The sequence below is a fragment of the Mesorhizobium sp. B2-5-4 genome (assembly GCF_006441095.1).
Lineage (GTDB): Bacteria > Pseudomonadota > Alphaproteobacteria > Rhizobiales > Rhizobiaceae > Mesorhizobium > Mesorhizobium salmacidum.
The window spans coordinates 57,672-113,855 of the sequence record NZ_VFUR01000012.1 but is presented as its reverse complement, the minus strand read 5'-3'; the positions used below and the strand labels follow the sequence as shown (position 1 = coordinate 113,855).

Sequence of the window (56,184 nt, the reverse complement as noted above, 5' to 3'; positions counted from 1 at the left end):
CGCCGGATTTGCGGATGCCGGCCAGCATCTCGAATACCATCGCGACGAATTTCGGCGACAAGCCAGCCGACGGCTCGTCCAGCACCAGCACCTTGGGATGGATGATTAGCGCCCGCGCCACGGCAAGCATCTGCCGCTGTCCCCCGGACAGATTGCCGGCGGCGGTGCGCCGCTGGCGGACGAGGTCGGGGAAGGCGGCGTACATTTCCTCGATGCGGACACGGACTTCGCGCCGCTCGAGAATGCCGCAGGCAACCCTGAGATTGTCCTCCACCGACATCAGCGGAAAGATGTTCTCGGTCTGCGGCACGAAGGCAAGGCCAAGCCGCACCATGGTGTGGGCGGGCGCGGCGGTGATGTCCCTGCCGTCCAGCAGCACCGTGCCGCCGGTGATCGGGACAAGGCCGGCGATTGCCTTGATGAAGCTCGACTTGCCGGCGCCATTGGGGCCGAGCACGACGACGATCTCGCCTCTGCCGACGGTGATGGAGGCGCCGCGCACGATCGGTACGCCGGGTTCATAACCGGCTTCGAGATCGCGGACATCGAGGACGGTCTCGCTCATGCGGTACCTCCGAGATAGGCCTCGATGACGCGCGGGTCTCGGGCGACTTCTTCCGCGGTGCCTTCGCTCAGCAACTGGCCGCTCGCCATGACCAGGACGCGATGGCAGAGCCGCGTCACCATGTCGATATTGTGCTCGATCAGCAGGAAGGTGATGCCGCGCGCGTTGATGTCGCGGATGCGGTCGATGATGACTTCGAGCAGCGTCGCGTTGACGCCGGCCGCGGGTTCGTCGAGCAGGATGATCGCCGGATCGGCCATCATCACCCGGGCGAGTTCGAGCAGCTTGCGCTGGCCACCGGAAAGCACGCGCGCCGGCTCATGCGCGAGATGGCTGAGGGTGACGAGTTCCAGCAGTTCGAGCGCCTTTGTCCGGGCAGCTCTTTCCTGCGCCGCCACCCGCCACGGCGTAATGAAGTTGGCGAGCAGCCTTTCGCCGGCCTGGCCCTGTGCCGCCAGCATGATGTTTTCGATCAGCGTCAGATTGGGCAGCGGGCGGGGGATCTGGAAGGTGCGGCCAAGGCCACGGCCGATGCGCAGGTGAGCGGCTTCGCCCGAGACGCGCGTGCCGTCGAGAAGGATATCGCCGCTGGTGGGCAGGATGCTGCCGGCCAGCAGATCGAACATCGTCGTCTTGCCGGCGCCGTTGGGTCCGATCAGGCCAAGGATTTCGCCCGCTTTGACATCGAATGAGACATCATTGACGGCGACAAGGCCGCCGAACCGCCTGACGACGTGGCTTGCCGTCAGAACCGGCGGACGGGTCTCCTTCCCCTGCCTTTCCGCTGCCTCGCTCATCAAACCCTCTGGCCGAAGACGGTCGTCGCCGTCTCCTGATTATGATTTGTGATCACACTTGCTTTGATCACGCTATTCGGCTTTAATTTCATCCGCAAGCCGAAAACCCGCCGAGAACGGAATTCCATGCAAAAGGCTGCCATCGAAAAAAACAACGAGGCGATTGCGGCCCAACTCGCGCCGGTCGGTCGCGAAACGGTGCAGGATCGCGTCTATTCCGAGCTGCGTCGGGCCTTGATCGGCGGTCTGTTCGAGCCGAGCCAGGTGCTGACGATCCGCGGTCTGGCCGATGCGCTGGTCACCTCGACCATGCCGGTGCGCGAGGCGCTTGGTCGGCTGATCACGGAAAAGGCGCTGGAGGCGCTGCCCAACCGTTCGGTGCGGGTACCGCCAATCACGCTGGAACGTCTCGACGATCTTTTGCGGGCCCGCATGCTGATCGAGGGCGAGGCGATCGCGCTGGCCGCCGCTCGCATGGGGCCGCGCCAGATCGCCACCATCGAAACCATTCTCGGCGAATGGGACGAGATGCGGGCGCTGAAACACAAGAAGGATGTCGACCGCGAAGTGACGCTCAACCAGAGCTTTCACTTCGAGATCTACCGCTCCTGCGGCTCGGCCGTGCTGATCCCGATGATCGAGAGCCTGTGGCTGCAATCAGGTCCTTGCATCCGCGTCGCCATCTACGCCTTCTCGGAAGCCGGCGAGGTCGACACCGCCCAGTATCACCGCCGCATCGTTGAGGCGCTGGCCACGCAGGACGCACGCGCGGCGCGCGAAGCGCTTGTCGCCGACATCAGCCGGCCCTTCACCTTCCTACGCAGCAAACTGCAATCCGCCGCCGCGAAAGGCCAGATATGACCTCCATCAGGATCAGCGAGCCGCGCTCGAAGCTTTCCATCACGGCGCTGCTGTTGCCGGGGAAGGCGCCGGAAAACGCTGCCTTTCTCACGGCCTATCTCGCCACGCCACGTGTCGTCCCCGCCATTCACGCCATGTGGACGGGACCTGAGATTTCCTGCCCCGTTCCATCAGCCGATCTCGAGGGGCGGGCCTATGCCCAACCGCTGCCGGCCGAGAACGCGACGCTGACGCCGCAGCCGGGCGACATCGTGTTGTCCTACGTTCCGCCGCGCATGTGGGGCGGCAATCCCAATGCCATCTTCGACATCGGCCTGTTCTACGGGCAGGGCGCGCGTCTGCTGTTCCCGATCGGCTGGCTGGCCGGAAGCGTGGTGGCGCAGGTATCTTCTGGGGAGCGCGATCAGTTCGCCGCCGCCTGTGGGATAATCCGGCGCAACGGCGCCTGCGATATCACCTTCAGCCTGGTGGAGACCTCAAATGGCTGACGACAGTTTCGAGCTCTTCGATCTCCGCGTCGAGGCGGTTATCCCGCAGGGCAAGCCGATCTATTGCGGCGCCAAGGCCGGCGACTATTTCGAACTCAAGGGCGAGATGCTGTCGATGCCGGCGGGGCAGGGCTTCTCGATCTATTCGATCTCGGCGGTGCTGCCGCTGCTGGCGGCGAAGCAGCGCGCGACCCACCCGAATGACTGGATGACCTCGGACGCCGAGATCGCCTGTCCCGATCCCAACTGCGCCAGCCGGCTAAGGATCGTCAGGACCGGTAAGCGGCGGTTCAGCCATGCCGAAACCACGGCCGTGCCGCTGCCGAAGGAGAATGACCTGACATGACCGCCAAGGCCTTCGAGCTCAGCCCCGGCTATACCGTTTCGCGTGTCATACGAGGTGGCTGGCAACTGGCCGGCGGCCATGGCGCCATCGATCGTAGCCAAGCCGTGACCGACCTCATCGCCACCTTCGACGCCGGCATCTGGACCTATGACTGCGCCGATATCTACACCGGCGTCGAGGAGCTGATCGGCGCCGCGCGCCTGCGGCTGGCCAATGAGCGCGGCCTCGATGCAGCGGCCAAAATGAAGGTGCACACCAAACTGGTGCCCGATCTCGAACGGCTCGCTACGATCAGCCGTGACTACATCAGGGGCATCGTCGACCAGTCGCTTCGCAGGCTGAAGACCGAGCTGCTCGACCTCGTGCAGTTCCATTGGTGGGATTATGCGCAGCCGCGCTATGTCGAGGCGATGGGTTGGCTCAACGAGCTTCGGCTCGAGGGCAAGCTGCGCAATCTCGGTACCACCAATTTCGACACGCCCCGGCTTGCCGAAATCCTGGCAGCCGGCATACCGCTGGTTAGCCAGCAGCTGCAATATTCGGTGCTCGATCAGCGCCCGGCGCACAGCCTCGCCGCACTTGCACAGGAAAACGGCGTGAGCTTCCTCTGCTACGGTTCGGTGGCCGGCGGCTTCCTCAGCGACAGATGGCTCGATGTCGCCGAACCCGCCGTGCCGCTCGAAAACCGCTCGCTGGTCAAATACAAGCTGATCATCGACGATTTCGGCGGCTGGGACCTGTTCCAGCAACTGCTTCGCGCATTGAAGGCGGTCGGCGACCGCCACGCCGTCGACATTGCCACGATCGCCAGCGCCTGGGTGCTGGAGCAGCCGCAAGTGGCGGCGGTCATCGTCGGTGCCCGCAACCAGGCGCATGCGCTGGCCAACGCCAGAATCATGGATGTCGTACTCGACGCCGATGACCGTGCGCGGATTGCCGCCGCCATAGCGCGGGGCAACGGTCTTGAGGGAGACGTCTACACGCTGGAGCGCGACCGGCACGGCCGCCATGGCTCGATCATGCACTACAATCTCAACGCGGGCCGGATATGAAAACCATGGACGACAAGTTGTTTTCGCAGGCCAGCGCCGAAGTCGTCGACCTGCATCGCTTTTTCGTCGACTGGTTCGTTGCCGCACGCGCTGACCAGGTGGATTTCGGCCGCTTCGAAGCCGTCATGGGCGAAGGCCTGACCATGATCGCACCAGGCGGCCAGATCCTCGACCGCGATGCCGTGATCGACCATGTGCGCTCCAGCCGCGCCACCTGCGACAACGGCTTCGCCATCTCGATCGAGGACATCCGGCCCGGCTGGCAGGCAGCCGGTACGATCGTCGTCCTCTATGTCGAGGCGCAGCTGCGCGCGGGCAAGCACAGCCGCCGCCAGTCGAGCGCGGTCTTCACCACCAGTTCATCGGCGCCCAACGGCGTCCAATGGCGGCATCTGCATGAAACCTGGCTGCAGGTGCCGGAACACTGAGACTTTCCAGACGTCAAATCAGTTCGTGTAACTCAAGGGGAACAACAATGAGAAAGACGATACTCCAGCTCACTACCGCTCTTGCTCTCGTCACGATTGCCAGTGCCGCACAGGCCGCCGACTGCAAGATCACCGTCGGCCTCGTCATGGAACTGACCGGCCCGGCCGGCGAATACGGCCAGGCCGGCGCCAAGTCGGTCGAGATGGCCTTCCGCGACATCAACGAAGCCGGCGGGGTACGCGGCTGCGATCTCGTTACCGACACGCGCGACAGCCAGAGCCAGGGCAACATCGCGGTCGACGCCGCCACCCAACTGGTTCAGGTCAAGAAAGTGCCTGTTATCATCGGTGGCATCATCTCCTCGGTGTCGATCCCGATCCTGACCTCGGTGACCGCGCCGGCCAAGATCGTCCAGGTCTCGCCGGCCTCATCCTCGCCGACGCTGACGACACTCGGTCGCGACGGCAAGACCAACGGCATCTTCTTCCGCACCATCACCTCGGACGCGCTGCAGGGCGTGGCCGCTGCCAAATACGCCGTCGACAAGGGTTTTAAGAAGCTGGCCATCATCCACGTCAACAACGACTTCGGCGTCAACATGGTGGCCGAATTCTCGCGTGCCTACAAAGCGCTCGGCGGCACCATCGTCTCCGACACGCCCTATAACGAGAAGCAGTCGAGCTATGCCTCGGAAGTCACCGCGGCGATGGCCGGCGAGCCGGATGGGCTGTACTTGGTCAGCACGCCCGTCGACGGCGCCACCATTGCCCGCACCTGGATCTCGCAGGGCGGCGTGCAGAAATTCCTGCTCAATGACGGCATGAACAGCCCTGATTTCATCGAGTCGGTTGGCGCCGATTATCTGAAGGACGCCTATGGCACGTCCTCTGGCACCAGCCCGACCGCCTCGACGGAGTATTTCACCAAGAACTACAAGGCGTTTTCCGGGATCGAACCGACAAACCCCGCGGCCGACCGCTCCTATGATGCCGGTGCCATTGTCGGGCTCGCCATCGCGATTGCTGGCTCCGAGGACCCGGCCAAGATCAAGGACGCGATGTACAAGGCGGTCGATCCGGCCGGCACGCCGATCTATGCCGGCAAGGAAGAATTCGCCAAGGCGCTCGGCCTAATCAAGGACGGCAAGCCGATCCGCTATGAAGGCGTTATCGGTCCGGTCGCCTTCGACAAGTTTGGCGACATCACCGGTCCGTTCCGGCTGTGGAAAATTGCCGACGGCAAAGTGACCACCGACGGCGAAATGACCACCGACGACGTCAACGCGCTGCAGGCCAAGCTTCAGTAAACCGCGCGGTCCTTCCGGCATCAATCTCAGCTCTCGCGATTGATGCCGGTATCGCCTAAGGCAGGCCGATATCGCTTGCACGGCATGCTATCACGAATAGGATCGGCGGGCTGCAATCTGGGAATGGCGAGCGTATTGGATAAGGATATTCATCGGGCCACCCGGTCGTTGGATGCTGACGATGCGCCTTGTCGCGCAGGCGCCTGAGCCCGATGTCGCCTGAGACACAACAGCTTCTCTCCGCGCTTGGCGACAGGCTGGGCGCGGGCGGCGTGCTCGCCGGCTCCGACGTCGACCAGCGCTACCGCGACGATCCCGACGGCAAGCTCGGCGCGCTTACCGAAGCCGTGCTGCGCCCGCTCGACACCGAGGGTGTCGCGGCAGCACTCGCCGCGTGCAACGCTCTTCGCCAGCCGGTCGTCATCCAGGGCGGCCGCACCGGGCTGGCCGGTGGCGCGCGCGTTCAACCGGGCGAGATCGTGCTGTCCCTGGAGCGCATGACCGGCCTTGCCGCGCCGGATCGTCAAGCCGCCACGATCGTTGTCGAAGCCGGCGCAACGTTGCAGGCCGTGCAGGAGGCTGCCGATGGCGCCGGTCTGATGTTCGGCGTCGATATCGGCGCGCGCGGCTCGGCCACGGTCGGCGGCAACATCGCCACCAATGCCGGCGGCATCCGCGTGCTGCGCTACGGCATGTACCGCGCACAGGTGCTGGGACTGGAGGCCGTGCTTGCCGACGGCAGCGTTCTGACGTCGCTCAAAGGCTTGCCCAAGGACAATTCCGGCTACGACCTCGGCCAGCTCTTCATCGGCGCGGAGGGGACGCTCGGCGTCGTCACCCGCGCCGCGCTCAAACTGCACCCGAAGCCCGCATCCGAAGTGAACGCCTTCTGCGCGCTGCCTTCGCTCGATGCGGCGATCGCGTTGCTTGCGCTGCTCCGGCAAAAGCTCGGCCCGTTGTTATCAGCCTATGAGGTCAACTTCGCGCCGCTCTATGACATCATGGTCGCCAGCATGACCATGCCGGCGCCGTTGCCTCCCGGCTCACCCGTCTATGTGCTGGCCGAAATCCAGGGCAGCGAGCCCGAACGCGACGGCGAGCGCTTCGCCGAGGTGCTGATGCAGGCGGTCGAGGACGGCGTCGTCGACGATGTGGTCGTCTCGCAGTCACCGCGCGAGTTCCGCGCGCTCTGGGATGTGCGCGAGGATGCCAACCGCGTCCTGTTTTCGATGAAAGGCCTGATCGGCGTCGACATCAGCATCTCGCTGGCGCGCATGGCAACCTTCCTGCAGGAAGCCGATGCCGCCATCCATGCCGTCGATCCCGGCGCCGACATCTATGTCTTCGGCCATCTCGGCGACGGCAACCTGCACTATCAGGTCCTGACGATGGATCCGGCGTCGGCCTACGGTATCATCTATCGCGGCGTGGCGGCGGCCGGAGGCGGCGTGTCGGCCGAGCACGGCATAGGCCTCGACAAGAAGCAGTGGCTGCATCTGGTGCGCAGCGACGCCGAGATCGCCACGATGCGGCGGCTGAAGGCGGCGCTCGATCCGAACAACATTCTCAATCCAGGTCGCGTCTTCGATCTCAACCCAGCTGCATCTGCCGGATGATCATCCTGGCTTAAACCTCAGTTCCGTTCAGTCGCCATCTGCTTGGGAATGAGAAAACGGGCGGCGAGCACGCAGAGCAGGACGGTGAACATCAGGATCAGCGCCACCAGCGCGTTGATGTCGGGCGAGAAGCCAAGCCGCATCATCGCCCACAGCCTGACCGGCAGCGTGCTTTGCGTTCCGGTGACCAGGATGGTGATCATGGTTTCGTCGAACGACAGCGCGAAGGCCAGGATGGCGCCGCCGACCATGGCGCTCGACAGGTTCGGCAGGATGATGCGCCAGAAGGTCTGCCAGCCGCTGGCGCCGAGATCGTAGGATGCTTCGACGAGCGTGCGGCTCATCGACTGCAGCCGCATCAGCACGGTGCGATAGACGATCGCCAGCACGAAGACGGTGTGGCCGATGACGACGGTCAGCAGCGAGCGCTCGAGGCCGATCTCGCGGAAGAAGATCAGCAGCGCCAGGCCGCTGATGATCGGTGGCATCAGGAATGGCAGGAAGACGATGAACTGCAGAACCGAACGTCCCGAGCGGCGGCCGTGATAGTAGAGCGCCAGCAGCGTTCCACTGACCACCGACAGCACGACGGTACAGACGCCGACGATCAACGTGGTGCGCAGGGCGGCCAGGATGTCATGGTTCCCCGCCAGCGCCACATAGGTCGCAAGGGTGGGTGACGACCAGTCGACATCGCCATGTGAAATGGTGAAGAACGACGACACGATCGGCACGAAGAGCGGGCTGTAGAGCAGCACCGCGACCAGCGCCGTGATCGCGGCCAGGAAGATGGTGGACGGCCGGGGTAGCGCGCTCATACCGACGTTCCCCGGCTGCGTCCGAACCGTTCGCCCATGAGAATGGCGGCGATCACCACGATCGCAAGCGCCACCGACAGCGCCGCGCCGAACGGCCAGTTATAGGCCGTGCCGAACTGGCTGTAGAGGATGCGGCCGAAGGTGAAGCCGCTGATCCCGCCGACCATCTGCGGCGTCAGGAAATCGCCGATCGCCAGCACGAAGACGAAGCTCGCCGCCGAGGCGACGCCGGGCAGGCTGAGCGGCAAGGTGATGCGCAGGAACGTCTGCAGGCCACTCGCGCCAAGGTCGTCCGAGGCACGCAGCAAGGTCTGCGGGATCCGCTCCAGCGACAGGAAGATCGGCAGGATGGCGAACGGGATCAAAAGCAGGCTCAGCGTCAAAAGGATGGCGTTCATGTTGAACACGAAAAGCGTCGACGGCTGATCCAGGATGCCGAGCGCCACCAGCGCCTTGTTGAGGAAGCCGTTGAGGCCGAGGATGCTGCGGATTGCGTAGATCTTGATGACGTAGCTCATCAGCAGTGGCACCAGCAGCAGCATCAGCAAGGCATAGCGCCACCGTCCCTTCAGCGTCGTCAGGAAATAGGCCGCGGGGTAGGCGAGCAGGATGCAGATCACCGCCACCGACACGCACAGCACGATGGTGTTCCAGAACACCGGCAGAAAGATCGGGTCGGTGACGAACCTGACATAGTTGCCGAGTGTCGGCGCGTAGACGATCGTGCCCTGGTCGACGCTGAAGAAACTGTAGACCAGGAAGATTGCCAGCGGCAGGAGGACGAAGATCACCGGCAGCGCGAAGGCCAGCACTGTGACCAACTGTGACAATCGCCGTTCCGCCGCGTGTGTCGAGCCGGCTCCGCTCATGCCAGCACCAGATGGCCTTCATGCGGCGCAAAGCAGAGCGAGACCGTCTCGCCTGACTTGAGCGCGCTGCCGTCGATCCGGCTCGGCATGCGCAACCGCAGGCGTTGCGCTGCATCGTCCGCCCCCGCCATGATCGTGGCGACTGTCGACGAGCCGGCAAAGGCCAGCTCGGCGATGCGGCCGGAAAAGCGGTTGTCGCCATCATTGGCATCCGCAAGACGCAAGGCTTCAGGACGGAACGCCGCGAAGGCGTTGGCGCCGTCGGGGGCGGCCTTCAGATGCGGCTGGTCGTCGATCGAGCAGACCAGGCGTCCAAGGGCCGTCTCGATCGGACGCTGCCCGCCCTGCACGGGACCGAGCCTTCCGGCCACCAGATTGTTCTCACCAAAGAAGCGCGCCACGAACTCGCAATTCGGCTTGTAGTAGAGCTCGTGCGGCGTGCCGAGCTGACGGATATGGCCGGCCTGCATGACGCAGATCCGATCGGCCATGCCGATCGCTTCCTCCTGGTCATGAGTGACGAACAGGAAGGTGGTCTTGATCTCGCGCTGGATGGATTTCAGGAATTCCTGCATCTGCCGGCGCAATTCGAGATCGAGTGCCGCGAGCGGCTCGTCGAGCAGGATCAGGCGCGGCTGGCAGATCAGCGCCCGGGCGAGCGCGACGCGCTGGCGCTGGCCGCCCGAAAGCTGCGCCGGGAAGCGCTCGGCAAAGCGGCCGAGCTGTACCAGCTCGAGGGCTTCTCCGACACGGCGCGCGATCTCCTTGCGCTTGAGATGGCGCACCGAAAGCCCATAGCCGACATTGCCGGAAACCGTCATGTGCGGGAACAGCGCATAGTCCTGGAACACGGTGTTGAACGGCCGCCGGTTGATCGGCATGCGGCTGATGTCCTGGCCGTCCAGCTGGATCTCGCCCGAGCTCAACGGCTCCAGCCCGCCGATCAGCCGCAGGACCGTGGTCTTGCCCGAGCCTGACGGTCCAAGAACGGTGAGGAACTCACCGTCCCGGATCGACAGGTCGATATCGTGCAGCACGGGAACCGTGCCGTAGGATTTCGAGACGGACCGCAGCGTCAAGAGGTCGGTGTTCTGGCTCATGGGATATTCTCGCATACGCTTCGGCGGTCCGGAACGTCCGGACCGCCGGGTCCTTCGAGGTCAGGTGCGGAAGGGATCAGGGCGTCGCCTTGACCTCGTTCCACATGTCCGAACGCTTGAGCGGGTCCTCGACATTGTTGAGCCAGACCAGCTTGTCATTGCCGCCGGCGCTGCTCGTCTCGACCACGGTGTTGCCGAATCCGGTACGCTCGGAAAGCTCGCCGCCGATCTTCTTGCTCAGCATGAAGTCGATCCACTTCTCGGCCGCCGCATTGTCGCGGACGCCCTTGGAGATCACCCAATTGTCGAGCCAGGCAAGCGCCCCTTCGCTCGGATTGACGTAGGCGACATGAGCGCCGATCTTCTGCAGCGCCTTGACCTGCTGCTGGCCGTAATTGGCCCAGATCAGCGCAACGTCATTGTTCTGGTAGATCTGCTGGGCCTCGTCGGCGGTGGTGTAGAAGCTCAGCACATTGCGCTTGAGTTCGACCAGCTTGGCCTTGACCGCCGCCATCTGCTCCTCATTGAGGTTGAACGGATCCTTGTAGCCGAGCGTCAGCGCGGTGAACGAGAAATTGTGCTCACCATTGTCATAGGCGAGGATCTTGCCCTTGTAGGCCGGATCCCACAGGACCGACATCGAGGTCGGCGCCGGCTTGACCTTGTCGGTGTCGTAGATCAGCCCGATGGAATCGAAGCAGAACGGAATGCCGTAGACCTTGCCGTCCTTGGTGTCGCCGCTGACCTGGGACAGATCGCGGAAGCGCGGCAGCACGTCCTTCTGGTTCGCCAGCTTGGTGATGTCGATCGGCGATACCAGATCGGCCTTGATGTAGCGCTGCAGCTGGGCGGTGTTGACGGCGAAGACATCGAAGTCCTGCCCTTCGCTACCTTTGATCTTGGCCCAGATCTCGTCATCGCTGCCGATGAAGACGACATCGACGCCGATGCCGGTGGCGGCGGTGAAGTCCTTCACCCAGTCCGGGTCGGCATAGCCGTCCCAGGCCAGCACGCGCAGGTTCGCGGCGAGCGCCGCCGATGTCATCAGGCCGATGCCGAGCCCGATGGTCGCTAGTCTCATAAACGCTTTCTTCAGTCCCATTTTAATCTCCCATTGTCGTTCTGGTGGACCGTAATTTCCGGGGCTGTCGCCGTCACAGCCGGGTGACGGCGACCAGTCCCTCGTCCGGCACCGACACCATCCGGTTGCGCAGCGGCTTGCCGAATGCCTGTGCCTGGATTTCATATTCGTCGCCGGAAGCCGTCTTGACGCCGGAGGCGTAGCTCATCACCGCGGCACCGAAGAAATAGGCGTGCAGGTCGCCCGCCCTGCGGTGCATCGGGTAGCGGAAATGGAAATGTTCGAGATTGGCGATCGAGTGCGACATGTGCGCTTCACCCGACAGGAACTCCTGTTCCCAGATAACAGTGCCGTCGCGCAGAATGCGGGAATGGCCGCGCACTTCTTCGGGCAGGTCGCCGATCAAAAGTTCCGGGCCGATCGAGCAGGAGCGGAGTTTTGAGTGGGCGAGATAGAGGTAGTTCTCGGCCTCCGTCACATGGTCGGAATATTCATTACCCAGCGCATAGCCGATGCGGTAGGGGCGGCCGTCCGGCCCATTGAGGTAGAGCCCGACGATCTCGGCCTCTTCTGCGCCAGCTTTCGCGAATGCGGGCATCGGCAGATCGGCGCCGGGCGGCACGACACAGGTGCCGACACCCTTGAAGAACCATTCGGGCTGGATTCCGATCTTGCCGGCACCGGGCTTGCCGCCCTCCAGGCCCATGCGGAAGATCTTCAGCGAGTCCGATTCCTCGGCGTCCTCGCCGTGGGTCAGCACGTGCATCTTGTCGCGCGCGGCGGCACTTCCGGTGTGGGTCAGGCCGGTGCCGGTGACCAGGAACCGCGCCGGTTCCGGGTGGTCGACGGGAGCGAGCACGCAACCTTCGCGCAGCAGTTCGCCATAGTCGACCGTGGCCGCACCTGTCCGCTTCTCGATCAGCGACGCGATGGACGCGCCCTCGGCGATCGCCGCTTCGGCGAGTTCCAGCACGGTGCTGGTCTTGTCGAGTGGATGCAGGCGATTGCCGTCATCGGAGACGCGGCCGACCCGCCTGCCGCCATCGATCGTTGTGTACTGAACCAGACGCATGAAATACCCTTCTTCCCTTGAGACTGTACCGGTCACACCCAGCCCGCATCGACGATGAACTGCTGGCTCGTGCACATGCGGCTGTCGTCGGCGGCAAGGAACAGTGCCATGCGCGCGATATCGGAAGGCTGCAGCCGGTCGGGCAGGCACTGCCGCTCCGCGATCTGGCGTTCGCCGGCCGGGTTCAGCCACAGCCGCATCTGGCGCTCTGTCATGACCCAGCCAGGCACCATGCAATTGACGCGGATGCGCTCGGGGCCGAGTTCGCGGGCAAGCGCCCGCGTCATACCATAGACAGCGGCCTTCGCGGTGACATAGGCCGGACAATCGGGATCGCCGACCATCCAGGTGATGGAGCCGAAATTGATGATCGAGCCGCCGCCATGCGCGCTCATCTGCGGACGCACCGCCTGGGCCGCGAAGAACTGATGGCGCAGATTGACCGCCATGCGGTCATCCCAATATGCCACAGTCACATCCTTGGTCTGATGGCGGTCGTCATTACCGGCATTGTTGCACAGCGCCTGGATCGGGCCGTTGTGCCGCGCCGCCTGCGCGGTGGCGGCCTGCAGATCTTCGACATTGCGCAGGTCGCAGGGAATGAACAGTGGGGCGGGATGTCCTTCGGTTGCGATCGCATCGACCAGACGTCGTGAAGGCTCCTGCGCCAGGTCGACGAAGGCGACGCGGCTGCCTTGGGCGCAGAAATGGCGCACCAGGCTCTCGCCGATGCCACTGCCGCCCCCGGTTATGAACACGCTGCGGCCCTTGAGGCTGGGGTAAGTCGCGTAGCTGCCGATCTGATCCGTCATCACGCGCCTCTCTAATGGGAATGCCGGGGGATGCCGGCGTCGCGCCGACCGACGAGAAAGTCGAAATCGCAACCCTTGTCGGCCTGCAGCACGCGCTCGACATAGAGGCTCTGGTAGCCACCCTGCGGCGGGGCCGGGGGCTTCCAGTCGCGGCGGCGGATCGCCAGTTCCTCATCCGAGACCAGCAGCTCCAACCGGCGGCCGGCAACATCGAGCTCGATGAGATCGCCGTCGCGCACCAGCGCCAGCGTGCCGCCTGCCGCCGCCTCGGGCGCCACATGCAGCACCACCGTGCCGTAAGCCGTGCCGCTCATGCGCGCGTCCGAAATGCGCACCATGTCGGAGACGCCTTCCCTGAGCAGCTTGGCCGGCAGCGGCATGTTGCCGACCTCGGCCATCCCGGGATAACCGCGCGGTCCGCAATTCTTAAGCACCATCACCGAAGACGCATCGATATCCAGCTCCGGATCGTCGATGCGGGCGTAGTAATGCTCGATGTTCTCGAAGACGACGGCCTTGCCGCGATGCTGCATCAGCTCAGGCGTTGCCGCCGACGGCTTGATGACCGCCCCATTGGGCGCCAGATTGCCGCGCAGGATCGAGATGCCTCCCTCCTTGGTCAGCGGCTCGCTCAGCGGCCGGATGACTTCACGGTTGTAGTTTGGCGCGCCATCGATCAGTTCACCGATGGTCTTGGCGCTGACGGTCATGGCGTCGCGATGAAGAAGCCCCACTTCATCAAGCGACGCCATGACCGCCGCTAGCCCCCCGGCATAGTAGAAATCTTCCATCAGGAACCGGCCCGACGGCATCAGGTCGACGATGGTCGGAACGTCGCGGCCAAGGCGGTCCCAGTCATCGAGGCCGAGATCGACACCGACCCGGTTGGCGATGGCGATCAGATGCAGCACCGCATTGGTCGAGCCGCCGATCGCGCCGTTGACGCGAATGGCGTTTTCGAAGGCCTCCCTGGTCAAGATCTGCGAAATCGTCACGTCCCGGTGGACTAGGTCGACGATCTGCCGTCCGGCCAGTTGGGCGAGCACGCCACGGCGCGAATCAACCGCCGGGATCGCCGCATTGTCCGGCATGCCGATGCCGAGCGCCTCCACCATGCTGGCCATCGTCGAGGCTGTGCCCATCGTCATGCAACTGCCCGCCGACCGGCTCTGGCCCTGCTCGGCCGCGAGGAAGTCGGAGATCGGCATGCGGCCGGCCTTGACCTCCTCGGCGAATTTCCAGACATGCGTCCCCGAGCCGATATCCTGTCCGCGGAACTTGCCGTTGAGCATTGGCCCACCAGAGACGGCGATGGTCGGCAGATTGCACGAGGCAGCCCCCATCAGCAGCGCCGGCGTGGTCTTGTCGCAGCCGACCAGCAGGATGACGCCGTCAATCGGATTGCCACGGATGGATTCCTCGACATCCATGCTGGCCAGGTTGCGGAACAGCATGGCCGTGGGGCGCATGTTGCTTTCGCCCAGCGACATCACGGGGAACTCCAGCGGCAGGCCGCCGGCTTCATAGACACCACGCTTGACGTGATCGGCCAGCGCCCGCAGGTGGGCATTGCACGGGGTCAGTTCCGACCAGGTGTTGCAGATGCCGATCACCGGGCGGCCGTCGAAAGCATCTGCCGGGATGCCCTGGTTCTTCATCCAGCTGCGATGCATGAAGGCGTTCTTGCCTTGCCCGCCGAACCAGGCTTCGGACCGCAGTTTGCGCTTGGTCTCGGTCACGATTGCAGGCCCCGATCGTTGCGGCGTTTGTTGCGGTTCTCGACGCTGCGGCGCACGTCATCCTCGGCATTGTCGATGAGCACCAGCAGCGCCTTTTGCGCGCCCGCGGCGTCGCCGGCGGCGATCTTCTCGGCCACTTCCCGGTGCAGCGGCAAGGAGTGGCGCTGGCCCTCAGGATTGTCGTTGGAGAGGCGAAAGCTCATTACCAATGCGGTCTCGACCAGCGCCGCCAGCGAGCCGATCAGCTCGTTGCCGGTCATGCGCAGAATGGTCTGGTGGAACAGAAGGTCAGGCTTGGCGAAGCGGTCGCCGTCGTCGCTGACTGCTTCCATTTCGGTGAGCGCGGCATGGATCTCGGCGACCTGCACCGGTGTGGCGCGCTGGGCGGCAAGGGCCGCCGACATCGGCTCGATGGCGCGGCGCAATTCGAACAATGCCCGGACATCGTCGGCGCTGACACCGCCAGCATAGCGCCATGACAGGACGTCGGGATCGAGGAAATTCCAGTCCGCGCGCGGACGCACCCGTGTGCCGGTCTTCGGCCGCGATTCCACCAGCCCCTTGCCGGCCAGCACCTTGATCGCCTCGCGCAGCACCGTGCGGCTGACCCCCAGCATCTCGCTGGAATCATCGGCATTCGGCAGGGCTTCGCCGGGCAGGAAATCGCCTTGCACGATGCGCAAGCCGATCTGCTCGACCACCGTCGCGTGCAGCGCGGTGGAACCGCTGGAAACCGCCACGGCAACCCGTGACGTGCGCGCAGTGCTGAATGATTTTCTATTCTTCATACTATTCATATGATATGTCTTATAGCCATGGCGGTTGGAGTCAAGGGATTGGGGAGTGCCGATGACAAAGAAATCCGCAGCCGTTGCCGCGCAACGCACGGAGCTGGTCTCGATCACTGACGGCATCGCGACGGTCGAAATTGCTCCGGCAGCCGGCGGAGCACTGGCGTCGTATCGGTGGTGGCAAAATGGTTCAGCCGTGGATTGGCTACGCCCGGCCGATCCAGCGGCGATCAGCCGTCGCGATGCCGGCGCCATGGCTTGCTTTCCGCTTGTGCCCTATTCCAATCGGATCAGGGGTGGCCGCTTCGAATTCGCGGGGCGCCCCATTCGACTCCCGACGGGTCCGGACGATCCACATCATGAGCACGGCCATGGCTGGCGTCACCCGTGGACGGTCGTGAGCCATGAAGCGAGCATGGTCGTCCTGCGCTATCGCCACGCCGCCGATTCCTGGCCATGGAGCTATGAAGCCGAGCAGAAGATCTCTCTGGCAGGCGGCAGGCTTTGCATGACCATTGCGGTGCGCAACCTGTCGGACGCGCCGATGCCGGTCGGCTTCGGCCTCCATCCCTGCTTTCCGGCGACACCGTGGACGCATGTCCAGGCCCGGGTATCAGGCATGTGGGAAACCGATACGGAGGTCCTGCCCATCCGGCATGTCCCGCCGCCTGCAGGCGCCGATCCATCCATCGGCTTTGACGTATCGGAAGTGGACTTCGACACGGTCTTCACCGGGTGGGCGCGCCACGCCCGGATTTCTTGGCCCGAACGTGGACGGCAGCTGGATATCGAGGCGGAGGCGCCGCTCGATTTCCTCGTCCTCTACACCCCGCCCGGCGAGCCGTTCTTTTGCGCCGAGCCGGTCAGCAACATCACCGACGCCTTCAACCGGATGGACCACGAGGATGTCAGCACCGGCTGCATCGTGCTGGCGCCCGGCCAAAGGCGATCCGCCAGCGTTCGCTTCACGCCGTCATTGGCGGTTTGATCTTCCTTGTCAGCCGCAAGACGACGCCGGAGCCCTTGATGCCGCCAAATGGCATCTGTGCTTCATCTCCGACCGCCGCTCGCGACCTCGCCGGCTGAAATGATCACACCGCATGGCTCTGCCGCATGAAGGCGCGGCCGAATGATTCCGAGACCGTCTCGATCTCGGTGGCCGGCGCGGTCATGCCGTTGGTGCAAAATATCATTTTGCCGAACCAAATGCCTTGTGCAATGTGGAAATGGAGGATCGAAATCGTGCCATTCGTCACCCTTGGCGGCGTCACGCTGCATCACCGGTATGTCGAGGCGAACGGCAGGACGCCACCGCTGGTCTTCATCAATTCGCTCGGCACCGACTTCCGCATCTGGGACGAGGTCGTTGCGCTTCTGGCCGGCGAGATGCCTCTGCTCGTCTATGACAAGCGAGGTCACGGGCTTTCCGACAATGGCACCGGCGTACGCTCGATTGACGACCATTCCGACGATCTGAGCGCCCTCATCGACCATTTCGGTTTCAACGAGGTTGTCCTGGTCGGCCTGTCGGTTGGCGGCATGGTCGCGCAACGCCTCTACGCCCGCCGGCCCGAAATCGTCCACGCCCTGGTCCTCAGCGATACGGCCCACAAGATCGGCACTGCCGAGAGCTGGAACAGCCGCATTGCGACCATCGAGCGCGACGGCATCGAGGCGATCGCCGATGGCGTGATGAAAGTGTGGTTCACGCCGGATTTCCATGCCGCGCGCGCCGCCGATCTTGCCGGCTGCCGCAACATGCTGATCAGACAGGCACTGCCCGGCTATATCGGAACCTGCATGGCGGTCCGCGATGCCGACTTCACCGACGCGGCATGCCGCATCATCGTGCCGACGCTCTGCACCGTCGGCGACCAGGATGGCTCCACGCCTCCCGATCTCGTCCGTTCGCTGGCCGCTCTGATCCCCGGCGCGCGTTTCGAGATCATCCGCGACGCCGGACATATTCCTTGCGTCGAACAACCTGAAGCGCTGGTCGCGCTGATCCGAGATTTCATCGCATCGCTTGCCCCTGGAGCACAAACCCATGGATGAAAGCCCGGCAACGCAGCCAGATATCGTGCCGACCTTGCGGTGCGCCGTGCTAAAACCGGTATCCACTTTTTGGGATCATGCTTTAGCTATCCCTTGATGGCCGAGCCGACGATGGAATCGACGAAGAAGCGCTGCAGGAAGACGAACAGGATGAGCGGCGGCAGTACGGCCAGCGTCGCGCCGGCCATCACCAGCCCGGTGTTGACAGCGCCCCGGTTGTAGCTCAACAGCCGGCTGAGGCTGATGACGATCGGATAGGCATCGGCATTGCCCTGCAGCACGGTCAGCGGCCACAGATAGCTGTTCCAGTGATAGACGAAGGCGAAGAGGGCCAGTGCGGCGATCGCCGGAGCGACGCTGGGCGCGACGATCTTGTAGAGGATCAGCAGCTCCGAGGCGCCGTCCATGCGCGCGGCGTCGATCAGATCGTCGGGCACGCCTGCAATGAACTGGCGCATCAGGAAGATGCCGAAGGCATTGGCGAGGTTAGGCACGATGATGCCGGCGAGGCTGGCATTGAGGCCGATCGAGCCGACGAGCCGGTAGAGCGGGATCAGCGTCACGATCGGCGGCAGGAACATTGTTGCGATCAGCACCGAAAACAAAAGCGAGCGGGCAGGGAAGTGGTATTTGGCGAAGGCGTAACCGGCCATCATGGAGGTGATGAGGATACCGGCCGTGGTGATCGATGCGATGACCAAGGAATTCCACATCGAGCGGCCGACATTGACCACGCCGGAGACCTTTTCATAGGCATCGAGGCTCGGCGTATGCGGGATCCAGACCGGCGGCACCTGCATGCTCTCGGCCGGGGTTTTCAGGCTGGACAGCACCATCCACACCAGCGGGAAGGCGGATGCAACGGCGACGAGCAGCATCAGCGTGGCCAGCAGCGCCTTGCGGCCGGAGGGGCGTCTACGCGCAAACCAGCTCGACGATCCCGCGCTCATTCCTGGTCCTTCCGGTTGGCGAGTGCGAAGAGTGCGCAGACGACGACGATCAGCGACAGCATCAGCATGACAGCCATGGCTGAACCCAGCCCGCCCTGCGCGCGTTCGATACCAACGCGGCGGATGTGATAGGTCAAGACATTGGTCGAGCCGACTGGCCCGCCCTGTGTGATCAGCGCCACGGGCTCGAACACCTGCACAGCGTTGATGATGGAGATGACGGCGCTGAACAAAAGCGTGCGCCGCATCAGCGGCAAGGTGATGAAGCGGAACTGCTCGAAGCGATTGGCGCCGTCGAGCTTCGCCGCCTCGTAGAGGCTGCCGGGTATCTGCGTCAGGCCGGCGATCGCCAGCACGGTGAAATAACCGACCTGCTGCCAGACGTTGAGGAAGACGATCGAGATCAGCGCCGAGCGCGGCGACGACAAGAAGGGTTGCGGTCCGACGCCGACCAGGCCAAGCATCTGGTTGAGCGGCCCCTCGCTCGGCGAATAGAGCTTCGACCAGACCAGCGCCACCGCGATCATCGGCACCATATAGGTGGAGAACAGCACCGTCCTCAGCTCCGTGCCGCCAGCGACATCGTGCTGGTAAACCATCAGGCCGAAGGCTACCGAGAGCGGCAGGATCAGGATGACGGATAGTGCGGTATAAATAGCGGTGTTGGTCAACGCGCACTTGAAGTCGCGTCCGACCGAGGTCGGCCCAAAGATCTCGCGGAAATTGTCGAGGCCGATGAAGCTCGCACTGGAAAACGGCGTTTGCGTCGACCAGTCCTGGAAGGACAGCCAGACGGTGAGCAGCATCGGCAGCAGGATGAATATGCCGATCAGCGTCACGGCGGGCGTAAGCATGATGCCCGCCGAGGCACGGTACCTCTGGATCATTACGTTCTGATCATTACTTGGCTCTGATGACTACTTGGCGGCGCGTTCCAGGATCGAAGTGGCGTCGGCCTGCGCCGTCGCCTGCGCATCCTTGGCCGAGACCTGGCCATACTGCAACGCCTCGATCGTCTGCTGTAGGGATTCCGAGAATTCCTGTCCGCCCGGCACCACCGGGAAGGGTTTTGCATCGGCGAGCACGCTGACATAGCCGGACAGGAATTCCGAGCCGAGCTTGTCCTTGTGCGCTTCGATGTCGGAGGTGCGCGACGGCAGGATGCCCATCGACATCAAGATATCGGACATCGCCGAAGCGCCGCTCTTGCCGGATTTCGGATTGTTGAGCCAGGCGAGGAATTCCCATGCCGCCTTCTGCTCGGCCTGGCCCGCATTGGCATTGACCACGGTCATCCAGGAATAGGAAATCGAATGTGGCTGGTCGCCGCTCGGGCCGACCGGGATAGGTGCCGTGGCGATGTCGGTGAACTTGTCGCCCATGCCGGTCTTCAGCGCGCTCTCCCACCAGTTGGCCATGATGATCATGCCGGTCTTGCCGGAGACGAAATTGTCGAGGAATGGCCCGGTGGTGTTGGCGTCGGCCGTCGCCATCGCCGGCACGCTGGCGCCGGACTTCACGAGGTCTTCATAAAGCTGGAACGTCTCGCCGGCCTGCTTGCTGTCCAGCACTGGCTTGCCGTCCTTGATCAGCTCGCCGCCGTTGGAAACCAGCAGCGAGGCGAAGGGATGGACGACGCCGGCCGCCCATGAATTGATCATGCCGAACCCCTGCTGGCCGGCATCCTTGTTGGTCAGCTTTTTCGCCGCATCCTTGAACTCGTCCCAGGTCTTTGGTGGAGCGGCGATGCCCGCCTGCTTGAACAGCGCCTTGTTGTAGTTCAGCGCATAGACGTCGATTTCGTTGGGAATTCCGTAGAGCTTGCCGCCGACCGAAGCGGCACTGACGACGCCCGCCGGCCAGGCGCCCTTGACTTCGCTCGCCACCGCCTCAGGGGCAGGCGCGACCAGCTTGTCGCGGGCGAGTTCCGGCAGCCAGAGATCGTAGATACCGCCGATCGTCGGGCCGTCCGCGTTACCGCCTTGGGAGCGAAGCGTGGTCAGGAGATCTCCAAACGGAACGGCGCGCACGGTGACGCTGACATCCGGATTGGTCTTGGCATAGCCGTTGGCCGCCGCCTCCAGCAACGCCACCGTCTCGGGCGACCAGTGCGTCAGGTAGGAGATGTTGACCGATTGCGCCCAGCCGGTGGTCGGCAGGATGGCAAGGCCCGCGGCCAGTGCCAGTTTCGACATCCAGGCAAACGACATCCTCACCCTCCATTTGAGCATAGCGACCACGATGACGTTATGACAACATGAAGCGGTGGCGCAAGGCCCTGTTTGCGAAAAAGCTGCTTGCAGAATCGACGCGAGATCTTCTTGTGCTCCTGGAATATTAATTTTATCTGTTCAGAACAGCAAGTTAAACAGATTTTGTGGGTCGGGAACTCGACGGTTCTGCCCTATTGAGAAAAGGCCGCCTCTTGCGAACAACGCTATGTCGTTATAATGACTTGATCGAACGAATGACTCTCTTGCGGCATCGAAGCGCCGCGAGACGCCAAAGACAGGGAAGAAACGGGAGAACTGGCAATGAGCATGCTTTCAATTCACCGGCGCGCCGCGCTTGGGCTGATCGGCGGCCTTGCCGCCGCTTGCGCGGGTACCTTCATCACCCTGCCGGCGTGGGCCGACAGCACGGTGACGCTGTGGAGTTGGCGCACCGAGGACGAGGCCGCGATGCGTCGCATCTTCGATGCCTTCGAGGCCAAGAACCCGGGCATCAAGGTCGACATTCAGTTCACGCCGGACGCCGATTACCAGAACCGGCTGAGCACCGCGCTGCGCGGTGGTCGCGGGCCCGATATTGCCCAGCTAAAAGCCTATGGCGAGTTGCAGCCCTTCGTCGATGCCGGCTATCTCGACGCGCTCGACGACGGCGTGCCGGAATTGAAGAACATGCCGGATGCCGCCCTTGGCGGCGCGCGCGGGCGCACCGACGGCAAGCTCTACGGCGTGCCTTATTCGGTGCCGATGATGGGCGTGTTCTACAATCAGGATATCTTTGCCGCGCAAGGCATCGAGATCCCCAAGACCTACAAGGATTTCGTCGCCGCCTGCGGCAAGCTGAAGGCGGCCGGCATTACCCCGATCGCAACCGGCGGCGCCAATGGCTCCGCTTGGGAGCTGGAGATCGGCGTCGGCGTCATTGGCCCGACCGTCTACGGCCCTGATTTCTACGACGAGATGATGACCGGCAAGGCGACCTTCGACGATCCGCGCTATGTCGCGGCGCTGAAGCGCTTCGCCGAGCTGAAGCCCTATTTCCCGGACGGCTTCGCCGGCATCGACTACACCACGGCCACGCAGCAGTTCATCGGCGGCAAGGCGGCGATGTTCCTCGGTGGGTCCTTTGAGAACGGCAGCTTTAAGGCGCAGAACCCGAAGCTGAAATTCTCGATCTTCCCGTTCCCAGCCGACGATGCCGGGGCAAAGCTCTACACGTCGGCCTTCTCGGACGGCTCCTATGGTCTCGTCTCCGAGAGTCAAAACAAGGAGGCCGCGATCAAGGTGCTGGGCTTCATGGCTTCGGCCGAATTCGCGCAGATGTTCGCCGATGAGCTCGGTTGGCCGCCGGCCCGCACCGACGTCACCGTGAAGGATCCGGTGCTGGCGCAGATGATGGAAATGTCGAAGAACTCGACGCCCTATCTGACGCTGGTCGGCTTCCGCTGGCAGTCGCCGACGGCGTCCTCTGTGTTGCAGTCGGAGATCATCGACATGGTCGAGGGCAACATCGCGCCGGAGAAGCTGGCCGCCGATATGCAGGCCGCCGTCGCCACCTGGTTCAAGCCGAAGCAGTGAGGAGCCAGGCCGGTCGCATCGCGGCCGGCCTCTCGCCGGACAGAACAACGCATGACCAATTTTCACCGCCCAAGCAGCCTGAAACGCACGCAGCAGCGCATGGCCGTGCTTTTCATCTTGCCGGCGCTGGCCGTCTACACGCTCTTCGTCCTCTATCCGCTGGCGATGTCGCTGTGGGGCAGCTTCTTCATCTGGAAGGGCCTGCGCATGATCGAATTCGCCGGCCTGTCGAATTTTTCGCGCCTGTTTGTCTTTCCCAGCGGTGCGCGGCTCTATGGCGCGCTGTGGCACAATACCGCCTGGTTTTTCGGCATCATGCTCTTCCAGAATGGCATCGGCCTTTTGTTCGCCTGGCTGCTGTTCCTGCGCGACAGGGGAGCGGCCTTCTTCCAGTCGGTGTTTTTCTTTCCGGCGGTTCTGAGCCCCGTCATCGTCGGGGCGCTGTGGCGCCTGCTTCTGGCGCCGGGCGGCGTCGTCGAATGGGCGCTGAACGGGCTCGGCCTCCATCAGGGCAGCCTCACCGTGCTCGGCAACAGCCACACCGCGCTTGGAGTGCTGATCGCCGTCGACGCCTGGAACTGGATGGGCCTGCCGGTGCTGATCTACACGGCGGGCCTGCGGCAGATTTCCGGCCAGATCTTCGAGGCGGCGAAGCTCGACGGCGCCGGCAATGCGCGCATGCTGTTTTCCGTCGCGCTGCCGCTTTTGATGCCGGCGCTCGGCACGCTGACGACGCTGTCGTTCATCAACACCTTCAACCAGTTCGACATCGTCTATGTGATGCAAGGCGTGCAGGGCAATCCGAGCTATTCGACCGACACGCTGGTGACCTATTTCTACCGGCTGGCCTTCGGCGCCGAGGGCGCTGTCGGTATCACTGATATAGGTCTGGCGCTGGCCTTGGGCACCGTGCTGTTCCTGATCCTCAGCATCGGCACGCTGCTGATGCTGCGCTTCTTCGATCGCCGCACGGTGCAGCTATGAGCGTGCCGGCGATCCCATACAGGACGTTTCCGCCAAGACTGGCGCGGCTGCCGGGTTGGACCGTGCTGGCCATTTGGACAGCGGCGGTTCTGCTGCCGCTCTACATTCTCGTCGTCTCCTGCTTCAAGACCACGGCCGAAATCTACGACAACAGGCTCGGCCTGCCGCAAAGTTGGGCTTTCGACAATTTCGTCCGGGCGTGGACGCGCGCCGATCTCGGCCACAATTTCATCAACAGCCTGATCGTCACCGCCGGCGCGGTCATTCTCACCATCGTCGTCTCGGCGATGGCTGCCTATCCGCTCAGCCGCTACAAGCTCGGCTGGAACGCCATCATGCTCGGCCTGTTCCTGTCGGGCATCATGCTGCCGATCAGATTGGCCTCTGTCGAGTTGTTCACCTTGATGCGCAACCTCGGCCTGTTGGACTCCCTGACGGGCCTGATCCTCGTCTATTCGGCGATCCGCATTCCCTTCGCGGTCTTCATCTTCGCCAACTTCATGCGCGTGCTGCCCTCCGAACTCGATGAGGCGGCGCGCATGGACGGCGCCGGCGAGGTCCGCATCCTGTTCCAGATCATCCTGCCGATGGTGAAGCCGGCGGTCTCGATCGTCGCCATCTTCACGGTGATCGCCGTGTGGAACGACTTCTTCTTCCCGCTGATCTTCATTTTCGACGACCGCTACAAGACTGTGCCGCTGGCGATCAGCGTCTTCATCGGCCAATTCCGCACCGACTGGGGCCTGGTGTTCGCCTCGCTGGCAATCTCCATGGCGCCCATCCTGATCATGTATTGTCTGCTCGCCCGCCAGATTCGCGAGGGCGTCGGTGCCGGGGGAGGCATGAAATGATCGAGGACAGGATCTACGCCGCAAGCTCCATCCTCGTTGTCGGCGCGCACGCCTTCGATGCCGAGGTGATCGCCGGGCCGCTGGCCGCCGCCGCCGTCAAGCGCGGTGCCACGGTGACCTTCCTGCACCTGACCATGGGCGAGCAGGGGCATCCCTGTCTCATCCCCGCGCATTATTGCGTGCAGAAGGAAGAGGAAGCGGGCAGGGCGGCTGAGCGGCTTGGTGTCAAGGTACGCAGCCTCGGCCTGCGCGACGCCTTCCTGCCGTCGGACGACGAGACGGCGCTCGAGGTATGCGACATCATTCGCGAACTCAAACCAGAGATCGTCATTACCCATTGGCACGGCAGCTGGCACAAGGACCATCGCGCCGCCGCGCATCTGACGCAGACCGGCATCTTCTACGCTGCCCTGCCGACCGTTGCCAGCGACCACGCGGCGCACACGCCGCAACTGCTCCTGTTCGGCGAGAACTGGGAGGACGATGACGGTTTTCGGCCCGAGCATCTCGTCGATGTCAGCGATGGCTTCGAGGCCTGGAGCGAGGCGGTCGAGGAATACGAGCTGGCGCGGGGCCTCAGCAGCTTTCCCTATGTCGATTACTACAGCGCGCTCTACCGGCTGCGCGGCTGCCTGCGCGGTACGCGTTACGCACAAGGCTTCGCGACGGCGTCGCATTCGTGGAATGCCGGCAGCGGCCTGTTCGCGCCGCCGTTCGGCAAAGGGCCTGGCCGATGACGCGGGTTCTGGCCATCGATCTCGGCGGCACCAATCTGCGCGCCGCCGTCTTCACCGGCGACATCGGTGCGCTGGACATGCCGAGCCGCGAGCCGGCGCCGGCCAGTCTTGATGCGTTCGTCGCCCGCGTCCAGGCCCTGCGCGCCGAGGCTGGGGCGATCGAGGCGTTCGGCATCGCGGTGCCCGGGCTTGTCGAAGGTGCCGTCTGCCGCTGGATCCCGAACCTGCCGTTTCTCGACGGCGTCGACATCCAGGCCTTGTTTCCAGGCCTGCCCGTGGCGCTCGGCAACGACGCGCAGATCGCGCTGTTGGCGGAAGTCGTCGAGGGCGCGGCCAAGGGCATGTCGGATGCGATCCTGCTCGCCATCGGCACCGGCATCGGCTCGGCGGTGCTGGCCAACGGCCGCATAGTTGCCGGCGCGCATGGCGGCGCCTGTTCGTTCGGCTGGGCCTGCGCCGACATCAAGGATCATGGCGAGGAGCGCAGTGGCTGGCTGGAGCGCGTCGCCTCGGGCCGGGCACTCGATGCGCTTGCCGCCCAGATTGGCCTCGCCGATGGCCGCCAGCTGATCGCCGCCGCCCAAGGCGGGGAACTCGCCGCGCAGACCTTGCTGGAAGTGCCGGCGCGGCGGCTCGGCACCGCGCTTGCCGGCGCTGTGGCGCTGCTCGATCCGCAGGCGGTTCTGATTTCGGGAGGACTGGCCGAGGCGCTGGACGTGATCCGACCACCGCTGCTTGCCGCGCTGCGGCGCCAGTTGCCGTCGCATCTGCGTGGCATCGAGGTTCGGTCCGGCCGGTTCGGCCCGGGCGCCGGCCTTATCGGCGCGGCATTGGCTGGTCGCGCGGGGAAAGAGTGGAGACAGGTGCGATGAGCCAAGCGAGTTTTCAGCAGCCGGACCGCAGACGGCCGGAGCCGCTCTGGTATCAGGTCGAGGAGGCGATCCGCGCCATCGTCAAGAGCGGCGAATGGGCGACCGGCGACCAGATCCCGGCCGAAGACCGGCTGTGTGCCCTGTTCGGTGTCAGCCGCATCACTTTGCGCCACGCCCTGCGCAATCTGGAGGAAGGCGGCCTGCTCAGGCGCGAGCATGGCCGCGGCACCTTCGTGCGCTCCACCACGCTGGTGGCCGGCACCCGCGAGCTGACCAGCTTCACCCAGGAAATGGGCAATATGGGTGTGGTCGCCGGCTCGCGCCTGCTCGACTGCGGCCTGACATCAGCCAATGCGGCTGCCGCCGGCGCGCTGGAGATCGAGGAGGGCGATCCGGTGGTGCGCATCAGGCGTCTCAGGTTGGGCAACAACGAGCCGATCGGCATCCAGACGGCGCAGCTTTCGGCCGCGCGCGTGCCGGGCTTCCTCGACGCCGGCCTGCTGCAGGGTTCGCTCTACGAGGCGCTGGAGCGTCACTACGGCATTGTGCCGGCGGCCGCGCGGGAAAATTACCGCGTCGGCGCGGTTGGGGCGGCGGATGCCGAACTGCTCGACCTGCCCGCCGGCAGCCCCGCCTTCATCGTCGAGCGCATCACGACCGATGAGCGCGGCCCGTTCGAATTCACCATCTCCATCATGCGCGGCGACCGCTACGAAATCCGCTCGACGCTGCGCGCCGGGCGCGTCCCGTCCAATCCGCGAAGCTGATCCACCCTCCCGAGCAGACCTTTAAACAGGAGTACCCACGTGTCCGATCTCTACATCCACCGTCTCGCCGCTCTCATCGACAAGGCAGCGAAAACCAATGAAGAGGCCTTCGGCCAGGCCGCCAGCCGCTTTGCCGACTCGTTGGAAGGCGGCGGGCTGGTCCATCTCTACGGTTCGGGCCATTCGGTGCTGCCTGTGCAGGAAGTGTTCCCGCGCTACGGCAGCTATGTCGGCTTCAATCCGCTGACCGACCCGCGCGTTATGTGGCACAACGTGCTCGGCGCCGGCGGGGTGCGCGAGCTTCTGTGGCTGGAGCGAGCTGAAAAGTATGCCGAGAAATTCCTCGACCACCAGCCGCTCAACAAGGGCGATTCGATCATCATCTTCGGCCACAGCGGCCGCAATTCGTCCGGCATCGACACCGCTCTCTATGCCAGGAAGCGCGGCATCTTCGTCGTCGCGGTGACCAGCAAGAACAATCTCGACAAGCCGGCGACGCATTCCTCCGGCAAGCGGCTGGCCGACGCGGCGGATCTCGTCATCGACACCTGCTCGCCGATCGAGGACGCCATTGTACCGGTCGAAGGTTGGAGCCGTCCGGTGTCGGGCTCATCGACGGTGCTCGCCATGATCCTGGCGCATGAGTTGATCGCGCGCACGGCCGAGCAACTCGCCAAGCGCGGCATCGAACTGCCGGTCTTCGCCTCGCCGACGATCGCCGGCGTGACGTTGCATGATACCGACGTCATCTACGGTGTCTACCGCGAACGCATGCTGGAAGCGCAGAAGAAACACCTGCCGACCTTCCAGGCGACGATGCGCGGCGAATAAGCTTGCGTCCGGGAAGGGCGCTGCCGGCGCTTTCCCGGTGGACTGCCGTCCGGCACTACACCGACACGCCGGAAAAGCTGGCGCCGCACATCATTGGTTTTTCCAGGTGCAACGCCGAGGCGTGGTCAGGGTCGATCAGCCAGTTGCTCTGGCATAGATGTCGAGAACATCCGTCACGCCTGCGATGAGGAGTTCCCTGGCCTTTGGCGCGACGGACCCGCTCGCCACCGCGCCGTCGAGACGGCCGAGATACTGGCTGATCAGGGGTGAGGGGATGTCGCGCTCGCCCAGCGCTTGCATCAGCGCGTTCACGGCCTGCCGCGCCGCCTGCGCGGGCCAGTAGTAGCGGATACGGTCGCTGTAGGAGAAATGTCGCTCGATCCACTGCTCGGCCTCGGAGCCGTGATGGTAATTCTTCCAGTTGTCGGGCGCTGCCAGCATGACGCGCTCCATCGCCGCCGGCAGGCTTTCCCGAGCCGGGTCGGGAGCAAGAATGTCAGCGATGTGGCTCAAACCGTAGAGCGCTTCGCGCAGCGCGAAGGTCAGCCATGGCCCGACCTTGAGGATGGCAAAACCGTCATCGACCAAAGCGCTCAGCGCGGCGACCGGCTGGTAGTCGGTCGAGTGGGCCTCGAAGACGAATTGCGGCAGGTCGCGCAGCCTGCCGGCGAGCGCCCGGGCGCGTTCCGGCCGGTAGGCGATCACCTCCGCATTGCCGAATTCCACGCCCGGCTGCACTACGACGCCGATCGCCCGCGAGAAGGCCTGGTCGAGGTCGCGCTGGCTGAAGGCATCGCGGTGGATGCGCACCGTCTCGCGGGCCGCCTCCGGTGTCGTCACCGCCAGATGGTCCATCGCTTCCAGGGCGCCGCCCGGCACCGGCACTTCAGTGCCGATGACATAGACAGGCCTGGCGCCGCCTGTTCGTTCAATCGCGGCCTCCGCCACCTCGGCCAGTTCGGCGGCGCGCGCGGCGATCGTGGCGTCGGGCGGTGCCGCGCCTTCGCCGGCGCAGCCCATGCTGGCGTCGAGGTGGATCTTGGTGAAGCCGGCCTCGGCATAGGCATCCACCATGCGCGATGCCTTCTCCATGGCTTCAGGCGCCGGCAGGTGCTTCCAGGGATTGGGGCCGAGATGATCGCCGCCGAGCACCAGCCTGTCCAGGGGAAAGCCGGCCTTGCCGGCGATGGCCTCGACGAAGCGGCGGAAATCGCCTGGTGTCATGCCGGTATAGCCGCCTTCGTGGTTGACCTGGTTGCAGGTGGCCTCGATCAGGACGTCGGCGTTGCGCGCCTTGCCGTGGCGCAGCGCCGCTTCGATGACCAGCGGATGGGCCGAGCAGATCGAGGCGATGCCACAGCGTTCGCCGGCCGCACGGCGCGACGCTATGGCGGCCAGCCTGTCGGTCGCCTGGCTCATGCCGGTGCTCCCGTCCTGCTGGTCGCGATGAACGCCTCGACCTCGGCCAGCGAGGCGATGCCTTCCATCGGTCCCTTCTTCGTGACCGCCAGTGCGCCGCAGCCATTGGCGATCTCGAGCGCTCTCTTAGGTCCCTCTCCACGCAGCCAGAAGGAGACGAAGGCTGCCGCAAAACAGTCTCCGGCGCCGGTCGGGTCGATTTCGTCGACAACGAAGCCGGGTGAAGCGATGCGCCCTGACCGGTCGTAGTGAACGGCGCCCTGCGCGCCCTTCTTGACGACCACGGTGGAGATGCCGCGGTCCAGCATTTCGCGCGCCGCGCTCTCCTCGTCGGTTGCCTCGGCGAAGGTGAAGAGTTCCGGCCCGCTCGGCAGGAACACATCGGTTTTCGACAGCACGAAATGCAAGGCGTCGCGCATGCCCGGCAGATCGAGCATCTCCTTGCGGATGTTGGGGTCGAAGGAGACCGTGCCGCCGCGCCTCTTGACGGCTTCGATCCCGTTGCGGGCAACCTCGATCACTTCGGGCGAGAACAGCGATGTGCCCATGACGTGAAAATGGTCGGCGCCGGCCAGCAGCGCGCGCGCTTCCGCGCCCATCTCGATCAGCCCGGCGGCGCTCTGCTTGATGTTGTAGACGAAGTGCCGGCTGCCATCGGTCTCATAGGTGACGAAGGCGGTTCCGGTCGCAGCACCCTGATGGACGGTGATGGCGGAGATGTCGGCACCGTCGGCGCGCAGGCGCTCGATGTTCAAATGGCCGAAATCGTCGTCGCCCACCGCTGCGATCAGCCCGGCCGGCTGGCCGAGCCGCGCCGCCTGATCGATAAAGATGGCGGGAGCGCCTGACGGAAACGGACCGACCAGCGGGCCGGCAGCGCGAAAACTCTGGCCGATCCGCTCGGCCATGATCTCGACCAGGATCTCGCCGGCGCAAACCAGTTTCTTCATGTCCTCACCATCTGCCGGACGGACGGCGTCCGATTGCCATGCGTTATCCGCATGTCCGTGCGGGTTTAAAACCTAAGTTGCCATTTTTAAAGCGTCAATAAATAATTTGACGTGCGCAATGCTTTTGCGTTGTAGTGGAAACATGGAAATTTGACTGAATAAGTTCGGTCAAGCAATGCTGCCTCAGCGCAATGGTCGCAAGACTGATTCTGGCCGGTGCGCGAAGGCTGGCATTGAGGGCAAGGAGCCTGAAATATCGATGGCGGAAAAGACGCACCGGACAATGGATGATTTCGCCAGGGCGTCCGGCGTGTCCCGGCCGACCCTGTCGAAGTACTTTGACGATCCGGCCAGCGTGAAGCCGGCGACACGAGCGCGCATCGAGGCGGCGCTTCGTTCGTCCGACTACCAGCCGAATGTTTTTGCCCGCAATCTCAATCGCAAGCGCACCCGCAATGTCGGCATCGTGGTGCCGGCGATCACAGATCCGTTCTACGCGGAGATGGTCAGCCGCATCGAACTGCGCTGCCGCGACGAAGGGTTTTGGCCGATCGTCATCTCCTCGCACGGTTCGCCGAAGCTGGAGGCGGAATCGGTTAGGACGCTGATGTCGCTGAAGGTCGCCGGCGCCATCGTCGCGCCCTTGGGATTGGTCTCCGAGCCCGGCGTCTTCGAGCGGATGAGCGAGGACATCCCGATCGTCTATTTCGACACCTATATCGAAGGCGACACGCCGTTCGTCGGCAATGACAACCACCAGAGCACCTCGACGATCGTGGATTATCTCTGCCGGTCCGGCGAACCGCCGGTCTATGTCGACATCCCGCACGTCAACCACAATTCGAGCGAACGGCTGCAGAGCTATATCGACACGATGCACGCCGCCGGCCTGGAGCCCACCGTTCTCAAGGCGGCGGGCGACTATAGCTGGGACTTCGAGCGCATCGGTCACGAATGGATGGACAGGACGCTCGAGAAAGGCGGCCTGCCGGCCCGCACGCTGCTCTGCGCCAATGACCGTCTCGCCTTTGGCGTGATGTCGGCTGCCTTTTCGCGCGGGCTGAAGATCGGCCGCCGCGCTGATAGCGATTTCCGTGTCGCCGCTCATGACGATCATCCGCTGAGCCGCTACACCTGTCCCGCGCTGACCACGATGGCGCAGGACTTCGCCGCCATGGCCGGTCGCAGCGTCGAGATCCTGCTGGCGCTTTTGGACGAGACTGACCCGCCCGGCCAGGATCTGGCGCGCAACGTCAAGCTTGGTGCGACCCTGGTGATGCGTCAGTCGGCCTGAACACCCGTCTGCCGCTGAAGCCAGGCCGCCGCCTCGCTCACCGTTTGCCGCGCGGCCAGGATGTGCCGACCCATCGAGACGAAGCCGTGGATCTGACCTGGCCAGTGCCGCAACACCAGCGGCACTCTTTCGGCCCGCAGGCGCTCGGCATAGGCCGTGCCTTCGTCGGCAAGGATGTCGTGGCCGGCGATCACGACGAAGGCCGGCGGTGCGCCGGCAAGGCTGGGGGCCAGCAGCGGCGATACGCGCCAATCCGCGATGTCGTCCGGCGTTCGCACATAATGGTCGCGGAACCAGGCCATGGCGGCGGCGGTGAGCCCGAAGCCGTCGCCGAAACGCCGATAGCTGTCCGCCGCCTGGCGGGCATCGGTGTTGGGATAGGTCAGGATCTGGGCGGCAAGCGGCGGCGCCAGCCCGTCGCGGGCAAGCAACGCCAGAACGGCGGCAAGGTTGCCGCCGGCGCTATCGCCGGCAACGGCAATGCGGGTCGGGTCGATGCCGAGTTCGCCAGCGTTCCCGGCCATGAAGCGGAGCGCCGCCGCGCAATCCTCCAGCCCGGCGGGAAACGTGTGCTCCGGCGCCAGCCGGTAATCGGGACAGACGACGACGGCGTTGCCGAGATTGGCCAGCCAGCGGCAGATTTCGTCATGCGAATCGAGATTGCCGATGACCCAGCCGCCGCCATGCAGGTAAAGCACGGCGCGCGCCCCGGTCCGCGGCGCGCCGATACCGCGATGGATGCGGATCGTGACCGGGCCGTTCGGCCCGTCGATCTGCTGCTGTCCGGTTGCCGCGACCGGCTCGTGCTCGCCCTGCTGAGTTGGGAAGGAAGCGATGTAGGCGGCCCGTGCCGCCGCCACGCTGCCATTCTCGAACGGTTCGCCGCCGGCGGCACGACCGATTTCGAGGGCACGCAATGCATCCGGATCGAGTGTCATCGTCATCTCCGCTGGAGGTCAGGCGAGCAGGCCGCGTGCCTCGTCTTCGCTAAGCAGGGCCGGCTGGACGACGTCACCTGTGATCGCAACCGAGCTTTTCGTCTCGCCCGAATGCAGGATCGCTTCCATGATCTCCAGCACATGCAGGGCCAGATTGCCGGAAGCGCGGGGTGTCGCACCGGTCTGCAGCGAGCGTACCAGATCGGCGACGCCGAGCATGCGGTAATTGGCGCGGTCGGGCGCTGCGTAAGGCCAGTTGCGGGCACCGTAGAGTTCGCCTTCGCTGGCGAAGTCCTTCCAGGCGGCGCCGCGTTCCGACAGCGATACGGTGCCGCCGAACGTGTCCGGGTCGGGCAGGCGCAATGAGCCCTCGGTGCCGTGCAGTTCGATGGGATGGTTGGAATGCCTGAAGACGTCCCATGATGCGCCGAAGGTGACGGTCGCGCCGGAGCGGAATTCGAGCAGCGACAGCACATTGGTCGGCGTGCCGACCTTGAATTTGGTGTTCTTGAACGGCCCTTCGGCCGATATCAGCCGTTCCTCCTGGCCCTTCGTCGCCATCGCCATGACGCGGGTGACCGGCCCGAGCAGATTGACCAGCATGGTGAGATAGTAGGGTCCCATGTCGAATACGGGGCCGCCGCCCGGCTGATAGTAGAATTGCGGATTGGGATGCCAGTGTTCCATGCCACGTCCCATCATGAAGGCGGTGCCGGTGACCGGGCGCCCGATGGCGCCTTCATCCATCAGGCGGCGCGCTTTGCGTCCGGCCGCACCAAGGAAGGTATCGGGAGCCGAGCCGAGCAGCAGGCCACGCTTGGCCGCCTCGGTCACCAGCCGGCGCCCGTCGCTGGCCGAGATTGCCAGCGGCTTTTCGGTGAAGACATGCTTTCCCGCCGAAAGGGCGGAGAACGAAATGTCGAAATGCGCCGCCGGAATGGTGAGGTTAAGGACGAGGTCGATCTCGGGGTCGGCCAGCAGCGCATCGACGCCGAGTGCCCGAATGCCGTATTCCTTGGCCCGTAACGCCGCCATCTCGGCCGAAATATCGGCACAGGCGCGCAATTCGATGCCGCCGAAAAGTGCGGCGTTGCGCAGGTAAGTCATCGAGATGTTGCCGCATCCAATGACGCCGATGCCGAGTTTGGCCTGTGATTTTGCCTGCATTTCTGTCGTACCCTCCCAATACGGTCCCGCTACCCGATCCGTCGCAATGGTGCCGGATCGCTTTCAAAATCGCTATACAACATTTTAAATATTGACGCGCGTAAAATTTTTATAGAACATGCGGAAATGGCTGGCGACATCGGGAGGCTGCCAGCCTTGGGAGGAGAAAATGACAGACAGAAAAAACGGCCTGGCGGCCGATGCGAATCCGTGGGTCATCGGGTCTTTCGGTTGCGGCCAGGGGACCGCGACGGGTTCAGGCATAGATCACCTTGGCCCCAATTTTATCCAGCTGGCTGCGTATTGGACCGGGCAGGCTATCATCGGTGATCACCACATGGACGCTCGACAGCGAAAATGCCTTGGAGGTCCCGCTGACGCCCCATTTGCTCGAATCCGCAAGGAGGACAACGCGCCGTGCCATACGCACCAGGTTTCGCTTCGTTCGCGCCATGTCTTCGTTCACGTCGACCACATCCAGTGACGAGTCGATCGCATGCGCTCCAACGAAGACCTGATGCGCCACCAAGCCGCCGAGAGCCGTATCGGCATCGGTAATCAGCGTGCTCACCGTGTCTGGATAGACCCGGCCACCGATCATGTGCACATCGAGCCCGGGCCGATGCATCAGATGCTGCACGATATTCATCGCCGTGGCCGCGACCACGACGTTGTTGAGCGGCGGTAACTGCATGGCAACTTGCATCAATGTCGAGCCGCCGTCGAAGATGACCGATTGGTTGTCCTCGAACAGCTCTACCGCTGCCCGGGCGATGCGTTTCTTCGCATCGAGGTTCGTTTGCATCCGCCGCGCGAACGCGGCCGTGGTCGAATCCGTGGTCCGGGTCACCGCCCCTCCACGGGTCTTGGTCAGTAGTCCCTTGTGGTCCAGTATCTCGAGGTCGGAACGCACCGTGACTTCCGACACGCCAAAATCGTCCGACAAGTCCTTCGTGCGAACCTGTCCGCTGCGTTGCACCTCACTCAGGATCGATTGGCGTCTCTGCTCTGACAACATTGCCCTGTCCTCGCCTCCATGCACCGAGCAACCGCCCTGGCCTCGGCTCACCTTACCAAAAATACGCAAATTCGAAAGCTTTCGAAAGATTGCATTTATCGTTTCTTTCGCAAACACTGTTTCCAGGATTTTGAAACCAAACGATTGGGACATTTTGCACTCATGAGCCTAGGAACCAAAGTGCGCCTTGCGCGCCTCTTCTCGCATCCATCGGGAAACCTTTTTGGCGGCGCGGTCGACCACTTTGTCGGCTATGGCGACGTGCGCAAAGGAGGTCTTGCCGATCTGCCGGGCGCGCTCGCTCGCGTCATGGTGGGCAAACCCGACTACGTCAGCATTCAGCCAGGCACCGCGCGCCACCTGTGGCCGCAATACGCGGGCAAGGCTTCCCTGGTGATCCAGGCCGGCTGCTTCACCCCGGACGATCGCGTCAGTGAACTGATTGCAACGCCCGAGGATGCGGTGCGCGCTGGCGCCGATGCGTTGGCCGTGGCCATTCCGGTACGCGGCGCGACCGAGGGCAAATACATACGCTGGCTGACCGATTCGGTGAATGCGGCGGCCCGCTACGGCATGCCGGTAGTCGCGCATATCTACCCTCGCGATTTCACCGATGGCGCAAAAATCGTCTTCACCCCCGACGAGATCGCCTATGCGGCGCGCATCGGCTACGAATCCGGCGTCGACGTGATCAAGATCGGTTACACGGGCGATTTCGAGTCGTTCCGAGAGACCGTTCGGACCTGCCCGGTGCCGGTTGTGATCGCGGGTGGCCCGAAGACCGATACGCTGCTCGGCGCCCTTCAGCAGACGGCGGACGCCATCCGTGCCGGCGCGCGCGGTGCCGTGGTGGGCCGCAATCTCTGGGGGCATGGCGATCCGGAGAAGGCAGCGATTGCCTTTCGGGGCGTCATCCATGACGGCCTTTCGGCGCAAGATGCCCTGGCGAAGGCAGGTGCCTGAACGATGCCCACCGTCCCTTCAATCCTCGGCTTCGGAGCTATTGCGATCGACGACATCGTCTATGTCGATCAGCCGTTGTCGGCGGGCAAGGGGAAGGTTCTGCAAAGCGCCCGAGCTTTCGGCGGAAATGTCGCCACGGCCCTTGCCGCCGTCGCGCGGCTTGGCGGAACCGCCGGGTTCATCGGATGGCTGGGCAGTGCCGCGGACGACGCCGTGCTGTGCGATCTCGTTGCGAGCGGCGTTGAAACTGCATTCGCGCCGCGCCACCCGCACGCACGCCCGGTGCGCTCGCGGATCACCGTCGGGTCGGATGGGGAGCGGTTCATCGCGTATGACGACGAAGCGATGCTGGGCACCGCGCCGGACTTTCCGGACGAGGTCCTCAGCCGCGCGACAGTCCTGATCGTCGATAGTTACGCGATCCGGACGCTGGATGTCGTGGTTCGGGCTCGCGATCTCGGCCTTGCGATCCTCGGCGATATCGAATGGAGCAGCGGCCCAGCCACCGAGAGATTGATCGCGCTATGCGACCATCTCATTCTTCCCCTCGGCTTTGCGCGGGCTGCCACGGGGTGCCGATCGCCCGCCGAGATTCTCGATGCCTTATGGTTGCCGTCGCGGTCCGCCGTGGTTCTGACGGACGGCGGCAGGGGCGTCTATTATCGCGGACGCGACGAGACAGGGCTCTGGCACCTGCCTCCGCATCGGGTCGCCGTCGTCGATTCGACCGGCGCCGGTGACTGCTTTCATGGCGCCTATGCCCTTGCATTGGAGCGCGGGGCCGACACCGCACGCCGGGTCGCATTCGCCGCCGCGGCGGCGGCCCTTTCGATAACGGGGCGGGGCGGGCGCGAGGCGCTTCCGACCGGCAATCAGGTCACGGAATTCCTGGCATCGGCGAACGCGCCGTCGGCAGTCGAACTGAAATATGCGCAGCTCGATACCGGAACCTGAACTATCGCAGAAAGTATTTCGCAGGTGAACACAAGCCGAGGAGAATTATAAAAAGTCGTGAATTAGACTTGTGGAGGGAGGAAGATGGCAGAAGTCATTCTTGAGAATATCTGCAAAACCTACGGGAACAATTTCAACGCGATCGATCACTTGAACCTATCGGTCGAGGACGGTGAGTTTTTGATTCTCGTCGGGCCATCCGGTTGCGGCAAATCCACCGCGTTGCGGATGATTGCGGGATTGGAGGACATCACCAGCGGCAGCCTTCGGATTGGCGGGATCGACGTCGTCGACATGCCGCCCAAGGACCGCGACATCGCGATGGTCTTCCAGAGCTACGCGCTCTACCCGCATATGACCGTGTTCGAAAACATCGGCTTTTCGATGCGGCTGGCAGGCAAGCCGAAGGCCGAGCGCAAGAAACGCGTGGACGAGATCGCCAAAACCCTTCAACTGACATCGCTGCTGGACAGCAAACCCGCGAACCTTTCAGGCGGACAGCGTCAACGGGTTGCCATGGGTCGCGCCATGGTGCGCGAGCCAGCCGCCTTTCTCATGGACGAACCCCTTTCCAATCTGGACGCGAAACTGCGTGTTCAGATGCGCGCCGAAATCACCAGCCTGCAAAAGCAGCTCGGCGTCACGACCATATATGTGACCCACGACCAAACCGAAGCGATGACGATGGGGGACAGGGTCGCGGTGTTGAAAGGCGGCGTGCTGCAGCAGGTCGACACCCCCAAGAGACTCTATGAATCGCCGGTGAACGCCTTCGTTGCCGGCTTCATCGGTTCTCCTTCGATGAACCTTTTCGAGGCGACCCTGACGGGCGACGACCTGATTTCCGGTACCTTCGCCGTCCGGCTGCAGGATGAGGCCTTCATCCGCAGGCCGGCCTTGAGATCCTATGCGGGACGCAAGGTCGTGTTCGGGATCCGACCGGAGCATCTCTATGACAGCAGCCTCGAATCCGGCCGCAAGTACCAGACGATACCGGCAAAGGTGACCTCGATCGAAGAACTCGGGTCCGAGCACATCGTCCATCTGAACATCGACGCGGTCCGGGTGGACTCCGGCGACCCGGACGCGGTGGAGGATTTCGGCCGGGCGTCGAACGCGGTGGCGAAATTCGAACCGGTCAGCACAGTCCGCTCCGGCTCGGAAATCCAGTTGGCTCTGGATGACGTCAAGCTGCATTTCTTCGATCCCGAGACGCATCTGGCGATCTGAAGATCCGTGGCAAGGCCCGCAGGCGAGGGCGAGGCGTCTGCGTAAGAAGACTTCTGAATAACCAGACGATCGGCGGCATTGTGCGGTCGATCCCCAGAGAAGGAGGAGAATATGACGTTCCGTATAAAACCCGCGATGCTGAAAATAGCCGCGGCCGCATGGTTGCTTGGCGCAACCGGCGCCATGGCGGACACGACGCTGGAATTCACCCAATGGTGGGAGCCCGAATTGCCGGCTGGCTCTCTCAGGGCGATCATGGATGACTTCGAGGCCGCGAATCCCGGAATCAAGGTGACGCTGGTAAGCGGCCCCTACGCGACCACGCGAGACCAGATCTCGGTTGGTGCGGCAACCGGAACGCTCAGCGACGTCGTCGGCCTCGACGGCGCCTGGGTAAACAATCTGAACGCGCAGAACGCGCTGGCCGACATGAACCCGATGATGGACGCAAGCGGCTTCGACAAGAGCCAGGTCGCGGATATCATCAAGGTGGACGGCAAGGCGGTGATGTTCCCGGTCGCTTCGTTCGTCTATCCGGTCTTCGTGAATTTGGACCTCGCCGCCCAGGCGGGCGTGACCAAGCTGCCGTCGACCCGAGCGGAATTTCTCGAAGCCGCCAAGAAGATGACGCACGCCGACAAGAACCAGTACGGCTGGGTGCTGCCGCTGTCGCTGCAAACGCCGTCCGGTGTCCAGAACGACATGATGTCGTGGGTCTGGGCTTCGGGTCAGTCGATGATGGCGAACGGCAAGCCTGACCTCGAGGGCAAACCGGTGGTGGATATGCTCACCTTCGTCAAATCACTCAACGACGCCGGCACCATCTCGCCCGGCATCGCCACCAAGACCGAGCAGGAAAAAGTCGAGGAATTCGTCAACGACCGCGTCGGGATGATGATCGACTCGCTTGCGCATGTGAACCTTATCCGCAAGCGCAATCCCAAGCTGAACTTCGACCTCATCCCGGTCCCGGTCGTGGAAAACTATACCGGAAAGCGCGGCCTTCCCTATGCCTCCTGGGGCATCGGTATCTCCGCGGCCTCGAAACATCAGGAGGAGGCCTGGAAACTCGTCCAGTACTTGATGAGCGAAAAGGTGAACGCCAAGCTCGTTTCGCTTGCAAACGCCTTCCCGGGTAACGTCAACGCCAAGCCTGACTTCGTGACGTCTGACAAGGCTTTCGGCAAGGCTTTCGAGATCTTCAAGACCGGCTATCTCGCCAACGAGTTCACGGGCCTGCCGGTGGCTGAAGACCTGATGACCCAGTTCGACGTGCAGGCTCAAAAGATGCTTGCCGGTGAGCAAAAGCCGGAAGAGGCAGCCGCTGCCGCGCAAAAGGGCTGGATGGCGAAATTCTGATCGGCGTGCTCCGCTCTCGCGGCCCACGGTTGGCCTGCCATTAAGCGGGCCAACCGGCAGATGACGAACCTGAATGGTATTTGAAGCTCTTTTCTCTTGTCGCGAGGTTGCCACCATGACCCGGCAGAAGCGCTCCCATCACAAGCTCAAACGAGCTATGGCGCCCTATCTCTATCTGTCGCCCTCGCTGCTCATAGTCGGGCTCCTGATGCTGTTGCCGATGGTCACGGTGATTGCCTATTCCTTTCAGAACAGCGCGGTGCTGCGTCGTGATCCATCCTTTGCCGGGCTAAAGCACTATCAGGCGATCTTTGACGATCCCGTGTTCTGGGCTTCGCTGTGGCATACGCTCTATTTCACATGCATGAGTGTCGTTTTCCATATGACCATCGGTATGGTCTTTGCACTCATGCTGAACAGCGACCGCATCAATCCGACGCTGCGCAATGTGCTGCGCGTGCTCTACATACTGCCTTGGCTGTTCACCGCGGTGATCATCGCCGTGATCTGGCGTCTCTTGCTTGAGCCGAACGGTGTCGTGAACAGCATTCTCATGCAGATGGGCATCATCGGTTCCAAGATCGAGTGGTTTTCCTCGCCCGAGACCGCGCTGCACGCCGTCACTTTCGCCAATATCTGGGCGGGCTACCCGCTTTTCATGGTCAGCCTGCTCGCGGGTCTGCAAGGCATTCCCAAGGATTTCTACGAGGCCGCCGATATCGATGGGGCGAAGGCCTACCAGAAGCTGATCTTCATCACCATCCCGCAACTGATGCCGATCATCATCAGCATCTCGCTGCTCGACTTCATCTGGACCATGCAGGTCTTCCCGCTGATCTGGATAACCACGGGCGGCGGGCCGATATACGCGACCGAGGTCCTCAGCACTTACACCTACAAGCTTGCGTTTTCGAGCTACAACCTGTCCCAGGCGTCGGCGAGCGCTGTGGTAATCCTGCTGATCTCTCTCGGCCTGACGCTGTTCTATATTCGCTATCAGCGGGCCAGGTAGGACGCCATGAGGAAACGGAACTCTGGCAAAGACAAACTGATCACCGTCGCGCTGCATGTTGCTCTTGCGGCAGGGCTGTTCTTCGCAGCCTTCCCGATCTACTGGATGCTCAGCAGCTCGTTCAAGTCGAATACCGAAATCTTTGCCCTGCCACCAACCATCCTGCCGAAGGCCTTCACGCTGGAAGCGTATGCAGCCATCCTCGGCGACCCGGTAAAGCTGCGCTTCTTCTTCAACAGCTACTTCGTGGCGGGAGCGGTGACCGTGCTGACAGTGCTGATCGCCTTGCTGGCGGCCTACGGGTTCAGCCGCTTCAAGTTCCGCGGCAAGGGCAGCCTGAACACGCTCATCATCAGCACGCAGACGATCCCGCCGATCACACTTTTGATCCCCTTCTTCGGGCTTGTCGTTTCGTACGGCGTCTTCGACACCTATGTGGCGCTGATCCTGACCTACCTGGTGTTTACGTTGCCCTATGCGATCCTGCTGATGACAGGGTACCTGAACACGTTGCCACGCGATCTCGATGAAGCCGTCGCCGTCGACGGCGGCACGAGTTGGACAGCGCTCTGGCGAGTGATCGTGCCGATTTCTCTGCCTGGTATCGTGGCGACGTCGGTCTACACCTTCCTGTTATGCTGGAACGAATTTCTCTTTGCGCTGACGCTGACGAAGTCAACGTCCATGCGCACCGTCCCGATCGGCATACAGCTGTTGATGGGGCAGCACGCCTTCGAATGGAACCAGATGATGGCGATGAGCGTGCTCGGCTCGCTACCGCTCTTGCTCATCTACCTCGTTGCCCAGAGGTTCTTCCTCGCCGGCATGACCGCAGGCTCGGTCAAGTAGGATGTCCATCCAAGGAGAACTGACGGAGCAGGCCCCCGTGTATTGCAATAGATCATTGGACCCTATCTGCTGGCGGGCGATATCGCCGCGGCCTCGGCCGTCGTCCCGTTCCGCTGATCATGCTCGTGCTGTTCTTCCAGCGCCACATCATCGAAAGCCTGACGCAGGGCCGCCTCAAGGAATAGGCGGAATCAAGGAATGAAAGGATGAACGTGAAAGACCTCAAAGTCGGCTGCCAGACCTTCACCTGGGAAATGCTGGGAGACCGGTTCACCGGTGGCCCCGACGATCTGTTGAAGGCGATCGCGGATGGCGGCTACGCCGGCATCGAGATCACCGACACCATGATCGGCGGCTACGCCGGCAAGCCAGCCGAGTTCGCCGCCGCGCTGAAGTCGTCTGGCCTGGCGCTCATTTCCTTCGCCTTCGGTTCGAAGAGCGGCTTTACGCTGAAGGATGAGATCGGCGCCGACCTCGAAACCGCCAGGCGCTGGATCGATTTCGTGGCAGACTTTCCCGATGCGCTGGTGTCGATGGGCTCGGCGACCGTCGTCTCCAACGGGCCGCGCGACGACAAATTCGCTATCGCGGCCGAGCTGTACAACAAGGCCGGCGAGCTCGGCCGCAAGGCCGGTGTCCAGATCGCGGTGCATCCGAGTTCCCATCACAACACGCTGCTGTTCGACCGCGCCGATTACGACGCGATCTTTGCCTTGCTCGACCCCGATCTGGTCGGCTGGGTGCCGGATACCGGTCACATCCTGCGCGGCCACAAGGATATGGCCGATACGCTCACCACCTACCGCGACCGCATCCGCTACATCCACCTCAAGGACGTCGACGCCAAGGGCACGTGGGCGATGCTGGGCAAAGGTGTTTGCGACACGCCACAAGTCATCGAGATCGCCGGTACCGCGCCGAACTTCAACGGCTGGCTGGTGCTGGAAGAAGAATCCGACACCGCGGCCGCCGATCCGGCCGGTGCGGTCAAGACCAACCGCCAGACGATGCGCGGCTACGGGGCCTGAGACGATGATCAAGAAACAGGACAGACGCCTCAGGGTCGGTGTGCTCGGCTGCGGCCCGATCGCGCAGTTCGCGCATCTGGAATCCTGCGTCAAGGCCGGCAATGCCGACCTCCACGCCATCTGCGACGCGGCACCCGATCTGCTCGCCCGCATGGGCGCCACCTATGAACCTAAGAAGATGTATGCCGACTATGACGCCATGCTCGCCGATCCCGAGCTCGAAGCAGTCATCGTCGCCACGTCGGATGCCTATCATGTGCCGATGTCGATCAAGGCGCTCGATGCCGGCAAGCATGTTCTCTGCGAAAAGCCGATCGGCACCTCGGTCGAGGAAGGCGAGGCCCTGGCGGAGGCGGTCAAGCGCTCCGGCAAGGTGCTGCAGGTCGGCCACATGAAGCGTTTCGACCCGGCGCTGGAGGCCGCCCGCGACTTCGTCCGCGACGAGATCGGCGACGTGCTGGCGCTGAAGGCCTGGTATTGCGATTCCACCCACCGCTACACCAACACCGACGCCGTACAGCCGCTGCCCGTCACCAGCAAGCTCGCGAAAAAGCCCGGCGGAAATCCCAAGGCTGATCTCAGGCAATATTTCATGCTGGCGCACGGATCGCATCTGGTTGACACCGCCCGTTTCCTCTGTGGCGACATCGTTGCCGTGCGCGCCCGCCTCAACGAGCGCTTCGGCGCCCATTGCTGGTTTGTTGAGACCGAATTCGCCAGCGGCGCGCTCGGCCATCTCGACCTGACCGTCGCCGTGCGCATGGACTGGCACGAAGGGTTTCAGCTTTATGGCGAGAATGGTTCGGTCATCGCCAAGACGTTCAACCCCTGGTATTTCCGCGCCAGCGAGGTCGACATCTTCCACGAGAAGGACGCGACCTCGCGAAAACCGCTCGGCGCCGACGGCCATTTCTTCCGTCGCCAGCTCGAGGGCCTTGCCGACACGGTTCTGGACGGCGCGCCGATGCGCGGCGCCAATGTCGAGGACGGCATCGCCTCGATCCGCGCCATGGTGGCGATTGCCCGTTCTGTCGAGACTGGCGAACGGGTTGAACTTGCCTCGGTTTCGGGTGCCCTCTGATGCGCCTCGGCATCTTCGCCAAGACTTTTCCGGGCACCGATCCGGCCGCCGTCTTGGCCAAGGTCAAGCAGGCCGGATACGAGACGACGCAGTTCAATCTCGCCTGCGCCGGCCTGCCGTCGATGCCGGACGTCGTGCCGGCGGATGCCGTCGCCGCCATCCGCGCCGCCGCGCGATCGTCAGGCGTTTTGCTGGCCGCGCTGTCGGGCACCTACAACATGGCGCATCCCGACAAGGCTGTGCGCGACGACGGACTTCGCCGCCTCGCTATCGTCATCGAAACGGCGGCAGCCCTCGACATCCCGCTGGTGACGCTTTGCACCGGCTCGCGCAACGCAGCCGACCAATGGGCATATCATCCCGACAACGTCACGCCGGCGGCCTGGTCCGACATGGCCGCCGAGATGGAAAAGGCGCTGGCGCTCGCCGAGAACGCCGGCGTCGATCTCGGCATCGAGCCCGAGCAGGCCAACATCGTCACCTCGGCCGGGGATGCGATGCGCCTGATCGCCGCCATGGGCTCCAAACATCTCAAGATAGTGCTCGACCCCGCCAACCTGTTCGAGCATGCAACGCCGGAGGAAGCGCAGGTTATCGTCGCCGCCGCGATCGATGAGGCAGCCGGCCACATCGCCATGGCGCATGCCAAGGACCGTTTCGCCGACGGCCGCTTCGCCACATCAGGCCAGGGCGTCGTCGACTTCCCGGACTTCGTCGCGCGCTTGAAGGGCGTGGGTTTCGATGGCGCGCTCGTCACGCACGGCTTGCCCGCCGATGAAGCTCCTGGCGTCGCAATCTTCCTGCGAAGGCTGCTCTGATGGGTGTCGCGCCGACGATCATGCTGCGCGGCGATGCAGCGCTCCGTGTCTTCGACATGGGGCAGGGCCTTCCCATCGCCTTCCAGCATGGCCTCGGCGGCGATGCCGCCCAGGTGGCGCAGAACTTTCCCGACGGCCCGTCGCGCCGCCGGCTGACCGTCGAATGCCGTGCGCAAGGCGGCGCCAGTGCCGGCAGCGAGCGTCCGTTCTCGATCGCGATGTTCGCCGACGATGTGCTGGCTGCCGCCGATGCGGCGGGAATGGAGCGCTTTATCGCCGGCGGCATCTCGATGGGCGCGGCGATCGCGCTGCGCCTCGCATTGCATCACCCGGATCGCGTCTCTGGCCTCGTGCTGGTGCGTCCGGCCTGGGCTTTCGACGCGGCGCCTCAAAACATGCAGCCTTACGTCGAAGTGGCGGAACTCATCGACCGGCTTCCGCTGGACGAGGCGCGCGATGCCTTCGCGTCCTCCGCGACGGCAACCCGCTTTCGCAGCGAGGCCCCGGACAATCTCGCTTCGTTGCTCGGCTTCTTCGAGCGCGAGAATGCAACCGTCTTCGCCGAGGTAATGCAGTCGATCGCCAATGATGGGCCTGGTGTGACGCGGGCCGAAGCCGCCGGCCTTGCAAGGCCCACGCTGGTCATCGGCAGCGGCATCGATCTCGTCCATCCCGTGGCGACCGCCCGCGAACTGGCGGAAACGATCCCGAACGCGGTCTTCGCCGAGGTGACGCCGAAGGCTATCGACAAGAACAGCCATTTCGCCGAAATCCGTGCCGCCATCGGCAGCTTCCTCGACAGTAATTTCAACAACCAGGAACAATCATGATCTCGAAAGCCCTGTCAGGTCCGGCCGCCATCGCCGCATTGCCGCGCGACCGTCTGATCGCCGAATTCTCATCGTGGTCTGCCAATCTCGCCAATTTCGAGAGCGACCTCAGGCGCATCGAACCCTATGTCGATCTGCACCACATCGATGTCGCGGACGGCCATTTCGCGCCGTCCTTCCTGTTCTTCCCCGATCTCGTCGCCCGCATTGCCAAACTGACGGCCAAGCCCATCCACGTCCATCTGATGGTCGACGGGGCGATCGTCGAGGAACAGACCCGCCAGTTCATCGAGGCTGGCGCCGACATGATCAGCGTCCATGCCGAGAATGGCGAATCGGGTCTGCGCGCGGTGCGGCTGGCGCGTGCACTCGGCGCCGAAGCCGGCGTCGTGTTGAGGCTGGAAACGCCGGTCGAGGCGGTGACGCCTTTCGTTTCCGAGGTGGCTTTCGTCACGCTTCTCGGCACCGCGATCGGGGTCAAGGGCCAGGGCCTGTCGGAGAAAGCCTGCGACAGGCTGGGCGAGGCCCGCGCTATCCTGCGGAACGCCGGCCGCGAGGCGGCTGTGGTGCTCGCCGCCGATGGCGGCATCCGCCACGAAACCGTGCCGCGGCTTCGCGCGGCAGGTGCCGAGACCGTGGTGCTCGGTTCGCTCGCTTTCGGCGACAAGGATCTCGCCGGCCGCATCGGCTGGCTGCATGATTTGAAGGTCGCGGCCTGATGAGCATTGAAGCCGCTCTTGCGATCGACCTTGGCGGCAGCGAGCTTCGTGCCGCTCTGGTTGACCGTGACGGCAAGATACTGGCCTTCGCGGTGGTGCCGACGCAGGCGCAGGCCGGCCCCGATGCAGTGATCGGCCAGATCGAGGCGCTGGCCGCGACCGTCCATGCCGAGGCGCCGGGGCTGTCGATCCTCGGCGTCGGCGTCGGCGCGCCGGGCCCGCTCGATCCGCTGGCCGGCATCGCCGTCGGACCGCCGACGCTGGCCGGCTGGCAGGACGTGCCGCTGGCCGACATCCTCGAGCGGCGGCTCGGCCTGCCGGTAAGGCTGGAGAACGACGCCAATGCGGCCGCACTTGGCGAATGGCGCTTCGGCGCCGGCCATGGCGCGCGCTCACTGGTCTTCGTCACCGTCTCGACCGGGATCGGCGGCGGCGTCGTCGCCGACGGGCGCATCCTGCATGGCCGCCGCGGCCTTGCCGCCGAGATCGGCCACATGACCATCACCAACGAGGGCGAGCGCTGCGTTTGCGGCGTCGTCGGCTGCTTCGAGGCCATCGCCTCGGGAACCGCGCTCGGCCGCCGCGCCAATGCCGCCACGTCAGCCTTCGATGGCTCCACGCTGCGCCGCCTGTCGGCCAACGCTGAGGTGACGGGACGCCACGTGGTCGAGGCCGCGCGGCTGCAGGATGATCTCGCTGTGGCCCTGCTCAAGGAGGAGGCCCGCTGGCTCGGCGTCGGCTTCACCAATCTCTTGCATCTCTATTCGCCCGACGTGCTGGTCGTCGGCGGCGGCATCGCCAATGGCCTCGACCTGATGGCGCCCGTCATCGGGGCGATCATCCGCCAGCGCGCCATGCTCGCCTATCGCGACGTGCCGGTCGTCCAGGCCCAGCTCGGCCGCCACGCCGGGCTGGTTGGTGCCGCCAGCCTTGTCCTGTTCGACGATTTCGGCACGTTGGCGGCTCCCATGCCTGTCGGCCCAAGCACATATCCGGACACGAGAAGGGACTTCAATGGCTGAGCTCAAGCTGCGCGGTCGGATTGCGATGCAGGTCGATCCGTCGCGCTGCCATTTCTTCGGCGCATAGGCGAGTCGCCGCTGGGCAAAGCCGTCTGACATCACGGACATAAGCCGATGGCCGCAAGCTGGGTGCCTGCGGCCATCGTCATTTCACGGAACGGCGGATTACTCGGCGGGAACGATGTCCGCCGGCAGGCTGTCGTCGGCCGTACCAGCCAATGCCCTGGCCAGCTTGGCTTCATCGAGCTCGCCCTCCCAGCGCGCCACGACCAGCGTCGCCACCGCATTGCCGACGAAGTTGGTCAGCGCCCGGCATTCCGACATGAAGCGGTCGACGCCAAGGATCAGCGCCATGCCAGCTACCGGCACCGAAGGAACCACAGAAAGCGTCGCGGCCAAGGTGATGAAGCCGGCCCCGGTGATGCCGGCGGCACCTTTCGAAGAGAGCATGGCGACCAGCAGCAGCAGGATCTGGTCTGATATCGACAGATGGATGTTCGTCGCCTGGGCGATGAACAGCGCCGCCAGCGTCATGTAGATATTGGTGCCGTCGAGATTGAAGGAATAGCCGGTCGGGATGACCAGCCCGACCACCGAGCGCTTGGCGCCGGCCTTTTCCATCTTCTCCATCAGCGAGGGCAGTGCGGCTTCCGACGACGATGTACCCAGCACCAGGAGGAGCTCTTCCTTGATGTAGCGGATCAGGGACAGGATCGAGAAGCCGTTGTAGCGGCAGACCGCACCGAGCACGACGAACACGAACAGGAACGAGGTCGCGTAGAAGGTTCCGACCAGCATGGCGAGGTTGATGACCGAGCCGATGCCGTATTTACCGATGGTGAAGGCCATCGCGCCGAACGCGCCGATCGGCGCTGCCTTCATCAGCACGCCGACCAGCTTGAACATCGGCGCCATCAGCGCCTGCAGGAAGTTGAGCACCGGCGTGCCCTTGTCGCCGACCAGCGCCAGCGCGATGCCGAACAGCACCGAGAAGAACAGCACCTGCAGGATGTCGCCGTCGGCGAAGGCGCCGACGATCGTGCCGGGGATGATGTTCATCAGGAAGCCGGTGACTGACTGGTCATGCGCCTTGGCGGCGTAAGTGTTCACAGTCGATGCGTCGAGCGTTGCCGGGTCGATGTTGAAGCCGGCGCCCGGCTGCACGACATTGGCCACGACAAGGCCGATGATGAGCGCAAGCGTCGAGAAGGTGAGGAAGTATAGCATCGCCTTGCCGGCGACACGGCCGACCTTCTGCAGGTCGCTCATGCCGGCGATGCCGGTTGCGACCGTCAGGAAGATGACCGGGGCGATGATCATCTTGACCAGCTTGATGAAGGCATCGCCGAGCGGCTTCATGCTCTCGCCGATCGACGGATAGTAATGGCCGAGCAGGATCCCGACGGTGATTGCTACGAGCACCTGCACGTAGAGCTGGGCATAGAGGGGCTTGCGCTGCGCGGCGGGCGCGGCGGATTGGTCTGCGATATGCATCGAACTCTCCCTGGCCGGATGGACGGAACCCGCCCTGCGTGACTTCTCCCATCGCGGCGCTCCGGTTGCCCGCCGCTGCTAGGACCTTTGCAAGCGCTGTGCCAGATGGCGAATAGGCCGAAATCCCTAGGTTTCAGCCGTTCCTGCCCTGCTGTCGGCGGAAGCTTGTGCGGATTTCCGCACAGGTCTTGTTTGCCCTGGCGGAATTTCGCATTAGACTGGGGCCAAAGCCGTGCAGGGAAGGGAGAGGGCCGACGCCGCGACAGCGCATCGATAGCGAAGCCCCAGGGTTTGCCGCCCGCGACCTGTTGCGCGAAGCGGTAGTGCGCCTGCGCGGCGGCCGTTGGCTGCTTGCGGCGATCGCGCTCGCGGTGCTGGTGGGAGCGGTCGCCGTTGCCGGGCGCATCGCCGAGGATCAGGCCGCCGGCAACTTGCGCGACGGGGCACTTGCCGCCTTGCCGCTGGCGGCCGGAACCCTGACCGGCGAAATCGAAAAGCAGCGTCTCGTGCCGCTGGTGCTGGCGCGCGACGATGCGGTGCGCGCCGCGCTGCGCCGCGCCGGGAAAGTCGAGGAAACCGCTCTCGACGCCAAGCTGAAGGCCATAGCCGGCGATGCATCGGCCTCGGCCATCTATGTCATCGACACGGCGGGCATGGCGATATCAGCCAGCAATGCCGGCCAGCCGGACAGCTTTGTCGGCATCGACTATAATTTTCGTCACTATTTCACCGATGCGATGGCCAACGGCGCGGCCAGCCAGTATGGCCTCGGCACGATCAGCGGCAAGCCGGGTCTCTACCTCGCCGGCCGTGTCGACGATGGTGGCAAACCGCTTGGCGTCGCGGTTCTGAAGGTCGAACTCGGCGGTGTCGAAGCCAATTGGCGCGCCAGCGGCTTTCGCGTTTTCGTCACCGACGAGCGCGGTGTCGTTCTGGCCACCAGCCAGCCCGATTGGCGCTTCCATGCGCTGGCGCCGCTCTCCGCCGCGGACGCCGCCGCGGCGCATGACCGGCTTCAACTGATCGACGCCGCCTTCGAGCCGCTGCCGATACGGCGTGGCGCCGGTGACGGTCTGGCGACAATCGACGAAGCCGGAAAATCGCGCCGGTTCGTCGAGGTGGTGCAGGACTTGCCCGGTGCTGTCCCCGGCTGGCGCCTGTGGCTGCTGACACCCTCCGATGCCGCCATGACCTCCGCCGCCAACACGGCGCGCCTGACGACACTGCTCGGGCTGCTGCTGATGGGGCTGCTTGCCTATGTGTTCACCCGGCGGCGTCGCACGCGCCGGCTGCGGCAGGAGGCGCTGGCGCGCATGAACACCGAGCTCGAGAGCCGCGTCAGCACCCGGACCGCCGAATTGACGCGATCGAACACGGCCCTTGCCGGCGAAATCGCCGAGCGCGAAAACGCCGAGGCCAAGGTCCGCCGGCTGCGCGACGATCTCGCCCAGGCCAACCGGCTCTCCATCCTCGGCCAGATCGCCGCCGGCGTAGCGCATGAGATCAACCAGCCGGTCGCCGCGATCCGCACCTATGCGGAGAATGCGGGCCGGTTTCTCGAGGCCGGCAAGACCGAACCGACGAGCGCCAATCTGACCTCGATCGTGTCGATGACCGAACGCATCGGCGCCATCACCGGCACGCTGCGCACCTTTGCTCGCCGGCCCGGCGTCGCGGCATCGCCGTTGCCGGTGCGCGAGGCGATCGAGGGCGCGTTGTCGCTTCTGTCCGGCCGCATCCGAGATTCCGGCGTCACCATCGTCAAGCCGCGCGGTAACGCATCGCCATTGGTGATGGCAAGCCGCATCCGGCTGGAGCAGATTCTCGTCAACCTGTTGCAGAATGCGCTGGACGCCATGAAGGACCGGCCCGATCCCCGTATCGAGATCGACCTCGCCGAACGTGGCGACAGGGTGCTGATTTCGGTGCGCGACAATGGTCCCGGCCTCGGGCCGGAAGCCGCCGGCAATCTGTTCATGCCGTTCCAGACCACCAAGGAAAAGGGGCTTGGCCTCGGCCTGGTGATCTCGCAGGAGATCGCCCAGGAATTGGGCGGCACGCTGCGGCTCGACCCCGACACGGCCAGCGGCGCATCCTTCACCATCGACTTGAGGCGGATCGAATGACGCAGGGATCAGGGTTGGTGGCGCTCGTCGACGACGATGCGGACCTGCTTCACGCCACCACGCAACTGCTTGAACTTGCCGGCTTCACGGTGATCGCGCTCGACGCCGCCGAGGCAGCGCTTGGTGTCGTCGACACGGATTTCGATGGTGTGGTCGTCAGCGATATCCGTATGCCCGGCATGAACGGTCTGCAGCTCTTCGACCGCGTCAAGGCTGTTGACCCCGACTTGCCGGTGATCCTGGTCACCGGGCATGGCGATGTCGATCTTGCCGTCGCCGCGCTCAAGGACGGCGTCTATGATTTCATTCCGAAACCCTATGCGGGGGAGCGCCTGGTCGAGGCCCTGACGCGGGCATCGGAGAAGCGGCGGCTGGTGATGGAAAACCGGCGGCTGCGCGAAGCCGCGGCACTTGCCGCCGACGGCATGCCGTTGATCGGCGAGGCGCCCGCCATCCGCCGACTGCGTGAAACCTTGCGCCAGATCGCGGACATGGATGTCGACGTGCTGGTGGAAGGCGAGACGGGAACCGGCAAGGAAGTGGTGGCCGACCTCCTGCACCGGTGGGGCCGCCGCCGCGCAAAGCCCTTCGTCGCATTGAATTGCGGCGCTCTGCCCGAAACCGTCATCGAAAGCGAGCTGTTCGGCCATGAGGCCGGCGCGTTCACCGGCGCGCAGCGGCGGCGGATCGGCCGGATAGAGCACTCCAGCGGCGGTACGCTGTTCCTCGACGAGATCGAATCCATGCCGCCGGCGTCGCAGGTCAAGCTCTTGCGGGTGCTGGAGACGCGCAGCCTCACCCCGCTCGGCTCGAACGAGACGCGGCGCCTCGATCTCAGGGTCGTCGCGGCGACCAAGGTCAACCTCGGCCGGCCCGACCAGCGCGGCGATTTCCGCGAGGACCTCTATTTCCGCCTCAACGTGGTGACGCTGCGCATTCCGCCCTTGCGCGAGCGGCGCGGCGATATCGCGATGCTGTTCGGCCATTTCCTCGGCAAGGCGGCGGAGCGGTTTGGCCGCCCTGTCGCCAAGGTGAACGCCGCCGTGAGCCATCATCTCCAGGCGCACGACTGGCCGGGCAACGTGCGCGAGCTCGCGCATTTCGCCGATCGCGTCGCGCTCGGACTTGGTGCCGATGACGAAACCAGGGCGGTCGCGCGGCTGCCGGAGCCGGCCGCCGCACTGCCCGAGCGGGTCGGGCAATACGAGGCGCAGCTCATCCGCGACGCGCTGCGCGATCATGGCGGCGACGTGCGCGGCGCCATCGACGCGCTCGGCGTGCCGCGCAAGACGTTCTACGACAAGCTCAAGCGCTACGGCATTGCCGCATCCGACTTCCGCCCTCTTGACGCTTCCAACCGCGCAATCCGGAAAGAGCCATGAACACGACACTTGAAACGACGGCAAATCCCGTGCCGGAAGAACTCGCCTTTCTCAGTGAACGGCTGACGGCGTTCAACGATGGCGATGTCGGCGCGTCCGAAAGGAAGGCGCTGGCCGTATTTGTGCGCGACGAGGACGGCGCTGTCGTCGCCGGCATCTCGGGCTACACCGCCTGGGGCTGGCTCTACGTGCAGTGGCTGTGGGTCGACGAAAGGCTGCGCGGCCAGCATATGGCAGGCCAGATGCTGGATGCAGCCGAACGCGAAGCCGTGGCACGCGGCTGCCAAAATGCCTGGATCGACACTTTTAATCCCAACGCCGCCAAGGTCTATCAGCGGCAAGGTTATCAACCTTTTGGGACGCTGGCCGATTTCCCGGTCGGCCGCAGCCGAATTTTCCTGCAGAAGAATCTATCGCCCGCGTGATCAGTCAGCCAGCTTTCCGCCGCGCATCGGTTCCGGTGCGCCGGTCGTGCTCGGGAAACTGATCGGCAGGCCGCGCAGCACGCGCACCGCGAGGAAGGCAAAGCACTCCGCCTCCACCGCGTCGCCGCTCCAGCCGAGGCTTTCGGCCAGCACCACCTCGACGCCGGCGCGGCTGGCGAGCATGGCCATCATCGTCGGGTTGTGACGGCCGCCGCCGCTGACCACCAGCTTCTTCGGCCGGCTTGGCAGAAGGTCGAGCGCCTTGCCGACTGCGGCGGCAGTAAACGCGGTAAGCAGCGCCGCGCCATCCTCGGCGTTCAGGTCGTCGGCCATGGCCGCGCTGAAGTCGAAACGGTCGAGCGATTTCGGATAGGCCTTGGTCAGATAGGGATGCTGCAACAGCTTGGCGAGCCGGGCTTCGTCCACCTTGCCCGCGCGGCCCAGCGCGCCGTCACGGTCCATTTCGCCGAGCCCTTTCGACTTGATGAAATCGTTGAGCGGCGCATTGGCGGGGCCGGTATCGAAGGCGATGACATTGTCGGCGCCGTCCCACCAGGTGATGTTAGCGACGCCGCCGAGATTGAGCACGGCCACCTCGCCGCTGGCGCCGGCGCTGCGCATCAGCGCGGTGTGATAGGCGGCTGCCAGTGGCGCGCCTTGCCCGCCGGCGCGCATGTCGGCCGAACGGAAATCATAGGCGACCTTGGTGCCGAGGATCTCATGCATCAACTCGCCGTCGCCAAGCTGGCGGGTCTGGCCGAACCGTCCGACCTGCGGCGCGCGATGCAGCACGGTCTGGCCGTGAAAGCCGACGACGCCGATATCGGCCATCGTCATGCCGTACCCTTCGACGAGTTCCTTCACCGCCGCCGACTGCGCACGCGTCAGCGCCTCTTCCGCCTTGCTGAAGATCGCCGGTTCCGGCCCGACAAAATTCCAGGCCCTGGCCGCGGTCAGCGTCTCCTCCAGCAGGGAGCGGATCGACGGGGAATAGGGCATCAGCCGGTAGGTGCCAAAATCCTCGATCCGCTCGCCATCGGTCTTGATCAGCGCCACGTCGATGTTGCCGTCAAGCACGGTGCCGGTCATCAGGCCGGCAGCCCAGATTGGTTCCATGGTCTATCCCTAGCCCCTGTTGATGAGATCGCCGACGGCTTGCCGCAGCGAGACGATGCCGCTGTCGAAATGACGTGTCGGATGGATGCGGTTGGTGAGCAAGGTCCACGCCTTGCTCTTGTCGAAGTCTATCCACAGTCCCGTACCGGTAAAGCCGGTATGGCCGATCGTTCCCGGACTGCATAACGCACCCCCGGACCAGCCTTCGTAAGGTCGTTCCCAACCATGGGTTCGGGTGGCCGACAACGGCGCGCGCATCAGCGCGATCGATTGTTCCGATGCGCCGGTTCCGTCCAGCAGTCCCCGGGCGAAGTTGAGCACCGAAGCGGCCGTACCGAACAGGCCTGCGTGACCAGCGCCCTGCAACGCCGAGCAATTGTCGTCGTGGACCTCGCCGGACAGCACGCGGTGGCGCCAGGTGCAATCCTCGGTCGCCGCGGCGGCATCGGGTTCCGTGGACCAGGCAAAGCTCGGGCCGGGCTCCATGGCGCGAATGCTCTTGCCCGAAAGCCGCTCCAGCGCAAAGCCGAGCAGGATGAAGTTGATGTCGGAATAGACGGGGTCGCGCGCCCGCCATTCGCGCTGCAGGATGAAGGCGCGCAGCAGCTCGGGATCGCGTCCGTAGGTGTAGATCGGCTCGACTGCGGGGAAGGGCGTCTGGTGGCCGAGGCACTGTCGGAAGGTCACCTTCCGCTCCCAGGCGTTGGCGTCATATTGGCGAAGGTCGGGAAGCACCGAGATCAGCGGTGCGTCGAGATCGATGATGCCGTCCTGCGCCAGCGCCAGGATACGCGGCGTTGTGAAGATCACCTTGGTCAGCGACGCCAGGTCGAACCAGGTGTTTTCCTGCATCGGCCGCGGCTTCGGCACGAACTGCGCCGAGCCGATTGCGCGGACGATGCGCTCGCCATCGCGGCTGACAATGCCGAGCACGCCGCCAGGGATACGTCTGGCGGTCACTGCCGTTGCCAAGGGCGCGAATGCGCGGTCGAAGAGCTGGGAGAGGCTACTCAATGCCGGCCTCCTTCGGAGAGGTAGCGCTGTCCCGCCGACCTTACATATCCCAGGGCCATCACGCCTCCACCCTCGCCATATGATCCCCTCCAAACCGCTCCCATTTCGCCGGAGCCGGCTCAAACCCCTGCGGGCGCACCAGCGACGGCACCTGGCGCGTGTCGATCTCGAAATGCTCGTGCCGCCGGTTGATGGTCGGAACGGCGGCGATCAGCTTCTTCGTATAGGAATGCCTCGGCTTCGACAGCACGGACCGCGCGTCGCCGATCTCGACGATCTGGCCGGCATAGATGACCGCGATGCGGTGCGCGATCCGCTCGACCACGGCCATATCGTGCGAGATGAACAGATAGGCCAGCGCATATTCGCGCTGCAGGTCGAGCAGCAGCTCCAGCACTTTGGCCTGCACCGAGACATCGAGCGCCGATACCGCTTCGTCGAGAACCACGACGGACGGGTTGAGCATCAGCGCGCGGGCAATGCACAGTCTTTGCCGCTGGCCGCCGGAGAATTCATGCGGGTAGCGCTCCAGGCTGTCCTTGGGCAGGCCGACGCGTTCGAGCAGGCCGGCCATTCTGGCCCGCGTTTGGGCATCCGCCCGCCCGCCGGTGGCGATCACCGGTTCGGCCAGGATGCTTTCGATGGTCAGCCTTGGGTTGAGCGAGGCGTAGGGGTTCTGGAACACCATCTGCACGGGCTTGGCGCCGCGCTCCGACGTGGCCGTTCGCGTGCCGACCGAGAAGCTGCCGCGTGTCGACCGCACCAGCCCCAGCACCGCCTTGGCGGTGGTGGATTTACCCGAGCCGCTCTCGCCGACGATGGCCAGCGTCTCGCCTTGCATCAGGTCGAAATCGACCCCGTCGACGGCATGCACCGCGCCGGTCGCGCGACTGAAGAAGCTGCTCTTGAGCGGAAACCGAACCACGAGCCCATCGACCCTCAAGGCCGTTTGCGTGTTCACGGCCTTGTCGCGCTGTCCGTCCACGCGTGTCGCCCGGCCACTGGCGAAATGCGGCACGTCCTGCAGCAGGTGCTGTGTGTAAGAATGCTGCGGGCGGTCGAGGATCTGGTTCAGTTCGCCCTGTTCCACGGCCTGGCCGTTTTGCATCACCATCACCTTGTCGGCGATGCCGGCGACCAGGCCGATATCGTGGGTGATGAAGATCATCGACATGCCGCTTTCGCGCTTCAGCTCGGCAAGCAGCGCCATGATCTGTGCCTGCACGGTGACGTCGAGCGCCGTCGTCGGCTCGTCGGCGATCAGCAGGCGCGGATTGCAGGCGAGCGCAATCGCGATCATCACCCGCTGCAGCATGCCGCCGGACAACTGGTTGGGCGTGTATTTCAGCCGTCGCGCGGCATCTGGAATGCGCACGCGGTCGAGCGCGTCCCTGGCTGCCGCCGTGGCTTGCGGGCCCGTCAGTCCGCGATGCAGGCGGAACGATTCCTCGATCTGGGTGCCGATGGTCAGCACCGGGTTGAGCGAGGTCATCGGTTCCTGAAAGATCATGCCGATCTCGGCGCCGCGAATGCCGGTCAGTTGCGGTTCAGTCGCGGCTGCCAACTCGAAGACGGTCCCATCGACCCGCTTCAGCTTCATGGAACCGCCGGTAATGCGGCCGCCGCCGAAATCGACGAGCCGGTTGATCGACAGCGCCGTCACCGATTTGCCCGAGCCGCTTTCGCCGACAATGGCCAGCGTCTCGCCGTCGGCGACATCGAAGCTGACCCCGCGCACCACCTCATTGGCCTTGGGATTGCGGCCGAAGCCGACGCGCAGGTCCGAGACCGACAGCAGCGGGGTCATGCCAACACTCTCCGCATCCTGGGGTCGAGGATGTCGCGCAAGGCGTCGCCCAAAAGGTTGAAGCCCAGAATGCTGATCATGATCGCCAGGCCTGGGAAGATCAGCAGCCAGGGTGCCGTTTCCATCAAATTGCGGCTGTCGCTCAGCATCAGGCCGAGCGACGCGGCGGGCGGCTGCGTGCCAAGGCCCAGGAAACTCAGGCCGGCTTCGGTCAGCAGCGCCCAGGCGAGCGCCAGCGTCACCTGCACGGTCAGCGGTGCCACGAGGTTGAGCAGCAGGTGGCGCGTGACGATATAGCTCGTACTGCTGCCGAAGGTGCGCGCGGCATCGACGAATTCGCGTGTCTTGAGCGACAGCGCGGGGCCCCGCACCACGCGCGTGAAAATCGGCGTGTAGACGATGCCGATGGCCACCACGCTGGTCCATGTGCCCGGTCCGGCGACGGTGACGATAAGCAGCGCCAGAAGGATCGCCGGGAAGGCCAGCAGCACGTCCGTGATCCGCATCACCACGCCATCCCAGCGGCGCCCGAGCCAGGCGGCGGCAAGCCCCAGGACCGTTCCGGCAAGGGACG

55 protein-coding genes (2 of these 55 running past the window's edge) are annotated in these 56,184 nt (G+C 64.2%); 32 read left to right on the top strand and 23 right to left on the bottom strand.

Going from position 1 to position 56,184, the window contains the following annotated elements:
* A protein-coding gene (locus FJ492_RS17045) for an ABC transporter ATP-binding protein (protein ID WP_140771054.1) crosses the window boundary here: on the bottom strand, positions 1-565 show its 5' portion. It extends 182 nt beyond the left edge of the window; 565 of the gene's 747 nt are visible here — the first part of the coding sequence; it begins with the start codon at positions 563-565; the stop codon falls past the left edge of the window.
* Positions 562-1,362 carry an ABC transporter ATP-binding protein gene (locus FJ492_RS17040; RefSeq protein WP_140714819.1) on the bottom strand — a complete coding sequence of 267 codons (801 nt, stop codon included), beginning with the start codon at positions 1,360-1,362 and terminating at the stop codon, positions 562-564. Before FJ492_RS17040 ends, FJ492_RS17045 begins: the two co-directional genes overlap by 4 nt.
* 126 nt (positions 1,363-1,488) lie before the next feature.
* Here FJ492_RS17040 and FJ492_RS17035 point away from each other — a divergent pair, with 126 nt between their 5' ends.
* From FJ492_RS17035 to FJ492_RS17005, 7 genes are all read left to right on the top strand, one after another.
* Positions 1,489-2,223 (top strand): GntR family transcriptional regulator, encoded by a 735-nt coding sequence (locus FJ492_RS17035; protein WP_140745921.1) that lies wholly within the window; start codon positions 1,489-1,491, stop codon positions 2,221-2,223.
* The gene (locus FJ492_RS17030; protein ID WP_140771052.1) at positions 2,220-2,711 is read left to right on the top strand and encodes a DUF3830 family protein; all 492 of its coding nucleotides are present in this window, start codon (positions 2,220-2,222) and stop codon (positions 2,709-2,711) included. The genes FJ492_RS17035 and FJ492_RS17030 overlap by 4 nt, the downstream gene beginning before the upstream one ends.
* Positions 2,704-3,057, top strand: a complete 354-nt coding sequence (locus tag FJ492_RS17025; protein ID WP_027145090.1) for a TIGR04076 family protein — start codon at positions 2,704-2,706, stop codon at positions 3,055-3,057. The genes FJ492_RS17030 and FJ492_RS17025 overlap by 8 nt, the downstream gene beginning before the upstream one ends.
* Positions 3,054-4,109, top strand: coding sequence for an aldo/keto reductase (locus tag FJ492_RS17020; protein ID WP_140714813.1), 1,056 nt, complete (start codon positions 3,054-3,056; stop codon positions 4,107-4,109). The genes FJ492_RS17025 and FJ492_RS17020 overlap by 4 nt, the downstream gene beginning before the upstream one ends.
* Positions 4,110-4,114: 5 nt before the next feature.
* A complete protein-coding gene (locus FJ492_RS17015; protein WP_140714811.1) occupies positions 4,115-4,537 on the top strand; it encodes a hypothetical protein in 423 nt (140 codons plus the stop codon).
* A gap of 47 nt (positions 4,538-4,584) precedes the next feature.
* Complete coding sequence (locus FJ492_RS17010; protein WP_027145087.1) at positions 4,585-5,844, top strand: ABC transporter substrate-binding protein; 1,260 nt, start codon at positions 4,585-4,587, stop codon at positions 5,842-5,844.
* A 212-nt stretch (positions 5,845-6,056) separates the two neighbouring features.
* Positions 6,057-7,460 (top strand): FAD-binding oxidoreductase, encoded by a 1,404-nt coding sequence (locus FJ492_RS17005; RefSeq protein ID WP_140771050.1) that lies wholly within the window; start codon positions 6,057-6,059, stop codon positions 7,458-7,460.
* Positions 7,461-7,477: 17 nt separating this feature from the next.
* Here the strand turns inward: FJ492_RS17005 and FJ492_RS17000 are convergent, their stop codons facing one another.
* The 8 genes from FJ492_RS17000 to FJ492_RS16965 all read right to left on the bottom strand — a co-directional run bounded on the left by FJ492_RS17000 (position 7,478) and on the right by FJ492_RS16965 (position 15,748).
* On the bottom strand, positions 7,478-8,278 hold the full coding sequence (locus FJ492_RS17000; RefSeq protein WP_140771047.1) for an ABC transporter permease: 801 nt from the start codon (positions 8,276-8,278) through the stop codon (positions 7,478-7,480).
* Positions 8,275-9,108, bottom strand: coding sequence for an ABC transporter permease (locus FJ492_RS16995; protein WP_246676044.1), 834 nt, complete (start codon positions 9,106-9,108; stop codon positions 8,275-8,277). Before FJ492_RS16995 ends, FJ492_RS17000 begins: the two co-directional genes overlap by 4 nt.
* A 35-nt stretch (positions 9,109-9,143) precedes the next feature.
* Positions 9,144-10,247 carry an ABC transporter ATP-binding protein gene (locus FJ492_RS16990; protein WP_140771045.1) on the bottom strand — a complete coding sequence of 368 codons (1,104 nt, stop codon included), beginning with the start codon at positions 10,245-10,247 and terminating at the stop codon, positions 9,144-9,146.
* 76 nt (positions 10,248-10,323) lie between these two features.
* Positions 10,324-11,349 (bottom strand): ABC transporter substrate-binding protein, encoded by a 1,026-nt coding sequence (locus FJ492_RS16985; RefSeq protein ID WP_140505693.1) that lies wholly within the window; start codon positions 11,347-11,349, stop codon positions 10,324-10,326.
* Positions 11,350-11,401: 52 nt separating this feature from the next.
* Complete coding sequence (gene araD1, locus FJ492_RS16980) at positions 11,402-12,400, bottom strand: AraD1 family protein (RefSeq protein WP_140505691.1); 999 nt, start codon at positions 12,398-12,400, stop codon at positions 11,402-11,404.
* Between the two features lie 32 nt (positions 12,401-12,432).
* Positions 12,433-13,212, bottom strand: coding sequence for an SDR family oxidoreductase (locus FJ492_RS16975; RefSeq protein WP_140505689.1), 780 nt, complete (start codon positions 13,210-13,212; stop codon positions 12,433-12,435).
* 11 nt (positions 13,213-13,223) lie between these two features.
* The gene (locus FJ492_RS16970; RefSeq protein ID WP_140505687.1) at positions 13,224-14,951 is read right to left on the bottom strand and encodes an IlvD/Edd family dehydratase; all 1,728 of its coding nucleotides are present in this window, start codon (positions 14,949-14,951) and stop codon (positions 13,224-13,226) included.
* Positions 14,948-15,748, bottom strand: a complete 801-nt coding sequence (locus FJ492_RS16965) for a FadR/GntR family transcriptional regulator (protein WP_245262246.1) — start codon at positions 15,746-15,748, stop codon at positions 14,948-14,950. The genes FJ492_RS16970 and FJ492_RS16965 overlap by 4 nt, the downstream gene beginning before the upstream one ends.
* A 52-nt stretch (positions 15,749-15,800) precedes the next feature.
* Between FJ492_RS16965 and FJ492_RS16960 the strand changes: the two genes are divergently transcribed.
* Positions 15,801-16,730, top strand: a complete 930-nt coding sequence (locus FJ492_RS16960) for an aldose 1-epimerase (protein WP_140505685.1) — start codon at positions 15,801-15,803, stop codon at positions 16,728-16,730.
* Between the two features lie 254 nt (positions 16,731-16,984).
* Entirely contained in the window at positions 16,985-17,797 is an 813-nt protein-coding gene (pcaD, locus tag FJ492_RS16950) for a 3-oxoadipate enol-lactonase (protein ID WP_140771043.1), read from the top strand.
* A gap of 86 nt (positions 17,798-17,883) precedes the next feature.
* Here the strand turns inward: pcaD and FJ492_RS16945 are convergent, their stop codons facing one another.
* The 3 genes from FJ492_RS16945 to FJ492_RS16935 are packed head-to-tail and all read right to left on the bottom strand — an operon-like array spanning position 17,884 to position 20,957.
* Positions 17,884-18,747 carry a carbohydrate ABC transporter permease gene (locus FJ492_RS16945; RefSeq protein WP_140714793.1) on the bottom strand — a complete coding sequence of 288 codons (864 nt, stop codon included), beginning with the start codon at positions 18,745-18,747 and terminating at the stop codon, positions 17,884-17,886.
* Positions 18,744-19,634, bottom strand: a complete 891-nt coding sequence (locus FJ492_RS16940; RefSeq protein ID WP_140771041.1) for a sugar ABC transporter permease — start codon at positions 19,632-19,634, stop codon at positions 18,744-18,746. The genes FJ492_RS16945 and FJ492_RS16940 overlap by 4 nt, the downstream gene beginning before the upstream one ends.
* A 30-nt stretch (positions 19,635-19,664) precedes the next feature.
* A complete protein-coding gene (locus FJ492_RS16935; protein ID WP_140771039.1) occupies positions 19,665-20,957 on the bottom strand; it encodes an extracellular solute-binding protein in 1,293 nt (430 codons plus the stop codon).
* 324 nt (positions 20,958-21,281) lie between these two features.
* Here FJ492_RS16935 and FJ492_RS16930 point away from each other — a divergent pair, with 324 nt between their 5' ends.
* From FJ492_RS16930 to FJ492_RS16900, 7 genes are read left to right on the top strand one after another with little or no spacing between them, the layout of a single operon-like run.
* Positions 21,282-22,553: an extracellular solute-binding protein gene (locus FJ492_RS16930; RefSeq protein ID WP_140771037.1), complete on the top strand. Its 1,272-nt coding sequence runs from the start codon at positions 21,282-21,284 to the stop codon at positions 22,551-22,553.
* Between the two features lie 51 nt (positions 22,554-22,604).
* Positions 22,605-23,537 (top strand): sugar ABC transporter permease, encoded by a 933-nt coding sequence (locus tag FJ492_RS16925; protein ID WP_140771035.1) that lies wholly within the window; start codon positions 22,605-22,607, stop codon positions 23,535-23,537.
* 2 nt (positions 23,538-23,539) lie between these two features.
* Positions 23,540-24,388, top strand: a complete 849-nt coding sequence (locus FJ492_RS16920; RefSeq protein ID WP_246676043.1) for a carbohydrate ABC transporter permease — start codon at positions 23,540-23,542, stop codon at positions 24,386-24,388.
* Positions 24,385-25,125, top strand: coding sequence for a PIG-L family deacetylase (locus FJ492_RS16915; RefSeq protein WP_140714785.1), 741 nt, complete (start codon positions 24,385-24,387; stop codon positions 25,123-25,125). Before FJ492_RS16920 ends, FJ492_RS16915 begins: the two co-directional genes overlap by 4 nt.
* A complete protein-coding gene (locus FJ492_RS16910) occupies positions 25,122-25,997 on the top strand; it encodes an ROK family protein (RefSeq protein WP_140771031.1) in 876 nt (291 codons plus the stop codon). The genes FJ492_RS16915 and FJ492_RS16910 overlap by 4 nt, the downstream gene beginning before the upstream one ends.
* Positions 25,994-26,764: a GntR family transcriptional regulator gene (locus FJ492_RS16905; protein ID WP_140771029.1), complete on the top strand. Its 771-nt coding sequence runs from the start codon at positions 25,994-25,996 to the stop codon at positions 26,762-26,764. Before FJ492_RS16910 ends, FJ492_RS16905 begins: the two co-directional genes overlap by 4 nt.
* Positions 26,765-26,803: 39 nt before the next feature.
* Complete coding sequence (locus tag FJ492_RS16900; RefSeq protein ID WP_140771027.1) at positions 26,804-27,595, top strand: SIS domain-containing protein; 792 nt, start codon at positions 26,804-26,806, stop codon at positions 27,593-27,595.
* A 135-nt stretch (positions 27,596-27,730) separates the two neighbouring features.
* Here the strand turns inward: FJ492_RS16900 and FJ492_RS16895 are convergent, their stop codons facing one another.
* Together FJ492_RS16895 and FJ492_RS16890 are read right to left on the bottom strand one after the other, a co-directional pair.
* Positions 27,731-29,014: a D-tagatose-bisphosphate aldolase, class II, non-catalytic subunit gene (locus tag FJ492_RS16895; protein ID WP_140771025.1), complete on the bottom strand. Its 1,284-nt coding sequence runs from the start codon at positions 29,012-29,014 to the stop codon at positions 27,731-27,733.
* A complete protein-coding gene (locus FJ492_RS16890; protein WP_140771023.1) occupies positions 29,011-29,964 on the bottom strand; it encodes a sugar kinase in 954 nt (317 codons plus the stop codon). Before FJ492_RS16890 ends, FJ492_RS16895 begins: the two co-directional genes overlap by 4 nt.
* A gap of 259 nt (positions 29,965-30,223) precedes the next feature.
* Here FJ492_RS16890 and FJ492_RS16885 point away from each other — a divergent pair, with 259 nt between their 5' ends.
* Positions 30,224-31,258, top strand: a complete 1,035-nt coding sequence (locus FJ492_RS16885) for a LacI family DNA-binding transcriptional regulator (protein ID WP_140771021.1) — start codon at positions 30,224-30,226, stop codon at positions 31,256-31,258.
* Here the strand turns inward: FJ492_RS16885 and FJ492_RS16880 are convergent.
* From FJ492_RS16880 to FJ492_RS16870, 3 genes are all read right to left on the bottom strand, one after another.
* Positions 31,246-32,196 carry an alpha/beta hydrolase gene (locus FJ492_RS16880; protein ID WP_140771019.1) on the bottom strand — a complete coding sequence of 317 codons (951 nt, stop codon included), beginning with the start codon at positions 32,194-32,196 and terminating at the stop codon, positions 31,246-31,248. The genes FJ492_RS16885 and FJ492_RS16880 overlap by 13 nt on opposite strands.
* 18 nt (positions 32,197-32,214) lie before the next feature.
* Positions 32,215-33,363: a Gfo/Idh/MocA family oxidoreductase gene (locus FJ492_RS16875; protein WP_140771017.1), complete on the bottom strand. Its 1,149-nt coding sequence runs from the start codon at positions 33,361-33,363 to the stop codon at positions 32,215-32,217.
* A gap of 256 nt (positions 33,364-33,619) precedes the next feature.
* Entirely contained in the window at positions 33,620-34,381 is a 762-nt protein-coding gene (locus tag FJ492_RS16870; RefSeq protein WP_140771016.1) for a DeoR/GlpR family DNA-binding transcription regulator, read from the bottom strand.
* A gap of 162 nt (positions 34,382-34,543) precedes the next feature.
* On the opposite strand from FJ492_RS16870, the gene FJ492_RS16865 reads away from it, so the two are divergent.
* The 12 genes from FJ492_RS16865 to FJ492_RS16805 all read left to right on the top strand — a co-directional run bounded on the left by FJ492_RS16865 (position 34,544) and on the right by FJ492_RS16805 (position 46,246).
* The gene (locus FJ492_RS16865; protein ID WP_140771137.1) at positions 34,544-35,344 is read left to right on the top strand and encodes a class I fructose-bisphosphate aldolase; all 801 of its coding nucleotides are present in this window, start codon (positions 34,544-34,546) and stop codon (positions 35,342-35,344) included.
* A 3-nt stretch (positions 35,345-35,347) separates the two neighbouring features.
* On the top strand, positions 35,348-36,298 hold the full coding sequence (locus FJ492_RS16860) for a PfkB family carbohydrate kinase (RefSeq protein ID WP_140771015.1): 951 nt from the start codon (positions 35,348-35,350) through the stop codon (positions 36,296-36,298).
* Between the two features lie 84 nt (positions 36,299-36,382).
* On the top strand, positions 36,383-37,528 hold the full coding sequence (locus FJ492_RS16855) for an ABC transporter ATP-binding protein (RefSeq protein ID WP_140745871.1): 1,146 nt from the start codon (positions 36,383-36,385) through the stop codon (positions 37,526-37,528).
* A gap of 111 nt (positions 37,529-37,639) precedes the next feature.
* Positions 37,640-38,887 carry a sugar ABC transporter substrate-binding protein gene (locus FJ492_RS16850; protein WP_140505644.1) on the top strand — a complete coding sequence of 416 codons (1,248 nt, stop codon included), beginning with the start codon at positions 37,640-37,642 and terminating at the stop codon, positions 38,885-38,887.
* Positions 38,888-39,002: 115 nt separating this feature from the next.
* Positions 39,003-39,899 carry a sugar ABC transporter permease gene (locus FJ492_RS16845; RefSeq protein WP_140505642.1) on the top strand — a complete coding sequence of 299 codons (897 nt, stop codon included), beginning with the start codon at positions 39,003-39,005 and terminating at the stop codon, positions 39,897-39,899.
* 6 nt (positions 39,900-39,905) lie between these two features.
* The gene (locus FJ492_RS16840) at positions 39,906-40,748 is read left to right on the top strand and encodes a carbohydrate ABC transporter permease (RefSeq protein WP_140771014.1); all 843 of its coding nucleotides are present in this window, start codon (positions 39,906-39,908) and stop codon (positions 40,746-40,748) included.
* Positions 40,749-40,954: 206 nt separating this feature from the next.
* The gene (locus FJ492_RS16830) at positions 40,955-41,776 is read left to right on the top strand and encodes a sugar phosphate isomerase/epimerase (protein WP_140771013.1); all 822 of its coding nucleotides are present in this window, start codon (positions 40,955-40,957) and stop codon (positions 41,774-41,776) included.
* A 4-nt stretch (positions 41,777-41,780) separates the two neighbouring features.
* Positions 41,781-42,857, top strand: a complete 1,077-nt coding sequence (locus tag FJ492_RS16825) for a Gfo/Idh/MocA family oxidoreductase (protein WP_140771012.1) — start codon at positions 41,781-41,783, stop codon at positions 42,855-42,857.
* Complete coding sequence (locus tag FJ492_RS16820) at positions 42,857-43,675, top strand: sugar phosphate isomerase/epimerase (RefSeq protein ID WP_140771011.1); 819 nt, start codon at positions 42,857-42,859, stop codon at positions 43,673-43,675. Before FJ492_RS16825 ends, FJ492_RS16820 begins: the two co-directional genes overlap by 1 nt.
* Positions 43,675-44,505: an alpha/beta hydrolase gene (locus FJ492_RS16815; protein WP_140771010.1), complete on the top strand. Its 831-nt coding sequence runs from the start codon at positions 43,675-43,677 to the stop codon at positions 44,503-44,505. Before FJ492_RS16820 ends, FJ492_RS16815 begins: the two co-directional genes overlap by 1 nt.
* Positions 44,502-45,224 carry a ribulose-phosphate 3-epimerase gene (locus FJ492_RS16810; RefSeq protein ID WP_140771009.1) on the top strand — a complete coding sequence of 241 codons (723 nt, stop codon included), beginning with the start codon at positions 44,502-44,504 and terminating at the stop codon, positions 45,222-45,224. The genes FJ492_RS16815 and FJ492_RS16810 overlap by 4 nt, the downstream gene beginning before the upstream one ends.
* A complete protein-coding gene (locus tag FJ492_RS16805) occupies positions 45,224-46,246 on the top strand; it encodes an ROK family protein (protein ID WP_140771008.1) in 1,023 nt (340 codons plus the stop codon). Before FJ492_RS16810 ends, FJ492_RS16805 begins: the two co-directional genes overlap by 1 nt.
* Positions 46,247-46,411: 165 nt before the next feature.
* On the opposite strand, the gene FJ492_RS16800 is transcribed toward FJ492_RS16805, so the two are convergent.
* Positions 46,412-47,740, bottom strand: a complete 1,329-nt coding sequence (locus tag FJ492_RS16800) for a dicarboxylate/amino acid:cation symporter (RefSeq protein ID WP_140505625.1) — start codon at positions 47,738-47,740, stop codon at positions 46,412-46,414.
* Between the two features lie 305 nt (positions 47,741-48,045).
* On the opposite strand from FJ492_RS16800, the gene FJ492_RS16795 reads away from it, so the two are divergent.
* The 3 genes from FJ492_RS16795 to FJ492_RS16785 are packed head-to-tail and all read left to right on the top strand — an operon-like array spanning position 48,046 to position 51,673.
* The gene (locus FJ492_RS16795) at positions 48,046-49,866 is read left to right on the top strand and encodes a sensor histidine kinase (protein WP_246676047.1); all 1,821 of its coding nucleotides are present in this window, start codon (positions 48,046-48,048) and stop codon (positions 49,864-49,866) included.
* A complete protein-coding gene (locus tag FJ492_RS16790) occupies positions 49,863-51,248 on the top strand; it encodes a sigma-54 dependent transcriptional regulator (RefSeq protein ID WP_140771006.1) in 1,386 nt (461 codons plus the stop codon). Before FJ492_RS16795 ends, FJ492_RS16790 begins: the two co-directional genes overlap by 4 nt.
* Entirely contained in the window at positions 51,245-51,673 is a 429-nt protein-coding gene (locus FJ492_RS16785; protein WP_140505619.1) for a GNAT family N-acetyltransferase, read from the top strand. The genes FJ492_RS16790 and FJ492_RS16785 overlap by 4 nt, the downstream gene beginning before the upstream one ends.
* Here FJ492_RS16785 and FJ492_RS16780 read toward each other — a convergent pair whose 3' ends face one another.
* The 4 genes in view from FJ492_RS16780 to FJ492_RS16765 are tightly spaced (at most 58 nt apart) and all read right to left on the bottom strand, a layout consistent with a single transcriptional unit that may run on beyond the window.
* The gene (locus FJ492_RS16780) at positions 51,674-52,789 is read right to left on the bottom strand and encodes an anhydro-N-acetylmuramic acid kinase (protein WP_140771004.1); all 1,116 of its coding nucleotides are present in this window, start codon (positions 52,787-52,789) and stop codon (positions 51,674-51,676) included.
* A gap of 9 nt (positions 52,790-52,798) precedes the next feature.
* Positions 52,799-53,803 (bottom strand): serine hydrolase, encoded by a 1,005-nt coding sequence (locus FJ492_RS16775; RefSeq protein ID WP_140771002.1) that lies wholly within the window; start codon positions 53,801-53,803, stop codon positions 52,799-52,801.
* Between the two features lie 58 nt (positions 53,804-53,861).
* A complete protein-coding gene (locus FJ492_RS16770) occupies positions 53,862-55,610 on the bottom strand; it encodes an ABC transporter ATP-binding protein (RefSeq protein ID WP_140771000.1) in 1,749 nt (582 codons plus the stop codon).
* Positions 55,607-56,184, bottom strand: the 3' portion of a protein-coding gene (locus FJ492_RS16765) for an ABC transporter permease (protein WP_140770997.1). The gene runs 262 nt beyond the window's last position; only the last 578 of its 840 coding nucleotides appear in the window; the start codon falls outside the window, past its right edge — the gene reads right to left on this strand; its stop codon occupies positions 55,607-55,609. The genes FJ492_RS16770 and FJ492_RS16765 overlap by 4 nt, the downstream gene beginning before the upstream one ends.

Coding starts and splice junctions, on each gene's coding strand:
- FJ492_RS17040 (WP_140714819.1), bottom strand. CDS start 1,362: ATGAGCGAGGCAGCGGAAAGGCAGGGGAAGGAGACCCGTCCGCCGGTT.
- FJ492_RS17035 (WP_140745921.1), top strand. CDS start 1,489: ATGCAAAAGGCTGCCATCGAAAAAAACAACGAGGCGATTGCGGCCCAA.
- FJ492_RS17030 (WP_140771052.1), top strand. CDS start 2,220: ATGACCTCCATCAGGATCAGCGAGCCGCGCTCGAAGCTTTCCATCACG.
- FJ492_RS17025 (WP_027145090.1), top strand. CDS start 2,704: ATGGCTGACGACAGTTTCGAGCTCTTCGATCTCCGCGTCGAGGCGGTT.
- FJ492_RS17020 (WP_140714813.1), top strand. CDS start 3,054: ATGACCGCCAAGGCCTTCGAGCTCAGCCCCGGCTATACCGTTTCGCGT.
- FJ492_RS17015 (WP_140714811.1), top strand. CDS start 4,115: ATGGACGACAAGTTGTTTTCGCAGGCCAGCGCCGAAGTCGTCGACCTG.
- FJ492_RS17010 (WP_027145087.1), top strand. CDS start 4,585: ATGAGAAAGACGATACTCCAGCTCACTACCGCTCTTGCTCTCGTCACG.
- FJ492_RS17005 (WP_140771050.1), top strand. CDS start 6,057: ATGTCGCCTGAGACACAACAGCTTCTCTCCGCGCTTGGCGACAGGCTG.
- FJ492_RS17000 (WP_140771047.1), bottom strand. CDS start 8,278: ATGAGCGCGCTACCCCGGCCGTCCACCATCTTCCTGGCCGCGATCACG.
- FJ492_RS16990 (WP_140771045.1), bottom strand. CDS start 10,247: ATGAGCCAGAACACCGACCTCTTGACGCTGCGGTCCGTCTCGAAATCC.
- FJ492_RS16985 (WP_140505693.1), bottom strand. CDS start 11,349: ATGGGACTGAAGAAAGCGTTTATGAGACTAGCGACCATCGGGCTCGGC.
- araD1 (WP_140505691.1), bottom strand. CDS start 12,400: ATGCGTCTGGTTCAGTACACAACGATCGATGGCGGCAGGCGGGTCGGC.
- FJ492_RS16975 (WP_140505689.1), bottom strand. CDS start 13,212: ATGACGGATCAGATCGGCAGCTACGCGACTTACCCCAGCCTCAAGGGC.
- FJ492_RS16965 (WP_245262246.1), bottom strand. CDS start 15,748: ATGAATAGTATGAAGAATAGAAAATCATTCAGCACTGCGCGCACGTCA.
- FJ492_RS16960 (WP_140505685.1), top strand. CDS start 15,801: ATGACAAAGAAATCCGCAGCCGTTGCCGCGCAACGCACGGAGCTGGTC.
- FJ492_RS16945 (WP_140714793.1), bottom strand. CDS start 18,747: ATGAGCGCGGGATCGTCGAGCTGGTTTGCGCGTAGACGCCCCTCCGGC.
- FJ492_RS16940 (WP_140771041.1), bottom strand. CDS start 19,634: ATGATCCAGAGGTACCGTGCCTCGGCGGGCATCATGCTTACGCCCGCC.
- FJ492_RS16935 (WP_140771039.1), bottom strand. CDS start 20,957: ATGTCGTTTGCCTGGATGTCGAAACTGGCACTGGCCGCGGGCCTTGCC.
- FJ492_RS16930 (WP_140771037.1), top strand. CDS start 21,282: ATGAGCATGCTTTCAATTCACCGGCGCGCCGCGCTTGGGCTGATCGGC.
- FJ492_RS16925 (WP_140771035.1), top strand. CDS start 22,605: ATGACCAATTTTCACCGCCCAAGCAGCCTGAAACGCACGCAGCAGCGC.
- FJ492_RS16915 (WP_140714785.1), top strand. CDS start 24,385: ATGATCGAGGACAGGATCTACGCCGCAAGCTCCATCCTCGTTGTCGGC.
- FJ492_RS16910 (WP_140771031.1), top strand. CDS start 25,122: ATGACGCGGGTTCTGGCCATCGATCTCGGCGGCACCAATCTGCGCGCC.
- FJ492_RS16905 (WP_140771029.1), top strand. CDS start 25,994: ATGAGCCAAGCGAGTTTTCAGCAGCCGGACCGCAGACGGCCGGAGCCG.
- FJ492_RS16895 (WP_140771025.1), bottom strand. CDS start 29,014: ATGAGCCAGGCGACCGACAGGCTGGCCGCCATAGCGTCGCGCCGTGCG.
- FJ492_RS16890 (WP_140771023.1), bottom strand. CDS start 29,964: ATGAAGAAACTGGTTTGCGCCGGCGAGATCCTGGTCGAGATCATGGCC.
- FJ492_RS16885 (WP_140771021.1), top strand. CDS start 30,224: ATGGCGGAAAAGACGCACCGGACAATGGATGATTTCGCCAGGGCGTCC.
- FJ492_RS16880 (WP_140771019.1), bottom strand. CDS start 32,196: ATGACACTCGATCCGGATGCATTGCGTGCCCTCGAAATCGGTCGTGCC.
- FJ492_RS16875 (WP_140771017.1), bottom strand. CDS start 33,363: ATGCAGGCAAAATCACAGGCCAAACTCGGCATCGGCGTCATTGGATGC.
- FJ492_RS16870 (WP_140771016.1), bottom strand. CDS start 34,381: ATGTTGTCAGAGCAGAGACGCCAATCGATCCTGAGTGAGGTGCAACGC.
- FJ492_RS16865 (WP_140771137.1), top strand. CDS start 34,544: ATGAGCCTAGGAACCAAAGTGCGCCTTGCGCGCCTCTTCTCGCATCCA.
- FJ492_RS16860 (WP_140771015.1), top strand. CDS start 35,348: ATGCCCACCGTCCCTTCAATCCTCGGCTTCGGAGCTATTGCGATCGAC.
- FJ492_RS16855 (WP_140745871.1), top strand. CDS start 36,383: ATGGCAGAAGTCATTCTTGAGAATATCTGCAAAACCTACGGGAACAAT.
- FJ492_RS16850 (WP_140505644.1), top strand. CDS start 37,640: ATGACGTTCCGTATAAAACCCGCGATGCTGAAAATAGCCGCGGCCGCA.
- FJ492_RS16845 (WP_140505642.1), top strand. CDS start 39,003: ATGACCCGGCAGAAGCGCTCCCATCACAAGCTCAAACGAGCTATGGCG.
- FJ492_RS16840 (WP_140771014.1), top strand. CDS start 39,906: ATGAGGAAACGGAACTCTGGCAAAGACAAACTGATCACCGTCGCGCTG.
- FJ492_RS16830 (WP_140771013.1), top strand. CDS start 40,955: ATGAACGTGAAAGACCTCAAAGTCGGCTGCCAGACCTTCACCTGGGAA.
- FJ492_RS16825 (WP_140771012.1), top strand. CDS start 41,781: ATGATCAAGAAACAGGACAGACGCCTCAGGGTCGGTGTGCTCGGCTGC.
- FJ492_RS16820 (WP_140771011.1), top strand. CDS start 42,857: ATGCGCCTCGGCATCTTCGCCAAGACTTTTCCGGGCACCGATCCGGCC.
- FJ492_RS16815 (WP_140771010.1), top strand. CDS start 43,675: ATGGGTGTCGCGCCGACGATCATGCTGCGCGGCGATGCAGCGCTCCGT.
- FJ492_RS16810 (WP_140771009.1), top strand. CDS start 44,502: ATGATCTCGAAAGCCCTGTCAGGTCCGGCCGCCATCGCCGCATTGCCG.
- FJ492_RS16805 (WP_140771008.1), top strand. CDS start 45,224: ATGAGCATTGAAGCCGCTCTTGCGATCGACCTTGGCGGCAGCGAGCTT.
- FJ492_RS16800 (WP_140505625.1), bottom strand. CDS start 47,740: ATGCATATCGCAGACCAATCCGCCGCGCCCGCCGCGCAGCGCAAGCCC.
- FJ492_RS16790 (WP_140771006.1), top strand. CDS start 49,863: ATGACGCAGGGATCAGGGTTGGTGGCGCTCGTCGACGACGATGCGGAC.
- FJ492_RS16785 (WP_140505619.1), top strand. CDS start 51,245: ATGAACACGACACTTGAAACGACGGCAAATCCCGTGCCGGAAGAACTC.
- FJ492_RS16780 (WP_140771004.1), bottom strand. CDS start 52,789: ATGGAACCAATCTGGGCTGCCGGCCTGATGACCGGCACCGTGCTTGAC.
- FJ492_RS16770 (WP_140771000.1), bottom strand. CDS start 55,610: ATGACCCCGCTGCTGTCGGTCTCGGACCTGCGCGTCGGCTTCGGCCGC.